This window comes from Nostoc sp. 'Peltigera membranacea cyanobiont' 232, assembly GCF_002245985.1.
Lineage (GTDB): Bacteria > Cyanobacteriota > Cyanobacteriia > Cyanobacteriales > Nostocaceae > Nostoc.
In genome coordinates this window covers 1-57,671 of record NZ_NOLK01000032.1, presented here as the reverse complement: position 1 = coordinate 57,671, position 57,671 = coordinate 1, and the positions used below count along the sequence as shown (strand labels likewise).

Below are 57,671 nucleotides of genomic sequence, written 5' to 3'. Positions count from 1 at the left end.
ATGACCTTTGGTAGTTTTGTGAGCCACTGGCGCAGACCATTGCCAGAAGGCTTAGAAACTATCAAACAATCCTTTTATCTAGTGATGGAAGCAGGAGAGCTATCTTGGTGTTTTCATGGTGGTTCGTTCAATTTCTGGAAAAAGTTTTTAGTCTGCGATCGCCTAGAATATCTAGCTGAGGAACAAAAGCGATTAGTTGAATTTGCTGAAAAAATGGGACCTCCAGCCGCCTTAGCTTTAGCAATTCAACATCAAGTTCTGGCTAATTTGCAAGGAGCAACTTCAGATCGGTTTAGTCTCAACGATGAAACATTTAATGAAACCTCAGCCCTAAAAGTTTTTGCAGATAGTCAATATGCTTATGGGATGAGTACCTACTATTTTGCTAAAGCTTTTCTCCACTATAGCTATGGTGATTATGCTACGGCTTACCAATTGGGATTAGAAGCAGAAAAAACTCACGCTTCACTATAGGGCCAGTTTCAAATTATTCTCCATGATTTTTATCAAGCTCTCAGCATAATACAACTTTATGTTTATGGCAGTACGAATGAAACGTTACGGCATGAATATTTAGAAAAGCTCCAAAAATATAGTCAAAAATTCAAATTATGGGCAGATACTTGCCCAGAGAACTATCTAGCTTTTTCCTTACTATTAGAGGCAGAAATTGCCCGAATTCGTCAATTTTATGGTCAAGCTGTGGGATGCTACGATCGCGCTATTGCCATAGCAAAAGCCAACAAGTACCTCTACACTGAAGCCCTTGCCAATGAGCTTACGGCCCGATTATATCTGGAATGGGGTAAAGAACGGATTGCTCAAGAATATCTATTCAATGCTTACTATTGCTATGTTCGTTGGGGAGCTAAAGCCAAAGTTGATGACTTGGAAAAACGCTATCCGCAGCTTTTAGCACCGATTTTACAACAGCGAGAACAGTCCTTAAATACAACTGATAGTTTTTTGACCCTATCTTTTTATAACAATAAAACTTCTACATCAGACAGTATTTCAGAGACGCTCGATTTAGCAACAGTACTCAAAGCCTCCCAGACCCTTTCTAGCGAAATTGAATTAGAAAAATTGCTGGCGACGCTGCTTCAGGTGACGATCGAAAATGCGGGGGCAGATAAATGCGTGTTAATGTTGCTGCGGGACGAACGCCTACTCATCAAAGGGATTGTCAATGCTGGGATGGAACCAATTGTTCTCCAACAAATTCCCGTCGAAGAAAGCCAAGACATTCCTCTAGAACTGGTTTATAGCGTCAAACACTCCTTGGAGCCGACTGTACTGTTTGATGCAACTGCCGATCCCCGCTTTGCCAGCGACTCTTATATTCTGTCTCAACAGCCAAAGAGCATTTTGTGTAGCCCGATTTTGCTCCGGGGCAAATTTGCTGGCATCGTTTATTTAGAAAATAATCTCACAACTGGGGCATTTACCAGCGATCGCGTCAATATTCTCAATCTACTCTGTACTCAAGCCGCCATTTCTTTAGAAAATGCCCGACTCTATGCTCATGAACAAGAAAAAAGCCAAGTATTACAAGAGTCGCTGCATAAATTACAGCAATCAGAAATGCGTTTCAAAGAATTGTTTGAAAAATCAGCAGATGCCATTATGCTTTGGGGTTGTGATGGATTGGTTGACTGCAATCAGGCAACAGTTGAACTGTTTGCATACAGTCACAAAGACCAGCTTTATTCTCGTCACCCGTCAGACATCTCAAGTGAATTTCAACCCGATGGTCAATCTTCCTCTGAGAAAACAAATGTGATGATTGCCAAAGTGTTGCAAACCGGATGCCATCGGTTTGAGTGGATACATAAACGTGCCAATGGTGAAGAATTTTGGGCAGAGGTGATGCTGACTAGAATTCCCTACAATACTACACAAATAGTACACGGTGTTGTGCGAGACATTAGCGATCGCAAGCTGGCCGAGGAAGAAATTCAACAAGCCCAACTTCAAATCGTGCAGTCGGAAAAAATGTCGGCTCTCGGTAATTTGGTGGCTGGTGTGGCTCACGAAATTAACAACCCTGTTGGTTTTATTGCTGGCAATTTACAACCCGCCTCAGATTATATTAATGACACCTTTAGGTTGATTGATTTGTATCAACAAGAATACCCCGATCCGACTGCGGCAATTCAGGACGAGATAGAAGCGATCGACCTGGAGTATGTACGAGAAGATTTACCCAAGTTAATCTCATCCATGAAAGTGGGAATTGATCGCATCCGCGAAATCAGTAATAGTCTCCGCACTTTTTCCAGAGCCGATCGCGATCGCAAAATCTCCTTCAATATTCACGAAGGCATTGATAGCACCATCCTAATTCTCAGACATCGCCTCAAAGCCAATGGCAATCGTCCAGAAATCGAGGTAGTCAAAAAATATGGTAATCTCCCCCAAATTGAATGTTTTCCAGGACAGTTAAACCAAGTGTTTATGAACATTGTGGCGAATGCAATCGATGCTTTAGAAGAATCGAATCAGGGACGCAATGTTACCGACATTAAAACCAATCCAAATCGTATCACCATTACAACTTGCAGAGGTCAACAAAAGACTATTGTGGTAAAAATTGCAGATAACGGGACTGGGATACCAGAGGAGCGGCGAGAACGTATATTTGACAACCTATTCACTACAAAAACCGTTGGCAAAGGAACAGGATTAGGATTAGCGATTGCCCGTCAAATTGTTGAGGATAACCACCGTGGTAAGTTGAGTTGCAATTCTGTACTGGTAAAAGGCACAGAATTTGTCATTGAGATCCCAGTGTTTTAACAACAGTGTCCCTTGCCCCCATTCGTGACAATTTGACAAAATTAGTTTTGTCAAATTGCCAGAAATACTAAGTGGGTAGGGAAAGGTTTGCTATATATTTACTAACCTCTTTGAAAACCCTTTGCTGGCTTTTGTTGCCCCTTACCCTTGGGCTTAGATTTGCTAACTTCTCCTAAAGCTTCTTGAAATAAGTTATGCAAATGTATGGGTACACTGGCAATATCTGGTAACTCTGGCTCAATAGGTTTGTGGAATTCTTGCAAAAGTGCATCTAAGTCACTTTCAAGACTAAACTCTGGACGTTGCAAAAATGTTTGTAACACATTTTCTAATTGAGTTGGATACTGTTGCGCTAATCGATGCCAGATAAAAGCATTAATACTTTTATCTTCAAGGTAATAACGAACTAGTTTTTCCGCCCCTTGAATACCTTGCCAGTCATCTGCCGATAAGATTGCTTGTATCTTACTATATGTTGGTAAAAACATTTGTCCCCAACGGGGATGAGAAAGGGCTGTTACCTGTTCAGCTTTCTTGAGTTCAGCAGGTAAATCAACCTTTGGCATCACCATTTTGCTATTGCCGCCTTTGCTGTTCAACATCTGAGAGACTACGTTGGAATCAGCACCAAATTCTTGTGCTGCTGCTTTGATTTCCTCGTCTCCAATGCCAGCTGCTTCTGCCACTTCTGCTAAAGATTTTGAAGGATCAATTCCTGCGGCTGCAAGGGTTTTTTCTGTAATTACTTCTTGAAATTCGGCTATCTTTTTATTTAAATGGTATCCAGATAGGGTGATTTCATCAGAGCCAAAAAAGTCCACAAACTGTTGATGATATTTTTCTACTGACTGCCAAGCTTCTTCTAGCAAGTCTGGAGCATCACTGTAAAGATTACTTTTATAGTTTTCTTTGAAATTGCCAATTGCTACAGCCAGTTTTGGTTTGCCTAATTTACCCATTATTGTGTAGGGGCCAGATAACATCCAGTAGCTATCGGTGACAGGAGAAATGCGAGTTAGTAAAATTTCTCCTACTTTCAACCGAGATATTGCCTGTAATGTTTGGGTATTGTTTGGCTTGACAATGTAGCGTTTATCTGTGAGCCAGTTAGTCAACTCAAAGCCATCAGGTAGGATATTACTAATGGCAAATAAGCCAATAAAACTATGATGCCAGCTTTCGATCAGGTTGCGATCGCTCTGTTCTAAATCTGGATGGCTTTCGATAAACAACTCTAATGGTGATTTGTCACCAACTTTCCCGGCTGTCAGAAAGCTATCGATGATTAAGTCCTGCTGCGTACTATCGCCACTTCCACGGCGCGACTGTTCTGCGGCATAAGTTTCCAGTGCTTTTGCCAGTTCGCCTTCAGCATCAAAGACAAAATCTACTAAGGCTTGTTTTAATTGGTGCGATCGTTCTAATATGACATCCACAAGTTAATATCTCGGTGCAACAGATGTAGATTATAGCGTTTAAGAGAATTACAGCATCTAGCTATTGCTAGATTTATGGTGGCGTGTACTTAGCATATAAAGACGCTTGCTGACAAAGTACAGCTTGAGTGTATTGCTAATCTAACCTATCAAGACGAATATAAAAATATTTCAGCTTCTGCTCCTATTGGTAAAATTGGTGATACATATAAGCTAGTCTTCTTTTAAGCATCTAAGAATACTATCAAGTTCGGATGAATACTTATCATTACGAACGAAGTGAAGTAATCGCAGAGATTTTGTGATTGCCTCACTTCGTTGCAATCGCAAATCTAAAAAAGCTAGCTATCTGTACAGTTGCTCATTGTGTGTTTTTAGAAAGCAAAATAAAAAGGCAAAAGAAGATTTTCTTTTACCTTTTTAGTTTTTACCTTTTAAGAGAGACGCAAAATTTAAAGTCTCTATTCGTCGTCGAAATCATCCTCGTCGTCTTCCTCTTCTTCCTCGAAATCATCGTCGTCTACTACTTCATCGGCGATTAATTCATCTTCTTCATCTAGAATTGACCTTTCTGCACGTCTGCTACCAAAGCCAGATTCGCCAAGAGTCGGAGAATCTAAATTATAGGTGCGGGCTGTGCGGTCATCTAATACCATATCCAGGGGATCGTCAACTTCATCCAAGACACTACTGGTAATTTCAGCAGCATAATCTTCGATCGCACCAGGTTCATCATAGGTATTGTACCCAGTACCAGCCGGAATCAATCGCCCGATAATCACGTTTTCCTTTAATCCGCGCAGCCAGTCAGATTTGCCTTCGATAGCGGCTTCGGTAAGTACCCGTGTTGTCTCTTGGAATGATGCGGCGGAGATAAAGCTGTCGGTGTTCAACGATGCTTTGGTGATCCCCAACAATACTGGGGTATACTGTGCCCTAGCACCGCCTGTAATTGCCATAGCTTCGTTCACCTGCTCAACTTGGCGCAGTTCCACCAATTCGCCGGGAAGCATGGTGGTGTCGCCACCATCATCAATCCTGACTTTGTTGGTCATCTGGCGAACGATTACTTCAATGTGCTTATCGGAAATATCAATTCCTTGAGATTGATACACCATTTGCACTTCATTCACCAAGAATGTCTGTACCTTCTGCAAGGCAAGGCTAGCACAGGCATAGATTCCATCTTCGGAACCAAGGCTAAAGAAGATTTCTAAAATTTCGTGGGGATTAGATGGGCCATCAGTTAACGGTTGTCCCGCTAGTACCATTGAGCCATCTGGCACAATCAAGTTTTGTCCAGGCCCCAGAGGATAATCTGTCACCACGCCATTTGATTCTACGACCTTGATAGCGATCGCTTCATCACCACTTTCAGCGTAAACTACCTTAACTTCACCCGCGCGGCGACATAGAATGCACGCTTCTTTGGGTTTACGAGCTTCAAGTAGTTCTTCAATCCGGGGCAAACCTTGAATGATATCTCCAGTTTTGGCGCGTTCAAACACCAGCAACACCAAGTTATCACCCCGTTGTACCAAATCGCCGTCTTCTATCTGCAACACAGCACCAGGGCTGACTCGATAGGGGCGACCGATACGGCTAGTAATAGCGTAGTTTTTAGTACTCAAAGCTGAGTCACTACCAGGTGTAGCAGGGGCATTTTTAATATCCACTACTTGCCCTGATTCTTGGGCAAAAACTCCAGGAGCAATTTCTGTACCTTCTACTAGCAAGTCACCCACTTTTACTTTGGGCTGAGTACTAGTATTCGTAACGATCCTGTCAACGTCGCGCAGCACCAAACAGCGACGCACGTTTTCGGTTCCTTTTTGGACACCCCGCACTTCCCCCCCTTCTTTACACAAGATTTGGGTACGTGCTACCACGGCTCCAGGGGCAATGGAAAGCCCATCGTGTACCTCAAGTGTTGTCTGGGTGCTACCTTGGGTGGCATCGGCGGTAATATCTCGACGAATTACCAAGGACTCCAAAATCACCAGTTGCAAGCGTTGAACTTCTAGGTCTTCAGTATCCTGTACCAGTTCAATATCAGCTGCTAGGGGCGAAGCATTGTGGTCTTGTTCCCCTTCTTGGTCAATTTCCAGTACTAGCTGGGTTCGCAGCAGTTCTACACCTTCAACAGACTTGACACGTTCCGAATCTTTGTAAGGGAGTCTCTGCACCGCCCGTAACTGAATCGATCGCCCGGTTTGTTGGCTTACCGATGTAGTTGATGGGACATCTGGGTTATCAGGTACGGCAAACTCAACTACTGGACGACTCAACAATGCAGGTCCTTCTGGTGTCTCCACATACTGGATATAACGCAATTCCGTGGCGACATTGCCTTGGAATTCCTCACCTGGTTGGATGAAGGTGTTATCTCGCCCGATGACTGATTCTGGATCGTCCACCATCAGCAGTTCGCCTGGCTTGACCACAACTTCCCGCAGGATATCGTTTTTCTGAGTCACTTCTACCACACCACTGTTTTGGCAGAAGATATCCTTCACGACTTCGGTGCCAGCTTCTACAAACTGACCGTCTTCCACCAACAGCAAGGAGATATCTTTATTAACTTCGTGGCTTTCTTCGGGAATCCACAACAGAGTACCGCCCTGCACAACTTCATAACCCAGCTTGGCTTTACCTTTTTTCTGGACTTCGACACCCGCGAATTTCAGGAATCCACCAGTTGTTGTGCGATAGCGGTCATCAATTAACTCTGCTACTACTTGACCGTTTTGCACTTTTGTGCCTGGTGTAGCCCGGAGGTTAAATACCTGGTTGTTGCCAGTGGAAACTAAGTAGTTATTGCGACCTTGAGAACTTTGAACTGTCACCGTTGCCTGGTCTAAGACCACAGAAGCAGTGATAATCTCAATTTCTCTGGTACTCTTACCTGGGGTAGCTTCGGGTAAGCGCACCACACCACCGTGCAAACTGCTTAACTTGGTTTCTGCTAAAACTCCATTAGAAGCGATCGCATCACCATTTTTCACCACCAATTCTGCACCAGGTGGCAAGTTGTAAACTTCCCCAGACAGAATCCAAATCAAACCACCACGTGCGGCTGTGGTTGTGGTATTACCTTGACGGTCAGTTTTTTGTTCTGGAACTACTTCGGCAAATTGCACTTCCCCAGCTAAGTCAGAGGCAACATCTTTAACTGCTTTTTCTGTATTAGTCCGAGTTGTGCGTCCACCAAGGGCAACCTCTGCCAACAACTGACCTTGCTTTACCTTATTTCCATCAAATACGTATAGTGTTGAACCTTGGGTCAGATGAACCTCTTGGTTTTCTGGGGTAACATCACCTACTTTTGTTGGTTCCAAAAGCATGATGCCATTCGCCTCAACATATAGGGCATCTTCTCCGTGGCGAGTCCGATATGTTCTAGTCTTCAGCTTGCGGGGAAGCTTGACAGTCCCATCAATTTTAGAACGAACTTGTTGCGCCACTTCCCCAGTAAACACCCCACCAGTGTGGAATGTCCGCATGGTTAGCTGAGTACCAGGTTCACCGATACTTTGGGCAGCAATGATCCCCACAGCTTCGCCTAAGTCTACCATCTTGGCGTGGGCCAAACTCCAGCCGTAGCAGTGTTGACAGACAGAACGTGCGGCTTCACAAGTTAGTGGCGATCGCACCACAACTTCTCCCACCCCAGATTTTTCAATCTTCTTCGCCAATTCTTCAGGAATTGGGGAATTACGTGCTGCAATCAATTCTTTTGTTACCGGATGCACCACATCTTCCCCAATTACCCGTCCCATCAAGCGGGTTCCTAAAGGAATCAAGGTTTTGGCACCTTCTGTCATTGGTCGAATGGTCAGACCTCTAGTAGTGCCGCAGTCAAATTCCCGAATAATTACATCCTGAGAAACGTCCACCAACCGGCGGGTAAGATAACCAGAGTCAGCCGTCCGCAAGGCAGTATCTACCAATCCTTTTCTGGCACCGTAAGACGAAATAATGTATTCCGTCACCGTGAGTCCTTCACGGAAGTTGGTTTTGATCGGTAAATCGATAATTTCCCCTTGAGGATCTGCCATCAGTCCCCGCATCCCCACCAACTGCCGCACTTGGGAGATGTTACCCCGCGCCCCGGAGAATGCCATCATATATACGGAATTCAGGGGATTAGTCTTCTTGAAGTGGACGACGACTTCATCTTTCAAGGCTTCACTGGTACCATTCCAGGTATCAATTACCTTTTGGAAGCGTTCTACTTCAGTGATTTCTCCCCGTTGATAACGGGTTTCAGTAGCGCGAATTTCTTCCTCGGCTGCTTCTAAGAGCAATCGCTTAGTTGGTGGTATCATCAGGTCATCTACACTGATGGAAACCCCTGCTTTGGTAGCGTAGCGAAATCCCAAATCTTTCAATTTGTCCGCCATCACTGCGGTTCGCGCTGTACCATAATTCGTAAAAGCCCAAGAAATTAAATTTCTCAGTTGACCTTTGTCAACCACGCGATTGCGAAAAATCATTTTTTCGTTAGTCATTAATCATTAGTCCTGAGTCATCAATAATTAATAATTCGTAATTCGTAGTTCGTAATTCGTAATTGAAGAATTAATTACGAATTACGAATTAGAAATTACGAATTAACTTGCTAGTGCTTCCTGAATGGCATTGTTGTAAATAACGCGGCCAGGAGTTGTGTATATATACTGTGAAAGTACATTGCCTTTAGCGTCTTGTCTGACTCGACGGAACTTATAGAGTAATGTGCGAGTACCATCCTCGTTTTCCGTCACTTTCACGGGTTCCGTATCGGGTTGGTCTGATTCTATTTCACCATCAAACCTTACGTAAATATAGGCGTGCAAGTCAATTTGATCTTGCTGGAAAGCCATAATTACATCCTCTAGCGAAGAAAAGTAATTTCCTGCACCTTTTGTCGCACCGGGATTTTCTGCGGTTAAGTAATACGCTCCCAACACCATATCTTGGCTAGGCGTGATGATCGGTTTACCCGTGGCTGGTGACAAAATATTGTTAGAAGCCAACATCAGCAACCGGGCTTCAGCCTGACTTTCTAACGACAGAGGGACGTGTACCGCCATTTGGTCGCCGTCAAAGTCGGCGTTAAACGCTGGACACACCAGAGGATGCAATTGAATCGCTCTACCTTCTACTAAAATCGGTTCAAAAGACTGAATACCCAATCGGTGCAACGTTGGTGCCCGATTTAGCATTACAGGGTGTCCTTCAATCACCTCTTCCAGCACATCCCAAACACTGGGATCGTTACGCGATATCAACTTTTTCGCAGCTTTGATATTATTTACCATGCCGCTACGGATAAGGCGGTTAATCACAAATGGTTGAAATAGCTCAATTGCCATTTCTCTAGGCAAACCGCACTGGTGAATTTTCAGCTTTGGCCCGACCACAATTACCGAACGTCCAGAGTAGTCAACCCGTTTACCTAACAAGTTTTGTCGGAAACGTCCTTGCTTACCCTCAATAATGTCAGACAAAGATTTCAGTGGTCGGTTATTTGCCCCTACCACAGTGCGTCCCCGACGACCATTGTCAATCAAAGCATCCACTGCTTCTTGCAGCATCCGCTTTTCGTTCCGCACAATAATCTCTGGTGCCAAAATTTCTTGCAAGCGTGCCAAACGATTGTTGCGGTTAATTACCCGCCGATACAAATCATTCAAATCGCTGGTGGCAAACCGTCCGCCATCTAGTTGCACCATTGGGCGCAAGTCAGGAGGAATTACGGGAATAACTGCCATTACCATCCACTCTGGTTTGGAACCAGTGGCGATAAAGTTGTCAATTACCCGGAGTCGCTTAATTAGCTTGGCTCTCTTTTGTCCCTTGGCGTTACCAATTTCTTCGCGTAGGCTTTCGGCTTCTTGCTCTAAATTGATATCAGCAAGCAAACGCAACAGCGCTTCCGCACCAATGCCTACTTCTACGCCTTGCAGCACAGAATCTTCGCTATAAATTTGGTCTTCTATTTCCAACCACTGGTCTTCACTGAGTAGCTGTTTGTAAGTTAAAGTTTCGGCATTACCTGCACTCAGGACAACATAAGAGTTGAAATAGACAATCTGCTCGACATCCCGCAAGGGCATATCTAGCAGGATGGAAATATAGCTAGGAATGCCTTTGAGATACCAAACGTGAGCGACTGGTGCAGCGAGTTTAATGTAACCCATGCGGTGACGACGCACCCGTGACTCGGTGACTTCTACCCCACAACGCTCACAGACAATACCTCTATGACGAACTCTTTTATACTTACCACAATGGCATTCCCAATCTTTTGCGGGGCCAAAAATGCGCTCACAAAATAAGCCATCCATTTCTGGCTTGAGAGTTCGGTAGTTAATCGTCTCTGGCTTGGTAACTTCACCAACTACTTGACCATTAGGCAATGTTCTTTCGCCCCATTGCCGAATGCGTTCGGGGGAAGCCAAGCCGATTTTTACGTAGTCAAACTGATTAGTTTGGGCAGGTCTCATAATTAGTTCGTAATTCGTAATTCGTAATTCGTAATTAACAATTTCTAATTCGTAATAGTGGCGATCGCAACCTACGCCAACGTAATTCATAATTCGTAGTTAAGAAGTAGTAATTTTGGATTTCTAGTTCGGAATTATCGATTTTTCTTCAATTTCGAACTACAAATTATTAAATTTCTCTTCAATTACGAATTACGAATTACGAATTACGAATTACTCGTCATCATCCAGCGATTCGCGGGAAAGAGATTCATAAGTTGGTCGAGGAGGTGTGCGACGGGCTGATTGATCTGCCATCAAATCGACTTCCACATCTAGGGAACTGCCATCTGCTTGGGTTTCTACCTTGTGTACGGCAATGTCTAACCCCAATGATTGCAACTCGCGCATTAGCACCTTAAAGGATTCTGGAGTTCCAGGTCGAGGAATTGCCTTACCTTTAACGATCGCATTTAACGCTTCATTCCGTCCTTGCATATCGTCAGATTTAACTGTGAGCAATTCCTGTAAGGTGTAAGCTGCACCAAAGGCTTCCAATGCCCACACTTCCATTTCCCCAAACCTTTGACCACCTTGTTGTGCTTTACCACCCAAGGGTTGCTGAGTCACCAGTGAGTATGGGCCTGTAGAACGGGCGTGGATCTTATCATCCACCAAATGCACCAGCTTCAGCATGTAAGCCACACCGATGGTAATTGCTCGGTCAAAGGGTTCGCCTGTACGACCGTCATACACCATGATTTTGCCTGGGTTATCTGGGTTATATACCCAGTCTTTCCCTGTTTCGTCCCGTGCTTCTTGCAATTTGCCATGCACGATTCGGCGGGATGTCTCTTCACCGTACATTTCATCAAAGGGAGTAATCTTAAATCGTACTCCCAAGGTCTGACCAGCCCAACCCAAGAGGCATTCAAATACTTGTCCGACGTTCATCCGGCTGGGTACACCCAAGGGGTTGAGTACAATGTCCACTGGTGAACCATCGGGCAAATAAGGCATATCTTCTGCCGGCAATATCCGAGAAATAATCCCTTTATTACCGTGTCGTCCTGCCATTTTGTCGCCAACTTGGATTTTACGTTTTTGGGCAACATATACCCGGACTACCATATTGGCTCCTGGTGGCAGTTCATCGCCTTGTTCGCGGGTAAACAAGCGCACATCAACGACGCGACCTTTTTCACCGTTGGGGACTCGCAAGGAATTGTCCCGCACATCCCGCGCTTTTTCACCGAAAATCGCCCGCAACAGTTTTTCTTCTGGCGGTTGGTCAGATTCACCTTTAGGTGTGACTTTTCCTACTAAGATATCCCCAGCTTCTACCCACGCCCCAATGCGAATGATTCCTTGTTCATCCAACTGGCGTAAGGCATCTTCCCCGACGTTGGGAATTTCTCTGGTAATTTCTTCTGGCCCCAGTTTCGTCTGTCTAGCTTCAATTTCATATTTCTCAATGTGAATTGAGGTGTAGACATCATCCTGCACCAGTCTTTCAGAGATTAAAATCGCATCTTCGTAGTTGTAGCCTTCCCAAGGCATATAGGCTACGACGATATTTTGTCCTAGCGCTAATTCACCGCCTTCGGTGGAGGAGCCATCAGCCAATACCTGACCAGCAACAACCTTTTCGCCAATGCGGACGAGGGGTTTTTGATTTAAACAGGTGTCTTGGTTAGAACGTTGGTACTTGGAAAGGGTGTATTTAATTTCTGAGGTATTAGGTTTAGGACGGACGCGAATTTCCGTGGCATCCACATAAGTGACATCGCCATCAGTACGCGATACAACCACCATCCCGGAGTCTCTTGCTCCTTGGGCTTCCAAACCAGTACCCACCAAAGGACGCTCTGGCTTAAGTAGTGGTACTGCTTGCCGTTGCATATTCGATCCCATCAGCGCCCGGTTAGCGTCATCATGCTCCAAAAAGGGAATCATGCTGGTTGCTACCGATACAATCTGTACGGGAGATACGGCTACGTAGTCCACTTGCTCCGGTGTTGTGGTGGAAAATTCTTGCCGATACCGGACTGGTACTAGTGGGCCAATAATGTGCCCGGTTTCATCTACAGGAATATCCCCAGGAGCAACCCGTAGATCGTCTTCCTCATCGGCTGTCATGTAGGCTGGAGGCAGATCGAATCTGACTCGCCCATTTTCTACAGGTCTAAATGGTGTTTCGAGGAACCCGTACAAGTTAACCCGCGCATGGGTTGCCAAGGAGCCAATCAATCCGGCGTTGGGGCCTTCTGGTGTCTCAATAGGGCAAATGCGTCCATAGTGACTAGGGTGAATATCCCGTACAGCAAACCCAGCGCGTTCGCGGGTTAAACCACCAGGGCCAAGAGCGCTCAAACGGCGTTTGTGCGTCAGTTCTGCGAGAGGATTGGTTTGATCCATGAACTGACTTAACTGGCTGGAACCAAAGAATTCTTTAATTGCTGCTACCAAGGGTTTGGGGTTCACCAAGGAAGCGGGGGTTAATACTTCGGCATCGGATACGGTCATCCGCTCCCGAATAATTCTCTCTAAACGGTTTAAGCCTACCCGCACTTGGTTTTGCAGCAATTCACCGACGCTTCTCACCCGACGGTTGCCTAAGTGATCAATGTCATCGATGTTACCGATATCATATTCTAGGTTAATTAGGTAATCTACGGCTGCCAATATATCGCCAGCAGTCAATACCCGCATGGTGTCTGGGACAGAAAGGCGCAATTTCTTGTTGAGTTTATACCGCCCAACGCGACCGAGGTCATAACGTTTCGGGTCAAAGAAACGAGAATCTAAGAGTTGTTGTCCACCTAATACTGTGGGTGGTTCACCAGGACGCAGTTTCCGATATAACTCCATCAGGGCTTCTTCTTCAGAAAATTGCCCTTCTTTTTCGATGGTTTTTTGGAAATATTCAGGGTGGCGTAAAGCGTCAAAGATTTCGTTGTCTGATAACCCTAAAGCCTTTAGTAGTACCTGCGCGGAGAGTTTGCGGGTTTTGTCGATGCGTACCCACACCAAATCGTTACGGTCTGTTTCAAATTTCAGCCATGCTCCCCGGTTGGGAATTAAGCTAGCTGAATAAGTCCGTCGCCCGTTTTTATCAATTTCTGATTTGTAATAAACCCCTGGCGATCGCACGATTTGGTTGACAATTACCCGCTCGGCCCCGTTAATAATAAACGTGCCGCGATCGGTCATCAAAGGCAAATCACCAATGAATACCTCTTGCTCTTTGATTTCCCCGGTTTCTTTATTAATCAGCCTTGTGGGAACATACATTTGGACGGCATAAGTACTATCCCGCCGTTTCGCTTCTTCGACGCTGTACTTTGGCTCCTTGAGTTTGTAGTTATGACCCAAAAAGTGCAATTCTAATTTGCCCGTATAATCTGTAATAGGACTAAAGGAGTTCAGTTCTTCTATCAGCCCTTCTTCCAAAAACCAGCGAAAGCTCGCTCGCTGGATTTCAATCAAATCGGGCAACAGAAAGGCGGGTTCCATGTATGTTTCTTTAGTCATGCCTCTTCCTTTGTCAACCTGGTAAAATTTTCCCTTGGACACTGCTGTTTCACGCTTCCCACTGCTAGGCAGTGTCCTTAGTTGTTTGGGAACTTCTGACACACTTGCTATTTACAGGTGTGGGCAAACGCAGCCATTAAAGCTGGAATGAGCAATTTGGACAAGGGGATAATTGCCCCTAATCGGGTACTCAGACAACAAAAACCCACTATAGTCTTGATTTAAGAAGAATATACAGTTGAGATATTCCTGAGTTTTATCTACGTTCTTCATTTCCCCTCCAAAAAGCGCGTTAATTTGCTGACGCAGCTCTAGACGGTGTGTTTTAAATCCACCCGGCTATTTAGACTCTCAGTGATATCTTGAGATATCCTAAGACTGAGGGAACGATCCGCACCTTGTCGGTTTTGAATCAGAATCACTTCGTTTTGCTGGATTGTACTCACAAGGCAATTTCGTTTAAGGATTTTGTATAGGTTAAATACACATCAAGCCGATGTTGTGCAGAAGCCTAGCTCAACCTGGTTTGGCACGGTTAGTCATTATGTGGAGAGCATCCGCTTGTGGAGATATGGAGGATGGCCAAGCCGATAACATCACGGAAAATTAGGCTCAGAAATTTTAGGTTCCTTCCTTTATCATTATGGCGCAAGCAAAATGTTTTTGAGGGAATAATATTACCATATTTTCCCTTCCTAGAGTTTTATTTTTTTTAGCACAACTGAATTAAAGAGATTAGATCCCACTTTATATTGACAGACCGAATAGTTCACAGGCATTCTGGGTGGTTTGATGCGCGATCGCTTCTACTGTTTCTTGACGCAGTTTAGCTACTTGCTCGGCTACATAAAGTACGTAAGCCGGCTCATTCCGTCTCTCACCCCGTTTCGGAACAGGTGCGAGGAATGGGCAGTCTGTTTCAATTAGTAGGCGATCGCTACTTACCATCGCAGCTGATGATTGGATTGCTTTGGCGTTTTTGAACGTTACTGTCCCGCTAAAGCTGATGTAGAAGCCTAAATCAAGAAACCATTGAGTTTCTTCTGGCGTTCCTCCCCAGCAATGCATGACACCCCGCACTCTTTCTCCCTTAAGTTCGCGCCATTTTTGCAAGACTTCCCTGGTTGCCACAGCAGCATCGCGGCAGTGGATAATTACTGGTAAGTTGAGTTCAGATGCGATCGCTAACTGTGACTCAAATACCATTAGCTGATGCTCATAGTTATCAGCTTTGTAAAAATCCAGCCCCATTTCCCCAATTGCTACAACATTCGAGTCAGAACTAGCTAAAGTTTTGATTTTCTCAGCTGTCTCGCTATTCCATTTATCAGCATCTAAAGGGTGTAATCCCACGGCAAAGCTGATTTCGGGAAACTCGTGGGCGATGGATTGGATGCTGGAAAACTCATCAGGGTGAACACAGGAATGGACTAAATGTACTACTCCTGCTTCTTGCCACCGCGATCGCACTGTTGCTAAATCTGGCTGAAAACTATCAAAGTTGAGATGAACGTGCGTGTCTACCAGTTGCATTCTTTGTTCTTTGTCGTTAGTCATACATATTGTTAGCCGTGAGCGCGACTAAGGACAAATGACCCTCTAGGTAAATCTTTCTCCTCTGCTAGCCGCCACGCGAGCGCCAAATGTTCAAGAGGGAAATCAAGCCCACCACTTGTTTTAATTAGAATAAACAAAAGTAGTTGCTGATAAGGCAGCCCTGCTATTTTCAGTTGAAAACCCTGCAAACTACACTAGCTTCGGGTGAGCAACTGGCGTTTTACGCCAATTACTACAGCTTTCAGAAAATTCGTAACCTAGTGATTCACTCAGTTAGAAGATCGCACTGGCTCAACTCATGATTATTCAGCTGCTGTTTGAGTTACAGGTTTTAGTTTATGAGCCAATCTCGACTTTTTCCTTGCGCCATTATTGGCGTGAAGGACACCCCGTTTGACTGCTTTATCGATTTTGCCGTAAGCTTCGGATAACCGAGCCTCTGCTTCTTGTTGTAATTCTGGGGTAGGATTAGCTGTATAGACAGCTACCGCACTAGAGTATTTCTTCATCAGCGTCTTGACTGCTGATTTGTAAGCTTTGTTACGCAGTCGGTTACGTTCTGCGATTTGGGCACGCTTGAGAGAAGACTTTGTATTCGCCACAGTCAATTCCAAAAATACTATTAATATGTACACACACTACTAGACTTACTAATATAGCATCCAAATTGCCAATGTTATAATTTCCTAAAAAAATTAATTCTGCTATTGGGGAATAGTTATTCTCCTGCTTCCCAATCTATCCAGTCCCCAATTTAGTGTGTCGTCAATTGAGGAAATGCGTTAAAATAAGCGATATAAAATAAAACAGTGACCCTAACTCACTGGCCTCTAACTGATAAAACAGTACGATTGTCAATGTAATCTGTCCTGAATTTAGGATGTATTGTTCAGAGGCAAAAAACTGTAACCAGCTTTTCAGGAGGTTTGAAAGTACAGAAGCGATATAAAATAGTGTCTGTATTAGGAGATGTTAAGTACTAATAAGTTAGGAAAATAAGTAATAATTATACTCAGACCCTATCCCCTGTAAATATGGGGAATTTGATGTACAAACACACCACCTGCACCCCGCAAGGAGTGAGGGGAAGGGCAAAGGGGTAGTGGAAAATGGCACACCCACTTCTTGCCGTCAGCCTATTAAGGTTTGTCGGACTGAGCAATTAAGTTGCCTTCTCAAGTAAACCATCTATTGGCAGTCTTGAGAGTATCAAAAAAATCCAGGTTAAGCTAGAGAAGAGAATTAGAGTCAGCTTGCATACCCCAGTGGGTCAAGAGCAATACTAAATCTCAGGTGTGAATATTATAATTTTGGCATTGTCCTTACTCCATGCTGCGAATCATTACTCAGCAGGCAGACGTTAGAGCAGAACTGCAACGGATCTGCGATCGCACCCATGACGAACAAGTGGTTCACAAAGAAGCAACGGTACGCGAAGTTTTGCAAGCAGTGAAGCGCCAAGGCGACAAAGCTCTATTGCATTACACAGCCGAATTTGACAAACAAACCCTGAAAGCAGAAGAACTTCGAGTTACAGGCTCGGAACTAGATGCAGCCTATCAGCAGGTGTCAAAGGAGTTGTTGGGAGCAGTTCGGCTAGCTTGCCGCCAAATTGAAGCGTTTCATCGTCAGCGAGTCCCAAAAAGCTGGGTACACTTTGGCGACGATGAAATAGTGCTGGGCAAACGCTACACTCCTGTAGATCGAGCGGGGTTGTATGTGCCTGGTGGCCGTGCAGCCTATCCCAGTACAGTGCTGATGAATGCAATTCCGGCTCGTGTTGCTGCTGTACCCCATATAGTGATGGTGACACCACCAGGCCCAGGGGGTGCAATTAACCCAGCAGTTTTGGTAGCTGCCCAAGAAGCAGGAGTACAAGAAATTTATCGGATTGGGGGCGCACAAGCGATCGCTGCTTTAGCTTATGGCACAGAAACGATTCCGAAAGTGAATGTGATTACTGGGCCTGGTAACATTTATGTCACCCTAGCGAAAAAACTTGTCTATGGCACCGTTGGTATTGATTCTTTGGCAGGCCCTAGCGAAGTGCTGGTGATTGCCGATGAAACCGCAAATCCGGTGCATGTAGCTGCTGACTTGCTAGCCCAAGCCGAACACGATCCAATGGCGGCAGCAATTTTGCTGACGACAGATGCGGCTTTGGCGAAAAACGTGCAATTAGCCTTGGAAAGGCAGTTAGTAGATCATCCACGGCGAATAGACACAGAAAAAGCGATCGCTCATTATGGGTTGATTGTCCTTGTGGAATCCCTCGAAGCAGCAGCAGAACTCTCAAATGAATTTGCCCCCGAACACCTGGAATTAGAAGTAAAAGACCCTTGGGCACTCTTACCACAGATTCGCCACGCTGGGGCAATCTTTTTGGGTTACTCAACACCAGAAGCTGTGGGAGACTATTTGGCAGGGCCTAATCACACCTTGCCAACTTCTGGCGCTGCCCGCTATGCCTCGGCGTTAGGTGTTGAAACCTTTCTGAAACACTCCAGTATTATTCAATACTCCCAAACAGCGCTGCAAAATGTGGCTGGTGCCATTGATGTCCTAGCAACAGCAGAAGGCTTACCTTCTCATGCTGATTCAGTCCGCCGCCGAGTTCAGCAAGAAGAGTGATTTGGAATGGTTAAGTTTTTACTAATACTGTTGACAAAAGTCACTCTGTCGGTAATGAGTAAAAGTTTGGATGGCGATGTTTGACGACAAGTCGCTACCCTGCTTAAGCCTTTTGGCGGGCATCTACAAATGGGAGTATCCCAATTTTGCCAAAATAAAATTTGTAGTGGGAGCATCTTGCTCCCTAATGTCCAGGAAGCGGGCTAGAAGCCCGCACTACCAAAAAATGAATTTACACATTTGGGATGCTCCCCTACAAATTAGGCATTGCCCGCCTAATCCAGTGGCTTATTAAGGAAAGAGTTATCTGTGTAATAAGCTAGCAAGCACGCCCTAATGTCAAAGTTGGTGAAACCGATTTATGGCATAGCCTCCAATACATAAACTAAATAATCAGATGGGAAAAAATTTAGTGTAACTGCCAACAAGTTTTACTCCAGTTTTACTACATACTTATTTAAGGGATCTACTCTTATAGGAGACGAGAGCGGTGCTAAAGAATATTTTGGTAGCTCTAGATGGTTCGGAAATTGGAGAACGAGTAATTCAGAGTTTAGATAATTTTGCGTTGTCAAAAGATACCAAGATTATTCTCTGTCATGTATTTCCCACGCCAGAGTCAGAAATGGAACTACCTGCCGATCGTCCTCAACCAGAGCCCCCAACATTTTCTTATTTCCAGTTGGAAAAACAGTTGCAATCCTATCAGGAAAAATTATCAGTCACAAGTGAGTTAGAACTGGTAACTGGCGATCCTGCTGAAGAGATTATTCGCCTTGCCAATATTTACAAAGCTGACTTGATCGTAATTGGCAGTAGAGGGTTGATTGGGATGAAGCGAATTGTCCAGCGTTCTGTTAGCAGTCAAGTTGTAGAAGAGGCTAATTGTTCGGTGTTCGTAGTAAAGCCGAATTAGAATGAGGTAAAGGCAAATCAAACGATCGTGCCATGACTACAACCCCAGCAGTTACTAAACGACTTACCTTTGAAGAGTATCTGGCTTATGATGATGGCACTGATACCCGCTACGAATTGGTCAATGGAGAACTAATTCCCATGAGTCTAGGAAGTGGACAACATGGGGCTTTAACAGAATTTCTCAATGTTTGCTTTCGATTAGAAATTCTCCGGCTAAAGTTAGATTGGACTTCTAAACAAATGGTTATCGGTGTTCGTTCCCCCCGTGCTGGCAGATGGGATACATCGAGAATTCCAGATGTAGTTGTGATGCCATTACCTCAGTGGCGGGAGTTGAAAAACCGAGAAGCAGTTATTGAACTCAACGAATCACCTCCTTTGTTGGTGGTAGAAGTCGTTAGCGAATCAACAAAGACTGTAGACTATCGAGCCAAGCGAGTTGAGTATAATGTTCTCAACATTCCAGAATATTGGATTGTCGATCCATTAACGAGCAAAGTGACTGTCTTCACATTAATAGAAGAATTATACGAACCAGTAGAGTTTGTTAGTAGCGATCGCATTCTATCTCAAATTTTTCCAGAGTTAGAATTAACAGTTGAACAAGTTTTGACAACCGATTCTTAAAAAGAATTTAAGGATTTAAAAAATCTAAATGCTCACCTGGTTCGTGGCGTAACTTCTTTAGAGACGCTTGAATTTTCAATTTACCTTGGTCAAGCAGTACAATCCAATCAGCCCGATTGATGACTCTAGGACGGTGACTAATCAGGATTGTGGTTTTGCCTTGACGGTAAAACAGCACCTTGTCTAAAACCTCTGCTTCACTCACAGGGTCAAGTCCGGCAGTTGATTCATCTAAAATCAAAACTGGTGGTTTGTTTACTATAGCGCGTGCGATCGCTAGTCGTTGCCTTTGTCCACCAGAAATATTTGCGCCAAATTCACCTAAAACCGTTTGATATTTATCGGGTAACTTGCTGATAAAATCATCAGCCCCCGCAATTTGACAAGCTATAACAATTTCCTCAAAAGTAACGTTAGGCGAACCTAAACGGAAGTTTTCTAGAATTGACCTACTCCAAAAGTGTGCTTCTTGGGGAACCAAAATAACTTGTTGGCGGAGACAATCTAAAGAAAGGTCTTCCAGATTATAAATACCAATACGAATATTACCAGACTGAGGCGGATATAAACCGGCAATCAATTTTGACAGCGTACTTTTACCACAGCCAGATTTGCCAATGAGGGCGGTAACTTTACCACCAGGAATAGCCACAGAGAAGTCTTCTAAAAGGTCAACTCTACCCGCGTGATGAAAGTTGAGATTTGTGCAGATTATATTGGATTTCTCAGGAATTTTAGCAAAAGGTTTTTTGGTATCTCCTTGATTTTCTGGTGTAGCATTGATGACTTCTGTAAGGCGTTGGGTTGCAGTTTTAACTCTGATTAATTCATCATTAAATCTTACCAACTCAGTAACTAAATTTAGAACATTCTCAGCCATACCATTGAAAGCTAATAGTTGACCTATACTGATTTCATTGGCAATCACTAAGTTACTGCCAAACCAAAGCAAACTCACACCACCAATAGCAGAAACAAAACTAGAGAAAGTATTGTTAATAATCCCAATTTGCATGGTGCGAAAGGTGATATTTGCCACCGTGCCAAAGCGACTTTGAAATTCTTCCCAGAATTGAGGGGCTGCGGTGGTAGTTTTGAGTGTGAGTGCGCCTTTAAAACTTTCCACAAGAACACCTTGATTTTCTGCCTCTGATGCGAATAAATTACGAGTTTTTTGTCGTAGTGTGGGCTGAAAAATTAATGTAGATAGCATCATTAAAGGAATAATTAGCAGAGAAATAAGCGTAAGTTTCCAACTATAGAAAATCATGAATCCCAAAGAAACAAAAGCAATAAATATACTTGCAGGAAGTGAGCTAATTACCTGGGAAACTAATTGATTAATTTCTTGAATATCTCGTAATCTGCTGACAATTTCACCACTACGACGTGATTCATAATAACTCAGTGGTAAGCGCAGAATTTGTCGCCCAAATTCTAGAATTAAACCTAATTCTAAGCGTTGAGCAAAGTGAGCAATTAAGTTAGACTGCACTAATCTGAGGCTACTACTAACAATATTCATTACCACAACAGCAATAACCACAGCATTTAGCAGTTTAATATCGCCTCTGACTAACACATCATCAGTAAGAATTTGAATAAGAAATGGGGAAGCTAAAGAGAGTAAGCCCAAAACTAAAGCATAAATAAAAGCTTGAGCAATAATGCCTTTGTAAGGTAAAACTCGCTGAATAAATTGTCCAAATCCGCTAATTTTATCTTCAGGTTGGACAAAAAAGCGAGTTGCATCAGGCTCTAATAAAAGTATTACCCAGTTAGTCCAAGCCTCGGCTAACTCTTTTTTGGAAAGATAACGAACGCCTACGGCTGGATCGGCAATTACATATTTTCCGCTTTTTTGACCATACAAAACAACCCAGTGATAGCCCATCCAGTGAATGATTGCTGGTAATGGCGCTTCATTCATTCTGTTGAGTATTTCAGGTGACGCTTTAAGCGTGCGAGCGTTTAAACCGAGTATTTCTGCTCCTTGTCTTAAACCTAATAATGTAGTTCCTTGTTGTCCTGTTCCTACTGCTTCGCGGATGCGGTTGATGTTTAGATTACGTTTATAGTGTTTGGCAATAGTAGCAAGGCAAGCAGCACCGCAGTCTTCTTCACTATGTTGTAAAACATTTTGATAAGTCATTAAATATACACCTTGATAACTTAATATAAATTACACTTTACTTCATTTAGTTTTTACAATATTATCTATAAATATACTCAAGCTAATAATAAAAGACTCCTGTAAAAAGACGGGAGTCTTTTGTTAGACAAAACTAAGTTATTTACTAACTAATTAGCAAAAATGTCAGATGTACTAATAGACTTTGACTGGCTGAAATAATGCTTGTCCCAACTTACTAAAAGCCCGATTTACCTTTTGCTTTTGAGCATCACGCAAAACGCCATAAACTGTTGCCATACCTGTAACAGCAACCCAAAACCATCCACCATTGATACTAGCAGACTCTTCAGAAGTAATTTCGGTGAAAAGCGAATTTTTATCTTCCATGTTGCTTATTTTTTGCTCCTTGCAAAATCATTCAATTAATAAATAATGAATTTAATTTGCAGCCTCCTCATTAAATTTAAAAAAATGAATGAGGCAGCTTTGAGGTCATTTAGAGTATTGCCCAGTCCCAGACACGATCACTAAGCGGGGTTTATCATAGGGGTCGTAGCTAGTAGTTGTGCGACCATTCGCATTTCTGTATGGAGCCATTCGTGTGTTGTACTTAATTAGTTCCTTGAATGTGTATTGTGCAAGCTCCATCCAAGGAAAACTAAAACCGCCATTGATATTCGCAGCTTCTTCAGCAGAAATTTCAGTGAAAAATTGTTCTTTAGTAGTGGATTGCATTTTTTAGTTTCTTCGTTTTTTGATCATATTTTAACTTTTCAAGAGTCTATATGACTCATGAAAAGTTAATTAAACCATCTTAAAACTAACGTCTAAACCTATAATAATTTACAACAGTCTGTACTGCCTTCTTTGTTTCGTTAATTCGATCATTAATCCAATTAGCCACTGGCTGAAATAAATTACCTCCATTGATATTCGCAGCTTCTTCAGTAGTAATTTCGGTGAAAAGTTGTCCTTCAGTAGTAGATTTCATTTTTGAGTCTCCCTTTTGATTAATTGGAAATTATCAAGCAGCAAAATTCAATGTAGGTTAGGTAATGAAAGTGATTTAATTTGAGAAAATCACTTTATTCACTACCTACAATTACTGGGGTTATTTCTTGAATAAATTTTTTACGGTGTCATATACACCATAGACTTCAATAGCTCTCCAAACCCACTTACCACCTTGGTAGACGAGTTTAAGTACAGTTCCCCAACCACCACCATTAATAGCAGCAGCTTCTTCAGCAGTCATTTCGGTAAAAAGCAAGTTTTGATTATTCATGATTTACTTCCTAATAGTAAATTATTGAAAATGAGAAATTGATGAAATTGACAAATTATTAGAATAGACGATAACGAGGAGGCAAAAGAGGACGAAAAGGAGGCTTTGAAGAACGTGGTGGCAACAAAGGCCAAAAAGATAAACTTCCATTAACAGAAGCCGATTCTTTAGAACTTAACTCAGTAAAAAGTTGATTGTTTTTCATCTCATTTAACTTCAGCAATTTGTTTGCCTATATCCAATTTATCCTCGTGTAAAAAAACACACCAGTATTTGCGCTGAAATTGCTCATGATTTCAACTCACGATATCTTCATTAAATTCGCGGTTTTCATGAACTAGGGTTGAATTGCTAAGGTACAGGGAACAATAAAAGACAAGTACTATTAAGCACTCATGCTCAACAACCCTAATTCAGACTTTCTCCGCCCAATCAAAAGCGATGAATTCCTCCCCCCCATTAGTCTGTGGACAACTCTGGGTGGGCTATTTTTAGTTAGCACTTTTGGTATAGCTGTTGTTCTCGCCGCCTTTACCAAATACGATGTCACAGTTAAAGCAGCCGCCACGGTCAGACCTTACGGGGAAATACGGATAGTGCAAGCGGCAATGGAGGGAACTGTTCAAAACATCTTGGTGAAAGAGAATCAAGTACTGAAAAAAGGAGATGCGATCGCCTACATTGACTCTTCTCAACTCCAAACTAAAAAAAGCCAACTCATCGGGAATATTCAACAAAACCAGCAGCAAGTAGCTCAACTCGATGCCCAAATTCGCGCCTTAGATGGGCAAATTGCTGCTGAAAATAATCGCAGCGATCGCACTGTTGCTTCCGCTAAAGCAGATATGAATCGCACCCAACGCGACTATCAAGATAGAAAAGTCACTGCTAATAGCGATGTTCAAGAAGCTGAAGCTAATATTAAAATTGCCGAAGATGAATTGCAAAAAGCCCAAGCCGATTTACAGTCAGCCCAAGCAAATACTAGAGCTACTGAGGCAGCATTAAAAGCAGCTATTGTCAAGCGCGATCGCTATAAAACCATAGCCCAATCTGGCTCGATTTCTTTGAATCAACTAGAAGAAGCTCAACTCGCCGTTGATCAACAACAACAATCCCTGGAGTCGCAAACATCTGCTGTGGAAAGCCAAAAACAAGTAATTGAGCGACAAGGGCGATCTGTAGAAGCTGCGATCGCTCGAAAAAATCGGGCTTTAGCGGTGGTGAATCCGAGTAATGCAGTGTTAGCGATCGCAACGGAGAAAATAGCCGAAGAACGTGCTACAGGTGAAGTCAGTTTGGCGAGATTGAACCAAGAAAAAAAGAGTCTGCTTCAGCGTACAATTGAAATCCATTCATCAATTAACAACGCTCAAAAAGACCTAAAACAAGTCTTGACAGAACTGCAAAAAAGTGTAATTCGTACCTCGGAAGCTGGTACTATTCTCAAACTGGAATTAAGAAATACTGGGCAAGTTGTGAGGGCTGGAGATGCGATCGCACAAATTGCTCCCAATAATACTCCTTTGGCGATCAAAGCCCGGATTGCTGCTGCTGATATTAGCAAAGTTCGTGTATGCAAAGCTGTACAAGTAACAGAATGCACAGAAGGTAAAGTCATCATGCGGATTTCTGCCTATCCTTACCCAACCCAGATTACGGGACACTCAATGGTGCTGTTAGAGGTATTACTGCTGACGCGATTACACCTCAAACTAACAGCAATATTGCTGTTGCACCTTACTATGAGATCACAATCCAGCCCGATAGACTTAATCTTATTAAGGGTAATAAATCCTACTCTATTCAACCTGGCATGGAAATTACAGCCGATATAATTTCTCAAGAAGAGACTGTTCTAACATTTATTTTGAGAAAAGCAAGACTGCTTACAGATTTGTAGGCTGATCGATCAGACACATAGAGACAAGGAAAATCCCCTTGTCCCTACGTTCAGTCGATTCAACGTCCTTGAGTTGCCAGAAATTGACGCAAGCTCAACAAACTCAAAGTTTGACCCAAATTCAAGGGCAAAAGTGAAACTCCTTCCAAGCGGGATTGTACCCAACCTTCTCCCCAGTACCATTCGTGAAACCCGTCAATACCTCCACTGAGTAGCAAACGCAGACAGTTGGATTTTACAATGTCTACTTGATGATGAATCGAGACTGGTCCAGTCCAGGTTGTAAACTGAAATCTAGGAAGCAGTTCTTCTGGCATTCCTGGTGCAAAGCGTTGCCCTAAGAGCCATTTTTCTAGTTGTACCGGATGCAGCAGACTGTCACGAATTGCATCTGTTGGCGCTTCAATTTCGATCCGCAGTTGGCTTTGTTGAAAATTACCCAGCATTTTTCTAAGATTGCCTAAAAGTGAGACATCGCTATTTCTAATATTGCAAATAGTTTTTGTCATTAGTCATTAGTCCTTTGTCCTTTGCAAATAATCTAATGACCAATGACCAATGACCAATGACCAATGACCAATGACCAATGACAGCCGTTTATTTGCTTAACACTCCACTACGTTACTTTTCTTGCAGCAGAGAACTTAGAATAGAAAAAGTGAACTTGTTAAGAAATGTAAGGTTATTCATGGCGGATCAGTTAATTCGTGCAACAGCAGCCGAAGGTGGAATTCGTGCCGTAGGTGCGATCGCCACACGTTTAACAGAAGAAGCACGGCAGCGCCACAAACTTTCTTATGTGGCAACGGCAGCACTGGGACGGACTATGGTAGCGGGCTTGTTGATGGCTTCTAGTATGAAGCGAACTGGGTCAAGGGTGAATGTCCGAGTCAAAGGCGATGGGCCTTTGGGCGGCATATTGGTAGATGCAGGCTTAGATGGTACGGTACGCGGGTATGTGGGGAATCCATCTGTAGAATTGCCTCCCAATGCCAAAGGCAAGCTAGATGTTGGTGGTGCAGTGGGTGGTGGCTACCTCTACGTTGTGCGGGATGTTGGTTATGGTTATCCTTACTCCAGTACGGTAGAACTAGTTTCTGGCGAAATTGGCGATGATGTGGCTCATTATCTGGTGAATTCCGAACAAACACCTTCAGCTTTAGTTTTAGGTGTGTTTGTGGGAGCAGGCGGAGTAACTGCGGCTGGAGGATTATTAATACAAGTGTTACCAAAAGCTGCCAGAGATGAAGCCCTAGTAGAAACCTTGGAATCACGGGTCGCTAGTCTGGCAGGATTTACGCCATTGTTGCAAGCTGGGAAGAATTTGACTGAAATCTTTACCGACCTCTTGGGCGACATGGGACTGCAAATCTTTCCCGAACGGCAAATGCTGCGCTTCCACTGTGGTTGTTCTTTCGATCGCGTTTTAGGGGCACTGAAGATTTTGGGAGAGGCCGAACTGCAAGATATGATTGTTAAAGATGATGGTGCTGAAGCAACTTGCGACTTTTGTGGCAATGTTTACCAGGCAAGTAGCGAGCAGTTAGCTCAACTAATTGCCGATTTGCAAGCTGAATCTACTGTTTCAGGATAAAGTATAAAATAGCACTGTTTTTTGAGATTGATAATGCTACTCTGTGGAGAGAGATAATCAAAAAAGTAGCTTTTTAATCATGAGAAAGTTACTATGTCAACAATGGAATTATCAACCTAAAACAGAGCGCTATTCAATTATTTTGGTGTGAGAGATGACAGAGCGGGATATTCCAGACAGTTGGTCTTCAGCCGGTGATAGAGAGCCAGATCAAAACAAAAGATTATCCCGAACAGAACAATTCGGTGAAACTCAGCCATTTGATGTCCCAGCTACTGGTTCTAACTCCAAGTCAGTGAAGCGGCGAAAAAAAAACCATCGGGAAGGATTACCTATAAATAGTAATTCAGAAGAAACTGCCCAACTCAGTAGTACTTCTGGGAAATGGCCACGCTGGATGAAAAGCTGGACATTATGGCTAGTACTACTACTGTTGATTCCCGGCAGTGTAGGATTTTTGGCAATGGCAATGCTGTTAAAGTTGCCAGCTGCTCCTAATTGCCCCTCGATTTTCTGGCCTTTAGCTAGTGCTTCTGTCCGGCTACACTGCGCTCAATTGGCGGCTTCTAAGCAGACAGTAAACGACCTATTGCAAGCGATCGCTCTGGTGAAGCAACTACCACAAAATCACCCGTTGCATGGAGAAATCGATCGTTTCATTGAAGAATGGTCGCGGGATATTTTGAAGCTAGCCGATCAAAGTTTCCAAACAGGAAATTTAGAGGAAGCGATCGCTACTGCTCGCAAGATACCTGAAGATGTGGCAGCTTATAAATTAGTCGATGAACAAGTTGACAAATGGCAGTCAATTTGGTCAAAGGCAGAAGCTACATACAACGGTGCGATCGCAGAAGTAAAGGAACGGCGCTGGCAATCGGCCTTTATGTTATCCGCCAAAATGCTGCGCGTAGACAATCAATTCTGGGCAGGTACTAAATACGACCAATTGAATCGTCTAATTGCCACAGCGCGGGAAGATGGCGATAAGTTAGGAAAAGCTGAAAGTTTAGCAAACAGCAAAGTTGTCGATAATTTACTGGAAGCCATCAAGCTAGCTGAATCCATTGGGCAAGAAAGTTACCTTTATCAAAAAGCTCAGGAAGCGGTTCCTGCATTTGGACGCAAAATGCTGGAATTGGCACAGGCAAAACTAGACAAGCGGGATGCCGATGAAGCACTGAATATTGCTCGACAAATTCCAGAAAGTGCGAAACTACAGGGCGAAACAGATGACTTTATCGCCATAGCTGACGCGAAAAGAAGTGCTTGGATAGGTAATGTTTCTGGTTTAGAGGCTGCGATCGCTCAAGCACAACAAATCGATCCTTCCAGACCAGTGTATAATGAAGCACAGCAACTAATTGCTCGTTGGCAGTTGGAAATTGAAGATGTTGCCCATCTGGAAAAAGCAAGAATATTGGCTAGTCAGGGAACAGTCCCTAATTTAACAGCAGCGATCGCTCAAGTGGAACTCATCCCTGTTAGTAACCCTAGAGGCGCAGAAGCTAGGCAAGAGATAGGTCGCTGGAATGCCCAGGTGGAGACAATTGAAGACCAACCTTACTTAGACCGCGCCGAACAGATAGCAATATTTGATGATATTAACTCCTTGCAAACTGCGATCGCTCAAGCTAGCGAAATTCGTAGAGGTCGGGCATTATATCCAGAAGCACGGAAAAAAATTCGTACTTGGGTAGGGAAAATTCAGCGAATTCAAGACCAACCCTACTTGGATCAAGCACAAGAACTGGCTCAGAGTGGAAATCTCACCGCCGCCATTAGCGCAGCCCAACAAATTGCCTCGTCGGGAAGGGCGCTTTCGCAAGAAGCACAAGCTGCGATAAATGACTGGGAAGGTCAAATCCGCACTAAAGAAAACTGGAAAAAAGCCCAGGAAGTGGGCGCGGCGGGAACGCCAGAAGCTTTGGTTGAAGCAATACGGCTGGCAGATCGGGTTTCAAACAATAGTATCTTACGTATGGATGCGAATCTAGCTATTGACCAATGGAGTCAGCAATTGTTAGAAATAGCCCGCTCTCAAGGTCAGTCTGATATTGCCAGAGGGATTGACATTGCCAAATCGATTCCACGCGGTAGTGCTGCTTACAGTGCGGCGCAAGAGCAAATTAAGACTTGGCAAGACTTTCTGAATCCTCAACCTGAACCTAAGCCTCAGCTTCAGCCTCAACCCCAGACTGAATCTCTACCATTTCCTCAATCAACTACTAATACTACTGATAGGCAGTAATATCCTTATTAAAGATTAAAACCTTTTAATTCAGCATTTTCAAAGGGTATATCAGGGATGCTGGGGTGTAAAAAGAAACTTTCTTCAATGTGTCTCACAACATTTTTTAAGTAGGGTAGCATAGCTAGCTGTGCTATCCTACGAATATTTATTCCCCCATCACTCTCCCCATTCTTGAATTACAGAAAACAGTGATGAGTAGTCATCATCAGCAAATGACATTTTCACGGCTGTTTGCAAGATTTGCCGAACACCTTTAATACTACTGAGATCCAAACTTCGGGATTTCGCTTCCGAGATAAATAATTCTGTATCTTTGAGTAAATGTTTTGTGGGGAAGTTCGGATCGGCATAATTGCCATCCAACATCCGTTGTAGCTTTTTGTCAAAGGTAGGTGCGTAGAGTGGACTGTCGCGCAAAATTTGCATAAACACATCCACATCGACACCCTGACGCTGGACGAAAGCCAGACTCAGAGCAAAGCTAGTTGTTAGGGAAGCTATTAGTTGATTTAGTGCCAATTTGAGCGCCGCCGCAGATCCCACAGGCCCTATAAGTAAAGGTTCTGTCCCAAAATTTTGGAGTAACTTCAAGTGGCGTTGATATTGTTCTGGCTCTGCCCCTACCATAACACTCAACTTGCCAGCTTTTGCTTCCGGGATACTCCCTAATACAGGAGCTTCTAAATACTCACCACCACCACCAACAACTGCATCTCTTATTTCCTGGCTTTCTGTGGGAGTAATTGTTCCCATTTGAACGATTGTGCGTCCTTCCAGAGTTTGCCAAGCAGTATCTGAAAGCAACACATTATAAATGGCCGGGGCATTAGTAAGCATGAGGATTACGCACTCAGCAGCACGAATGGCATGGCGGGGATGTGTAGCAATTTCAGCCCCAGCTGCTTGTAGTGGTGCTAATTTTTCTGGGGTGCGATTGTAGGCAACTAGCTGTATATCTGCGGCTAATAACCTTTGAGCCATTGGTAGTCCCATCAGTCCAGTTCCCAGAAATGCCACCTTCATTTTTCATGTTCCTTTAATACAGCGTCACCGATAGCGAGTCTTTGTTCGCGCAGCGTCTCGTGAATAGCGTCACAGCCCATCGCGAACATCGCGTTTGCATTGTTTGATTCAAATTTAGTTGGAAAGTAGTTATTTGAGACTTAAGATCCAATCCCAAATCTCAGGTTTTCTACTCCCCACCGCTACTCTCTAACTCTGGCAATCAACCACCGGCGGCAAAAGTCACCATAATTATCACTGAAAGTAAAATACCAGGGGTAAGTAGTGTTGCTAGCATTAGCAGGTCATGAGTTGACATAATTATTACTTTGGTAATGTGTTTAACTTTACAGTATTCACTGTTATGCTAGTCTAGATAAGATTGATACTGCATTCTTAAATAGAGTTTTAACTTTTCAAATATACCTTTACTTTGGCAGGGTCAATCCTTTTATTGGTTGAGAAGTTTCTGTATTGTTCAGACCTTTACTCTGAATTAGGACTCCAAAGCCGCCTAGCCCTGTGGGATCTATAAGTTGGTGTAGTGCGTCGCGTCGCTGTAGTAACTCCGAGAGGGGTTGCTTTTGATAAGAAAGGGCTGCAATGCGTTCGCCTAAACCCAACGCCATCAAAAATAATCCTTGCTGGATAAAACCAATATTCTTTAAATTGCACTTCTCGCCCCAGCGTTCCAAAGCCGTAAAGTCAACATGGGCAGTGATATCTTGTTGCCCAATATTAATATAGGGGTTGTCATGGAAACGATGCTGATAATAACACTGTAGCGTTCCTTGCGATCGCCTGGGATTATAGTAACGGCTGGCGGGGTAGCCATAATCAATTGTTAACACATAGCCACGCTGCAAGCGGTCTGCTACTATACTCAACCAGTCTAGAGCAGCTAAATTAATTTCACTGCGGTAGCCCTCTGGATATGCACTTTGGGTCAAGTCGATTCCCAGTAAATCCAAATATTCAGCTAGTTGGAGCGTTGAAGGTTCCCCTGTGACTTCCACAAATGATAAGCACGTTTCTTTTTCATTACTATCTGTGGTTATATAGATTTCTCGGAGTTCTCCCGTTTCTAGGGTGAATTGATGCACGGGGAACGCATCTACTAACTCGTTGGAAAAAAAGCAGCCTACCATCGCATTTGGTAGTATATCCTCTAGATTGCACCAACGCACGGGTAAATCTTGTAAGCGTTGCTGCTGTTCTTGTCTTAAAGTTGGGGACTTTTCAACAATGATGTACTCTAGCGCAGTAAAAAAATCTGGGTAGCGTAGCTGATGATATTTGAGGATATGCAATGCTAGCAGCCCTTGACCTGCTCCCATTTCTACCAGAGAAAAGGGTATAGGTTTTCCTAAAATTTCCCACATTTGGAAAAATTGTTCTGCTAGTAACTCGCCAAAGTCATCACAGAGGTTAGGAGAGGTGAAAAAATCGCCACCTTTAAAGCCAATTTTAAGTGCATCGCTGGAATAGTAGCCGTATTCAGGATGGTATAATGCCATATCCATGAATTGGGCAAAAGTAATTCGCTGCTGGGGACTGGTGGTAATGCGATCGGCGATCGCTGCACACAATGCTGGATTTGAATCCATAAAATTTGATATTTGAGATTAAGGTGTTGAGAAATTATGAATTATGAATGATGCAAAACAAAATTCATAATTCATAATTTTCCTAACGGTCTACAAAACCCATAATATCGATGGCTGTGTTATGAGTGCTGGCATTCATTGACAGATAAAACTTGAAAAGTTTGCGGTTCGGTGCGATCGTCCATCAATTCAACGCCATAAAATGGTTCGGCATCGACTAGATGCATCAAGCCATTATTTTGTCAATACTTCCTTCAAAGCAGAAATTGACGGTGCAAAGAAGTAGCCGCCACCGGTAGGAATCACCCAGTCTTCAGGTGCAGTCAACTCCTTGGTTTGAGGTTGGTCTTCGTTATCCTCAAGGTGGATAAAAAACTTACGTGTGCGATCGCTACCTGGTTTGTTATTTTCACTTTGACCAATAATTGGATCGTGACCCAGAGTTAATTTACCTTCAAACTCGTGCCCGGTAGCAGCCTCCTCACTGAAGTTTGCATTATTAACCCAAAACTTGGTTACAAACTCAAACTGGTCAACAATCGAAGTCTGATAAGCCAAAAAGTGCAAACCGCGATCGACAAAGTTCGGATCTGGTAGTGGATTGTTCGGCGTTGAAGGAGACACTGGGCCGTAAGGAATACCGCGACGGAGTAAGCGGTGTGTTTGAGTGGTCACTTCACTGCGGTCAATTTCTTCGGGCCCTGGGCCTCCACCTCCTGGTGTTTTGTCGTTGCGTGGATAAGTCTTGCGGGTATGGGCAATAAACGGGCAGCGCAAACCTGTTGCATCATCAGAAGGTGGAACTACATCATTTTTGAAGAATTTTCCCTCTGGTGCATCATCCCCGTTAAATTCAAAATTATTGTTGCCATTGTCATCATTACCCAAACTTGGGGCATCTTCTTCCGGCGTGCGGACAGTGGGAGCGCCACTAGGCCAGCGACCGATTAATTTTGCACTTACCTTTCTGGGGTCAGCATTCAGGTCAGCAGCAGTATAGTTTAAAAACTGGTGGAACTTAAACACATCTTGACGCAATCGGCGGAATACAAGGTAAGAGCCATCATTTGCCCAGTGTAGTCCCGCCGAAACAACCTGACCTTTGCTATCTTCCAACTTATGAGCTTTTTCGTTTTGCCCCTCATAGCCAAAAACAAACTCTCCTGGCCACAGAAGATCCTGTCCGGGTTTGCCCTGGTTTGGGTTCTCTGGGTTTTGTCTGGGGGTGAGAAGTTCTTTAGGATTATCAGAAACCCTGCCACGAATACCAGGTTGTGATATTCCATCTAGGTTGCCGAAATGCTCATGTCCAGATAGGGGTTGAGGTAAATTGGCTCCCTCTTCCAAGAAGGTAATTCTGGCTCCGCTACTTTTTGCGTTGCCTTTTCCGTCTGTAAATGACACAACACTTTCTAAGATCCGCGAAACTTCTTCTAGTAAATCTGCGCGATCGTCGCTGGCAATAATGAAAATCACATCAGTTTTGCCATTATCTGGCCCACCTACAACCCAGCCAATAGGCTTACCATTGTTGTCCACCGGATCGTTGAGTTCAGCAGCCTTTGCTGCTAGCCCAGCTTTAAAGGATGTATCCGTAAATGAGTTGGCATCATGAGTTAGTTTCTTCAGCCCCTCAAAGGAGAAAGCTATATTGACCCAGGTTGCCTTAACAGCGCCTTCACGGCCTCGTCGTTGTCTGGCAGATTTAAATAAGCGGTTGAAGGCAATCACTTCTGAGGCGGTGGCAATGAAATTGATCTGTGACTTAAGCCACTCCTTGAAGGCATTTGGATTTTCAATTTCAAGCAACAAAAGCGCTTGGTAGTCTTTATTGAACCCACCTAGAATGTTGCCTTGAATGTTGTTGACATTGAGAATAGGCTCATTAGGTGCAGGGACGTGGAAGAATTCATTTGTCTGTTGACCTTCTAACGGATAAGGAGCAGGTGCTTCACGAATTATTTGTTGTGTCATGATTAAAGTCCTATTGATGTTAGAGCCTATTGGCTATTCCAGAATGGAAGTATGAAATCAGGTATCTCTGATGGGAACCTGTCTTAACTTATCGGAGGTAAATAAAGGATTTATGCAGCAAGTCTACCTATATTTCATACGTAGGAAGATTGCATTATGTAAATATTTTATATTCGCTGCCATCAAAAGCCAGCATACCATTCTTGGCAAATACGCTAAAGCCATCTAAAAATTCTATAGCTGATTCATTCTCTGCATGAGGTCGATTTTGCTCATCAAGCAGTACTTTATGTGGACGTTGACAGGTGAAACAGAAATCTTGAAAAAAGAATGTCCAACCACACGCGCACCAATGCAACGCCACAAAATGGTTCAGCATCTATGCCCGTTAACCCGGAAGGGAAGAATCAACTTTATCTAGAACAATTTTTACAGCATCCATGATGACATCAGGTTGATCTACCCAGATAAAATGACCGCTATTACTTGCTTGAAGTTGAGTACAGTTTGTTGATAAATTCAGTAACTCTACGTGCATCTGCTTTCGCACTTGGTTAGCACCTTGCAGAGGAATAAAAAGAGTCCAGAAAGAAGGTTTGAAAAAAGAATTTGCTTTGATATTAACTATAGGCAAATCGCCAAATTGGTTAGCTATCCTAACCTCACGTCCACTAGCACTTAGATTTAACATTTCTCGGCTCATTGTAACCCAGTGTTTAGGACGGCAAAAGGAACGTTTTATAGAATTAAGTGAGTGATTAGGAAATCTACTTAATTCTGGCTTCAGTAGTTCAAATACTTTGCATATCCTCATTAATCGAATAATGCCAAGTATCGAGCCTAGAATAGACATCACAAAGCCGGATATAAAAAAGAGTTTCAATGCTTGCAACTGAAAAGACATTTTGAGCATTTCAGTTTCATGCAGTCCGTCTGTAAGTATCATTCCAACAACCTTGTGAGGAAAGCGATGGGCATACAGCCGGACATTGTAGCTACCAAAGGAATCTCCTATCAAAATGTAGGGTGGTTTAATTCCTGCTTTGGTAAGCAGTGTATCTAATTCTGTCACAATTTGATTGCTGGTTCGGGGATGTGGGCTGCGATCGCTCCATCCATAACCCGCTCGGTCATAGATACATACTTGTCCTAACTTCGCCAATTCTTCAACTAAAAGATAGCCCTCAATTCCTCCTAAGCTGTGGTCTAGAACAATTGTTGGACTAGCTTCTCCTGCAATATAAAGATGTAGACGATATCCACCCACATCAAACATTTGACCAGGGGGCAGCTTTTGATCTTCAAGCCAGCAGGCGATCGCTTGATAAAGTGTTGTAGCAACTAGCAGAAAAACTCTGATTATAATCAACATAGTTAAGTTTTCTTGCCAGTTAAAATGGCAGTTAGAAACCGCGTCTACAAGAGACTTTACCCACCTCCGATGGGTTTCAAAGCCTCTTTAGCGGCGAATTGCATTCGCTTGGGCTTAAGTTGGCTTGCTAGCCACTCACCAACGATACCAACACGCCATTGGGATCGCGGACACGAGCAATAGTTTGTCCCCCATGAGTTTTAGGTGCATCTAATGCTTTTGCGCCTGCTCCGATCGCTCTCATATAAGCGCTGCCAACATCAGGAGTGATAAATGATATCTGGATTAATGGCGGTGGTTGTGTGGGATCGTTGGGATAGAAACCGCCAGAAAATAACTTTTGTGCTTCGCTACTGGAGGAGAAAGCTAGTGTGGTGTTTCCAGTTTCGATTTCGGCCCAGATAGATTGCCCCTTATCCTGGAGAGTACGACGAACTAGACCAAAAGCTTTTTCGTAAAATTCAACAGTTTTAACTACATCTTCTACCCAGATGACCGTGTAACCAAATTTCACAGTTTTTTCTCCTTATTTTCAGGTAGGGGCAATTCATGAATTGCCTCTACCGCGTCTAGTTTTGCGTAAATCCTATTTGTAAGGTTTTCTAACCCAGGTCGCTGGGTAAAGTCTCGTGTAGACACGGTTTATAACCGCCCTTTAACTTTCTAGTATGTAAGGGGCTGTTGCTAGAGTTTGCGCCCCTGCTTGCATCATTTCCATATTTGATGGCGACCAATGATGAGACCCTTGACAGTGATGTGCTGCTAGTAATCCCCATAATCCTCTGGGAATCAAAATTGGTACAACCAGGTTGGCACGAACCTGCATATTGCGGAGAAAATCTCGGTGACAAGATTCGATTGGCTCTAATTCAATATCAGCGATCGCTTTTACCCTTCCTGCCAAGTATAAAGCAGCATACTCGTCGTTAAAACAACCATCTGGGCCAGTGGTACCCAGTATTGAAAATTCTTGAGAACTCAAGGATTCAAAAGTAACTTGTCCTTGCCACTGTCCGTAAAAGTAATACAACACTACCCGATCAACCTGAAGTGATTCTCTGAGTTGATTGGTTGTTTGCCGGACTAACTCATCGCGCTGCATTGTTTTAACAAGGCGATCGAGCAAATTTTGCAAACCCTGTTCATAGCGATCGCGGCTATGGTTAAATTCGGAGTGAGGATGAATTTGCACGGTTCTAAAATGATGACTAAGTAAATGCTGCCGGATTTATATAGTAATTTATTAGACTTTCATTTAAATACATTGTTGTATTTATAGCAGCAATTCAATTGTAACGAAACATAATACTAGTGAACCTCTTCCGTGAATTTAAAATAAATTATTAAGAAGTTGCAATTTTTAATCTGCACTAGGGATGATTCATAATTATAAATTTAAAGTTAAGAATTTTGGAATTTTACACATAATATGTACATTGAGTTTTTGATAGCATTAATATAGCGATCGCTCGTTTGTATGCAATGGACTTTGGGAGCTTCCCAAATGTGCAAGTTTAATTTACATCCGAGATTCTGGCTTATCCCGGAGAACCCCTGCGGGGAAGCAAGCTACGCGCAGCATCTCGTAAGAGTTGGACACATAGACGCAAAGCGGCTTCCCGCAGGGTAGGACACAAAGAGAAGAGGATTTAAAATGGTTTTTACGTCAGTTCCGTATATTTTTGCCAAATTGGGATGCTCCCTAGACTTTTACCTCTCCCAAAAGGCTATGGTATACAGACTGTTATGTGACAAGTCAGTTTGTATTTATAGTTACAGAAAATTCTCAGCTAATATAGCCTTCCGATTTGATTTCTGAAAATATCCGTAGGATGTGTTAGCACGGAGAGTACGGCATCAAACCCTTGATAAGAGTGCGTTACGAACTGCATTCTAACATACTCTATAATACCTAATTTAGTTCAAAAATCAAATAGTAATCCTATATATGGTTAAAAACTCATTGTAAAAAAAAGAGCAGTTGCATAATACAATTGCTCTAAAAAAATACTTAGATAAATATTTTCTACCTATCCACAGACCCCATAATCACATCAACACTACCGAGAATGACCACAATATCTGCAACTTTCATTCCGCGCAGTAAATGTGGAACAATCTGGAGATTATTGAAATCTGCGGCGCGAATCTTCCACCGTGCAGGGAAGACATTATCATCGCCAACTAGATAAATTCCCAATTCACCTTTGCCACTTTCGACACGAGCGTAGATTTCACCTTTAGGAATCTTGAAAGTAGGAGAAACCTTTTTACCAATAAATTGGTAATCAAAAGCATCCCACTCAGATTTTTTACCTGCGGCTAAACGCTTGGCTTCCAGATTTTCGTAAGGGCCGCCAGGAAGTCCTTTAAGTGCTTGGCGAAGAATCTTCACCGATTCGCGCATTTCCCGCATCCGCACTACATAACGGGCAAAGCAATCACCGGCAGTTTCCCACTGCACATCCCAGTCGAAATCGTCGTAACATTCGTAATGGTCAACTTTCCGCAAATCCCATTGCACGCCAGAAGCACGTAACATTGGGCCAGAAAGTCCCCAGTTAATTGCTTCTTCACGGGTGATAGTACCAATACCCTCAACACGTCGCCGGAATATGGGGTTATCGGTTACTAAGCGTTCGTACTCATCAACTTTGGGTATTAAGTAGTCGCAGAATTCAAAACACTTATCTACCCAACCGTAAGGTAAATCGGCAGCCACTCCACCAACGCGGAAGTAGTTGTTATTTACCATCCGATAACCTGTGGCAGCTTCCCACAAATCATAAATCATCTCTCGTTCGCGGAACTGGTAGAAGAAGGGAGTTTGTGCGCCTACGTCAGCAAGGAAGGGGCCAAACCATAGCAAGTGGTTAGCGATGCGGTTCAACTCCAACATGATGACGCGGATGTAGCTAGCCCGTTTGGGAACAGCGACACCTGCAAGTTTTTCTGGGGCGTTAACAGTGACGGCTTCGTTGAACATTCCCGCAGCGTAGTCCCAACGACTAACGTAAGGGACATACATTACATTAGTACGGTTCTCAGCGATTTTTTCCATTCCCCGGTGCAAATAGCCGATAACTGGTTCACAGTCAACGACATCCTCGCCATCCAGAGTCATGATTAGCCGCAGAACCCCGTGCATTGAAGGGTGGTGTGGCCCCATGTTTAGCACCATTGGTTCAGTGCGGGTTTCTAGTCTGGTCATAGATTTGGTGTTCTCCCGTTGTGTTCGTGTAGCGTGCCGAAGGCAAATTTTGAATTGAACCGCTTAGATGCCAACCAGAATGTTTCAGTTTGTTGCACTTCTTCAATTATTATATGGAAGCTCGATATCCACTTAATTAAGGCATCGGATTTTTTTCACTTCATCGTGCTGAAACAAGGGGACAATGCCCAATGCATAATGCCCAACAACTTCTGAGTTTTTACGTAAGCCATAGAGATGTTGTGTCAGTTATATTACAGTTTTCTGACGCTAATACATATCTATGACTTTCAATCAAGAGCGTTTTGATAAGCTAATTCAGAAGTTAGAAGTTTTTGCTAATAAACAACCGTATCTTTATAAATTGCATGTTGCTTTTTTGGCTACTTTGGGCTACGCATATATCTTTTTGGTTCTAGCTGTAACGTTGACTTTGTTAGTAAGTATTATCTTTGGGATAGTTAATGCTCAGTCAATTTCTAACTTATCTTTGACAGGTCTTTTGTTTTTGCTGACGTTAGCATTCGTATTACTGCGATCGCTATGGGTTTCTTTTCCTCCACCTACAGGTTTACCACTACAACCCAAAGATGTACCCAATCTCTATTCTTTAATTAACGAAATCTCATCGAAGTTACAAGCCCCACAGTTTCACCACATCTTACTGACCAACGATTTTAATGCATGGGTTGTCCAAAGACCACGCTTAGGTTTGCTGGGATGGCAGCAAAATTACTTAATTGTCGGTCTACCGCTCATGCTAGCACTGCCACCCGAACAATTTTGTGCCGTCCTAGCCCATGAACTGGGACATTTATCAGGAAATCACAGCCGCTTTAGTGGTTGGATTTATCGCCAACGTGAAACTTGGTATCGCATTGTTACAGGACTCCGACAAAGTGGACATGAAATATTATCGTTAGTTTTTCAACTGTTTTTGATATGGTACATCCCATTTTTTAATGCCTATTCTTTTGTATTAGCACGGATGAATGAATATGAAGCAGATAGATGTGCTGTTGATTTAACGGGAGAACAAAATACTGCTAAAGCTTTGATAAGTTTAGAGGTCAAATCTAGATTTTTAGAAAGATATTTTTGGTCTAGTATTTATAAACAAATAGAGACAGAAATTGAACCACCGAAAACGACTTATATGGATATGAAGCAGGTTTTAAGCCAGAGACTTCATCAGGAAATCACAACTACTTATTTAAGTGAAGCTTTAACGGAAAAAACCAACAATGCTGATACTCACCCTTGCCTGACAGATAGATTAAAAGCCTTGGGATATATCCCCGATACTCAGAAAGAATTAGCCATCTTTGCACCAATTGAAATTAGCGCTGCCCAAGAGTTTTTAGGAGATAAGTTAGAAAAATTTATTGATTATTTTAGTCAAGGTTGGCGAGAAAAGATAGCAACACCTTGGCGACAAAAATATGCTGAATTTCAAAAATCGATAGCTACATTAAAAGATTTAAATCACAAATCGCAAAAACAACACCTAACCCTAGAAGAAGCTAGTCAGCAAGCATTTTTGACATTGGAACTTGAGGGCGAAGAAGCTGTTATACCTCTATTACAAGAAATTATTCATCGTGATGCTTACCATGCATCAGCTAATTATTTACTAGGTCAAATATTATTAAAAAAACAAGATGCGACTGGAATAGAATACATTGAGAAGGCAATAGAGCAAGACTCAAGTATAGTCATAGGAGGTTGTCAGATAATTTGCTATTTTCTTAAAACCCAAGGTAAAAACAATGAGGCAAAGTCTTATCAAGAACGTGCCGAAAATTATCACAAATTAATTTTAAAAGGACAGAAAGAGCGGTCTAAATTGAAAAGTGATGATAAGTTTTACCCTCATAATATTTCGGATATAGAGGTAAATAAGCTTTGTCAGCAGTTATCTCATTATCCGCAGATAATAACTGCTTATTTAGTTCAAAAAAATCTGCAATATTTTCCTGAAAAACCACTTTATGTTTTAGCTGTAAAGCGTGGATTTAGTTTTTGGGAAGGTAGTCGTATTTATGAAACCGATAACTCTAAAATTGTTCAGAGCTTATTAAAGGAAAATGAATTGACCGATAATGTATTCATTTTTATTTTAAATAGCAATTTAAGGATGGAGAAAAAATTAAAACGGATATCAAATTCGATGATTTACCAGAAAAAAGGTAAAAACTAGGATGAATTAGATCCCCGACTTCTTTAAGAAGTCGGGGATCTGGACAACGCGAATTTATGCCTACGGCAGGCTACGCCAACACAAATCAAATAGAATTGCTATAGATGCTTAAAGTTCAACACCTAGCATCAGCTTTAGGTGTGGAATTTATGATATTTTCCTTTAGTGTCTTTGTGGTTTAAAAACTATTTTTTAGCTATAAACCCGCAAAGACACAAAGAAAAGAATACATAATTAAAGTTCATCTGTGGTTTTTTGCCCTTAGTCTCATGAATCGTCAGCTAGCTATTGAAGAACCGATATTTTCCCATCTACCAGTTTTACCGCAGGAAGTTATTGCAGGTCTAGCGGTATCTCCAGGAGGTCATTATCTTGATACGACGGTAGGCGGTGGAGGTCACAGCCGTTTGATTTTAGCAGCTGCACCAGATGTGCGGGTAACGGCGATTGACCAAGATGAGGATGCTTTAGCAGCAGCGAGGAAAGAATTAGCTGAGTTTGGCGATCGCGTACAATTTATTTATAGCAATTTTGCTGACTACAAATATCCCCCTAATACTTTCAACGGTATTCTCGCCGATTTGGGCGTGAGTTCTTACCATTTAGACCAAGCAGAAAGGGGTTTCAGCTTTCGCCATGCTGCAAATTTAGATATGCGAATGGATCGAGGGCGATCGCTAACTGCTGCTGATGCGATCAATAATTGGGATGAAGCAGAATTAGCTGATATTTTCTTTAAGTACGGCGAAGAGAGATTATCGCGGCGCATTGCTAGACGCATTGTCGAACGGCGGCCGTTGCACACGACTACAGAATTAGCTGATGCGATCGCATCTTCTGTTCCTCCAAAATACCGTTATGGGAGAATTCATCCCGCTACTCGTGTTTTTCAAGCTCTGCGAATTGTCGTCAACGACGAGTTAAAATCTCTAGAAACCTTTTTAGATAAAGCACCAAATGCCCTTGTCCCTGGTGGCAGAATTGCGATTATCAGTTTTCACAGTTTGGAAGATCGCCCAGTGAAGCATGGTTTAAGAAATTCACCTTTATTAAAGGTCTTGACAAAAAAGCCGATTATTGCTGGAGAAGAGGAAATTGGTAAAAATCCGCGATCGCGATCGGCCAAACTGAGAATAGCTGAAAAGGTGCTGAATATTGAGTAAGGTGATGAGCAGATAAAGAGACAGGGGACTAGAGGGAATACGGTTCGGATAAGGTTTTTTGATGACACGCCCTAGATCGCAAAGACGCGATAAATCGCCGTCTCTACAAAGGACTGATTATTGTAAAGACGGCGATTTATCGCGTCTCTTACCTTAACCGAACTCTCCAATTCCCAATTCCTTAAAAGAGCGATCTGTTAATCTAGCGTTGTTGGTAAGTTAAAAAATAATAAATGGAAATTAGTAATCTGTTTACAGCAGGTGGCGTAGTCATGTGGCCTCTGCTGGGTTTTTCTTTGTTAGGCGTAGCCCTGATTATCGAACGGATCATCTTTTGGGTAAGGATAAATAATCGGCAAAATAAGGTAGTGCGAGAGGTGTTACAGCTTTATCGCCTTAATAATGTAGTTAGTGCTTTAGATAAATTGCAGAAGAATGCTGATTTACCAATCGCTCGAATTTTTTTAGCAGCTTTAGAATTAGAGGAGGCGACACCAGAAGAATTTCGTTTGGCATTAGAAAGTGAAGCACAAGGCGAAATTCCCTTACTGAAGCGATCGCAAAACATTTTTGAGACAATTATTGGTCTTGCGCCTCTGTTGGGGCTTCTAGGCACTGTCTTAGGATTAATTAACTCCTTTGCCTCTCTAAATATTGGAGATGTGGGAGGTAGTAAAACAACAGGTGTAACATCTGGAATTAGTGAAGCTTTAGTATCCACAGCATCAGGGTTAGTAGTAGCAATCTTTACATTATTATTTGCTAATACCTTCCGCGGACTCTACCAGCGCCAGATAGCTTGGATTCAAGAATATGGTGGACAGTTAGAATTACTCTACCGCCGTCGCTATGAAAGAGGTGATAAATCTTATGTGCCTAATAGATAAAGCGGAATTGGGTAATTGTAAATTAGGAATCGGTAATTGGGATTAGTTTACTACTTGTTACCGATTTTGCTCTGCAATTTTTGACTCTAATATTGTTCTAAAATAACAAATAGCTTTTTTCAATACAGTTTTCGAGGGAATATTCCATGACTATTTGGGTAAATGAGCAAATTGATCCGTCTGGGATGATTCATGCCTGTATTGCTACTTGTAATGAATCTCAAGCTAAAGAGTGTCATGATTCATTTCAGAATAATTTGACTGAAAATCAAAAGGCAGCAGGTTGGGTAGCGCAATTGCGGACAGTCGATTCTTGGGATGAAGTACCGGTGAATTCTTTAAAACTCAATTAATTGGGTGAGATGGAGTTCATTGTTGGGGTTTTGATCGAATAAATTTCAGGAGCGTAGGCGTAGTCCGCTATATGCATCGCTTGTCTATGACACTCTGCATCTATGCTAATGGCTACAGCGATCGCAACAAATCCTATGAGAACAGGTTAATAAAGGATAAAATTCGGATTAAAATTCTCAAATTATTAGTAAACTGCTTCTAAAAAAAGTAACATAAGATAAGAAAATGATGATTTTTCTGTACTTTTAAGAGCTATCATCTATACCGTAGATTAAATTAAAAAACTTGTATTAGCCGAATCAATTTAGTGAACTATCCCAAAGTTTACACTTCGGAGCAAGCCTGTCCTATTAATTTAGTTGGCGAAACGGGACAAGCGGTTCAAATTTCAATTCATGCTCCCAGTCAATATATCTGTGCTAACTGCGAACGGATATTACCAGATTGGAAACGGCAGCCATTTTTACGAGTCGTGATTGTCTTACAGCGATCGCGTTATCAATTAGTCAAAAAGACAGCAGAAGTAGAGTCAGAGAAAGAACGCTTACGAGAAAAGTTTATGAGATTTGGCTGTGATTTAGCATTTAATCTGCGCGATCGCGGCTATTTAACTGACCTGATCGATCCTCGTACAGGCTACCCTTTACTGTCTCATCCCGGCGCAATTCCTCACGATGACACAGCAGTTGTCAAAGCCTTACTTAACTATCCAGTGATTAAAAATCAATGCCGTGTGTTAATTCATCCCGAATGGGGTGCAGCAGTTTATCCTAGCATTTTGATATCAGAAGCTCCCCCAATTGCGATCGAATGGGTTACAAAAGGCATAGCAGCCATGCATGGGTGGAGAGAAATTGATTATTAATTGGGCGTTGGATCGCTCTCCTTTATATTTGGGTTATTCATTCAGAGTTAATCTGGCGGGTGTCAATTTTGAGGCTGATCAAATTTACAAATATATTCTGGTTTTCTAGGACATATTTTGTGTGCGATCGGGTTATTTATAATATCAATAATAATCAAGTGAGTCAGAGTGGATAAAGGCTTAATATCGCTGATTTTATTTGATTTAAGGTCGAGAGAAATCAAATGAGTCAGAGTGGACAAAGGTTTGATATCGCTAATTTCATTTACGGATAGGTAGAGAATAGTCAAATTATTCAGAGTGGACAAAGGCTTGATATCGCTGATTTCATTTGAGCCGAGGCTGAGAGTAGTCAAATTATTCAGAGCGGACAAAGGCTTGATATCGCTGATTTCATTTGAGCCGAGGCCGAGTACAGTCAAATTATTCAGAGCGGACAAAGGCTTAATATCGCTGATTTCATTTGAGGGGAGGTCGAGTCCAGTCAAATTATTCAGGGCAGACAAAGGCTTGATATCGCTGATTTCATTTGAGGGGAGGTCGAGTCCAGTCAAATTATTCAGAGTGGACAAAAGCTTGATATCCCTGATTTTATTTGAGCCGAGGCTGAGAGTAGTCAAATTATTGAGAGCGGGTAAAGGCTTGATATTGCTGATTTTATTTGAGTCGAGGTCAAGTACAGTCAAATTATTCAGAGCGGACAAAGGCTTGATATCGCTGACTTCATTTGAGCCGAGGCTGAGAGTAGTCAAATTATTCAGAGCAGACAAAGCCGTGATATCGCTGATTTTATTTGAGCGCAGGGAAAGAGAAGTCAAATTAGTCAGAGCAGACAAAGGCTTGATATCGCTGATTTTGTTGAAGTTAAGAGAGAGTTTAGTCAAATTAGTCAGAGCGGATAAAGGCTTGATATCGTTGATTTTGTTGAACCTGAGGTCGAGAGAAGTCAAATTAGTTAGAGCGGACAAAGGCTTAATATCGCTGATTTTATTTGTGTTGAGGTCAAGAGAAGTCAAATTAGTTAGAGCGGACAAAGGGTTGATATCGCTGATTTGATTGAAGCCGAGAGAGAGTTTAGTCAAATTAGTCAGTTTTTGGTTAGCCTGCTTGCAATTTTGAGTCTGGGCTTTTTCTAACAGTACCTCAACAGTATGTTTTGTCTGTGGAGGTAAAGTTGATTTCTGCTGACACCAATCTGTAAAGCTTTTAGGATTTTGCAAAGGAGTAGCAATAGTCTGTGTGCTGTAAAATCCCAAAGCAAAAGTAAATATTGTGGCGATGCTTGATGTAAGTTTCATTGTGATTTTTTATCTGGATTTAGTAGCCTATTTGCTAGTTCATAGATGGAATAATTGACTAAAGGCATAGCACCATCTATACATGGATGGACAAAGTGAGTTAGTAGTCTCGTTTAAAGCTCATCAAATTGACAAATAGATTCTGGCTTTACAGGACATATTTTGGATGCAATCTGATTATTCTTAATATTAATAAAAGTCAATTTTTTCAGAGCGGATAGAGACTTGATATCGCTGATTTTATTTGAGTTAAGGGAGAGTTCAGTCAAATTAGTCAGATTAGACAAAGGCTTAATATTGCTGATTTCATTTGATTCAAGGGAGAGAATAGTCAAATTAGTCAGATTAGACAGAGGCTTGATATCGATGATTTCATTTGAGTTGAGGTAGAGATAAGTCAAATTAGTCAGAGCAGATAAAGGCTTTATATCCCTGATTTCATTCTCTCGGAGAGAGAGAGAAGTTAAATTAGTCAGAGTTGACAAAAGCTTGATATCACTAATTTTATTTGAGCGGAGGGAGAGAGCAGTCAAATTAGTCAGAGCAGACAAAGGCTTGATATTGCTGATTTCATTTGTGTCAAGGTTAATAGAAGTCAATTTTTTCAGAGCAGACAAAGGCTTGATATCGCTGATTTCATTTATGCCGAGGTCGATAGAAGTCAATTTTTTCAGAGCAGACAAAGGCTTGATATCACTGATTTTATTTGAGTGCAGGTCGATTTCAGTCAAATTAGTCAGAGCAGATAAAGGTTTAATATCGCTGATTTCATTGAAATTGAGGTTGAGAGAAGTCAAATTAGTCAGAGCAGACAAAGGCTTGATATTGCTGATTTCATTTGAGCCGAGGTCGAGAGAAGTCAAACTAGTCAGAGCAGACAAAGGCTTGATCTCACTGATTTTATTTGAGTTGAGGGAGAGTTTAGTCAAATTAGTCAGCTTTTGGTTAGCCTGGTTGCAATTTTGAGTCTGGGCTTTTTCTAAAAGAACCTCAACAGTATGTTTTGTCTGTGGAGGTAAAGTTGATTTCTGCTGACACCAATCTGTAAAGCTTTTGGGATTTTGCAAAGGAGTAGCAATAGTCTGTGTGATGTAAAATCCGAAAGCGAAAGTAAATATTGTGGCGATGCTTAATTTAAGTTTCATTGTGGTTTTTTTTCTTGATTTAGTAGACTGTTTGCTAATTGCTATGTTGAATCAATCAGTAAAGGTATAGCACCTATATATAGGTGTACTGAGGTCAGCTATCAATCTTAATTGAAACTAATTAAAATGACAAAAATATTCTGATTTCAAAGGACATATTTTGGAGGCGATCGGGTTATTCTTAATATCAATATAATTCAACTTTGTTAGAACAGATAAAGCTTTGATATCACTGATTTTATTTGAATCAAGACCGAGAGAAGTCAAATTAGTCAGAGTGGACAAAGGCTTGATATCGCTGATTTTATTTGAGTCTAGGGAGAGAAAAGCCAAATTAGTCAGAGTGGACAAAGGCTTAATATCACTGATTTCATTTGAGTGAAGAGAGAGTTCGGTCAAATTAGTCAGAGCGGATAAAGGTTTGATATCGCTGAGTTGATTTGATTCTAGGGAGAGAAAAGCCAAACTAGTCAGAGTGGACAAAGGGTTGATATCGTTGATTTCATTTGAGTAGAGGCTGAGTCGAGTCAAATTAGTCAGAGTAGACAAAGCCTTGATATTGCTGATTTTATTTACTTCGAGAGAAAGAGAAGTCAAATTAGTCAGAGCGGACAAAGGCTTGATATCGCTGATATAATTTAAACCGAGGGAGAGAGAAGTCAAATTAGTCAGTTTTTGGTTAGCTTGCTTGCAGTTTTGAGTCTGGGCTTCTTTTATAAGTACCTCAACAGTATATTTTGTCTCTTGAGGTAAAGTTGATTTCTGCTCACACCAATTTGTAAAGATTTTGGGATTTACCAGAGGAGCAGCAATAGTCTGGGTAGTGTAAAATCCCAAAGTAAAAGTAAATATTGTGGCGATGCTTGATATAAGTTTCATTGTGATTTGTTATATTGATTAAGTAGACTATTTGCGATTTCATAGATGGAATTAGAGACTAAAACTATAGCAACTATACATAGATAATAAAGTGAGTTATGAGTCTCATCTAAGGTTCATAAAATTGACAAATTGATTCTGGTTTTACAGGACATTTATTGATTACTAGAAAATTATTGTTAATATTAATAAACTTCAACTTTTTAAGTGTAGACAAAGGCTTAATCTCAGTGATTTTATTTGAGCCGAGGTCGAGAAAAGTTAAATTCGTCAGAGTGGACAAGGACTTTATATCACTAATTTGATTCAAATTGAGGGAGAGAATAGTCAAATTAGTCAGATTGGACAAAGGCTTAATCTCAGTGATTTTATTTGAGCCGAGGTCGAGAAAAGTCAAATTAGTCAGAGTGGACAAGGGCTTGATATCGCTGATTTGATTTCCGACGAGGGAGAGAATAGTCAAATTAGTCAGATTGGACAAAGGCTTAATCTCAGTGATTTTATTTGAGCCGAGGTCGAGAACAATTAAATTAGTCAGAGTAGACAAAGGCTTGATATCGCTGATTTGATTTGAGTGGAGCAAAAGAACAGTCAAATTAGTCAGAGTAGACAAAGGCTTGATATCACTGATTTGATTTGATCTTAAGGAAAGAGAAGTCAAATTAGTCAGAGCAGACAAAGGCTTGATATCACTGATTTGATTTGAGTTAAGGTCAAGAAAAGTTAAATTAGCCAGCTTTTGGTTAGCCTGCTTGCAATTTTGAGTTTGGGCTTTTTTTAAAAGAACCTCAACAGTATGTTTTGTCTCTTGAGGTAAAGTTGATTTCTGCTGGCACCAATCTGTAAAGCTTTTGGGATTTTCCAGAAGAGCAGCAATGGTCTGTGTGGTGTAAAATCCCAAAGTAAAAGTAAATATTGTGGCGATCGCTAAAGTAAGTTTCATTGCATGAGATTATACTTTCAATGTATGCAATTACACTATACAAGGATTACCTAAAACTTGGTATAAAAAAGTAGTTCAGGAAAAATAAAATCAGCTATTTTTCGGTCGCCGCAGTTTCTTAGAATTAATCGGGCCGAGAATTTGATTAAGGCTACGCAACTGTTCTGCTGTACCCATACCAATTAGCCGATCTCCAGGCATTAACACCGTATCGCCAGTAGGGCCACCAATTAAAGTCCCATCAGCGCGGCGAATTGCCAGAACTAATGCCCCAGATTGCGATCGCAATCTCGCTTTTTGCAAACTCTGACCCACAAAGGGACAAAAAGCCGGGTCAAGTAAAAATTCTTCCATATACAACTGACGGTCTGCACCTGTCAAAATTCCGTCTACAAAGTCCAATACTTGCGGTCTAAGTGCCGCAGCAGCCATGCGCTTCCCACCAGTAATATAGGGTGATATCACCTCATCTGCGCCACCGCGTCGTAACTTCTGCAAAGCTTCTTCTGTACTGGCGCGGGCAATGACCCGAATTCCCGAATTCAGTGTTTTTGCTGATAAAACTATATATAAATTTTCGGCATCGGAAGGCAGGGCTGCAACAATACACATCGCCCTTTCAATACCAACTTTCAAAAGCGTATCATCTAGGGTAGCGTCACCTTGGAATGCTGTATAACCTTCCATCTGCGCCCTTTGCACAGATTCCATATCAGCATCAATCACTACAAAAGGTACGCCTTCTGCCTGAAATTCCTTGGCAATTTGCCGACCAGTTCGACTAAATCCACAGATGATGTAATGTTCTGACAGGGATTCCATTAACCGCCTCTGTTGTTGTAGCCGAATTCCTTCTTGAAAGTAGCCTTGAATAATCGCTTCTGTAAATCTATTGACAATGTAACCAATATTGACTACACCCAACAAAATCAGGGCAATTGTAAACAATCGTCCTCGGCTACCGAGTGGGTGTGTTTCTCCGTATCCTACAGTGGCTAAAGTGATGACTGTCATGTACGCCGCATCTTCCCATGACCAGCCCTCCACTAGCCAATACCACAAAGTGCCAATGAAGAAAACACCGCCAAGAGCGATCGCCCCAGCCATTAACTCCTTTTGGATACGTTGATATTTTTGCTCAAGTGTTGAGAATGAAGTAACAATAGTACTTTTAACCTACTTTTTCTAGTTTTCTGCTAACTTTTTAGTATATTTAAACTCAGTTTGACTTTGAGGATTAACTGATGACTCAAGCCCTACAAAGAAAACTAGTTACGTTTGAAGAATTTATCACTAAATACCCTGACAACTCAAATAAACGCTACGAATTACACGATGGAGTAGTAATTGAGATGCCACCACCGATAGGCGACCATGAGGAGATTATTTTATTTTTAATCGAGAGATTTATTTTAGAATATACCCGACTGAAGCTATCTTATGGCTGTCCCAAAACAGCATTCGTAAAACCATCTGAAAGTGAATCTGCTTATTTACCAGATATGTTGTTGTTAAACCGCCCCAACCTAGTAAATGAACCTCTGTGGAAAAAAGAATCCACTCTTACTCAAGCAGAGTCAATTCCTTTGGTAGTTGAGGTCGTAAGTACAAACTGGAGAGATGATTATTTTACAAAATTGGGTCGTTATGTTCGCGTAGCGTCTCGCAGAGAAGGAGTCGGCATCCCTGAATATTGGATTGTAGACTACGCAGCACTGGGAGGCAAGCGATTTATTGGCAACCCCAAACAGCCGACAATATCGATTTATTCACTAGTTGAGGGTGAATATCAACTCGATCTGTTTCGTGGAAGCCAACCCATCCAATCACCCACTTTCCCAGAATTGGATTTAACCGCAGAGCAGATTTTTAATGCTGGTAATATCTGAACGGCATTTTTTGAACCGAAAAAATTCCTGGAATCCTTATTAAGACTGAGGTACGTTAATTTAATTAAATACGTTGTTCATTCCCCACCTGATTCTATAGCACAAAATCAAGTGGGGAATGTTGAGATATAAACGTTAACTTAAAAAGAAGTACGAATTGTGCTAAATAAAAAGTAATTTTTAGGGATTTCTAGGAAACTAGTAAATAACTATATAATGAAAAACTTTCAGGAGGAGCGGTAGTGAGCCTACAAACTCTCGTTGACGAAGCCACCATCCCCCCAGATTCAGGGTCTGTAACGTCTAATCCCTTTGATACAGATAGCTTTAATCAAGCTGTCATGTCTACCTACGGTCGGTTTCCCTTAGCCCTAGAACGGGGTGCTGGGTGCCGGGTTTGGGATACACAGGGGCGCGAATATCTAGACTTTGTAGCGGGAATTGCGACTTGTACTTTGGGACACGCCCACCCAGTTATGGTAGAAGCGGTAACACGCCAAATCCAGAAGCTGCACCATGTCTCTAATTTGTACTATATTCCTGAACAAGGAGAATTGGCAAAATGGCTCGTTGAACATTCTTGTGCCGATCGCGTATTTTTCTGCAATTCTGGGGCTGAAGCTAACGAAGCCGCAATAAAACTGGCGCGGAAATATGCCCACACAGTATTAGACATTGAAAAACCAATTATTTTAACCGCCAATGCCAGTTTCCACGGGCGGACTTTGGCTACCGTTACCGCTACAGGACAACCAAAATATCAAAAGCATTTCGATCCTTTGGTTCCTGGGTTCCACTACGTAAATTACAACGATATTAACGCTGTGGAAGTGGCGATTAGCGAGTTGGATGAAGGCGATTATCGGGTAGCAGCAATTCTAATTGAGCCATTGCAGGGAGAAGGCGGTGTGCGTCCGGGAGATGTTGCCTATTTCAAAAAGCTCCGGCAGATTTGCGATGAAACTGGCGTTTTGTTGATTTTCGACGAAGTGCAAGTTGGTATGGGGCGCAGTGGCAAATTATGGGCTTACGAACATCTCGGCGTTGAACCGGATATTTTCACCAGTGCCAAGGGCTTAGGTGGCGGTATCCCCATCGGTGCGATGATGAGCAAGAAATTCTGCGATGTTTTTCAACCAGGGGAACACGCCAGCACCTTTGGCGGCAATCCATTTGTGTGTGGTGTAGCACTCAGTGTTTGCCAGACATTGGAACGGGAAAATATTTTGCAGAATGTGCAAGACAGGGGCGATCAATTGCGAACTGGATTAAGAGCGATCGCAGCTAAATATCCTCAGTACATTGGCGAAGTTCGGGGTTGGGGTTTAATCAACGGTTTGGAGTTGCGAGCCGATATTCAACTAACCGCAGCAGATATCGTCAATGCCGCCATCAAGGAGGGTGTATTACTGGTACCTGCCGGGCCAAAAGTAGTCCGATTTGTACCACCGCTAATTGTCACAGAGGCAGAAGTAAACACTGCCTTGGAAGCTGTGGAAAAGGCGATGTCTAACGACAAGCCGTAGGGCATCTACGCAACTCTTACAAAGCGAGGATAAGTATTTGTGTCTATTTCTCGCTTTTTCTTTGTTTTATGAAAACAGAATATCAGAAGTCATAAGTTAGAAGTCAGAATCAATTCTGTACGAATGGTGAATAGCGCCGTTAATTCAAGACTTGCTAGTTTATTCTCGCGTGGGGACTCGCCGTCAGTAATTTACCCTCGTGGACTGCAATACTGCATTCGATCTAGCTCTTAGTAATTTACATATAGCGATCGCTATATGTAAAGCTATCATCACTTATTCGTCGAAAATTTCCTGGTACAGGCACTCGTCTAGCTACCTGTAAAAAGATCGTCGAGCGGTATGGCGATCGCATCTAGGCTGAGTCGGAACCGAGCGTAGGAACAGTACTTTATCTTACCCTGAACGCAAATTAAGGTATCTTTAAATATATGTACTTTACACCTGCCTAATAACTTACTAATAACTGCATGATTCATAATCAGGCATTGCGACCCATTGAAGTTTTGCTAGTTGAAAACTCTCCTAGTGATGCTAACCTAACCATCACAAGCTTCTTAAATGCCCAAATTGCCAACAACTTGTACTGGGTTGAAGATGGTGAAAGTGCTATGAACTACTTACGGGAGCAAGAAAAGTTCGCTAATTTCCCCGTCCAGACCTAATCTTACTCAACCTGAATCCCCCAGGTATGGATGGGTGGGAAGTGTTAACAGAAATCAAATCAGACCCAAATCTTGAATGCATTCCTGTTGTCATAACTACTACCTCAAATGATGAGCAGATATACTACGTTCTGATAATCTCAGTGCTAATTGCTACGTAACAAAGCCTATTGATGTCTAGCAGTTTATTCAGGTTGTGCAGTCGATCTAAAGATTTCTGGCTGATAGCAGTGACACTACCACGAACGGAATGGGGTTGGTAATTTAAATTGTTGCTTATAACAGCAGAGAAATAAGCCCTGTCTGAACCAATAGCAAATCAGGTGATTATCTAACAACTTGATATAACCCTGTACTATGGAAAAACCTATAATTCACATTTTATTAGTAGAAGATAGTCCTAGTGATGCCCATCTGCTACGTCGGATATGTTTTCATGCAGATCGAGAACAATGGCAGATGTTACATGTTGAACGGCTATCTGAAGCAATATATGCTAGCAGGGAAAACTCCGCGTCCACTGTTGATGATTCTCAGATAGAGAGTCGCAAGCAACGCAGATTCGACCTGGTTTTATTAGACCTTAGCCTCCCTGACTCTATTGGACTCGATACCTTGAAAGAATTTCGGGGAGCAGTCCCCGATATCCCAGTTGTGGTATTAACAGGGCTTGATGATGAAGATTTAGCAATGCAAGCTTTAGCAGAAGGCGCACAAGACTATCTCGTTAAAGATCAAATAACGATACAACAGTTAGTTCGTGCCATTCGCTATGCCATTGAAAGGAGCGAAATTCTCAACCAACTCCGGGATAGCGAAGAACGTACCCGTCAGGCACTGGCAAAAGAACAAGAACTCAACGAATTAAAATCGAACTTTGTAGCAATGGTCTCCCACGAGTTTCGTACCCCCATGACTACGATTCGGACGGCTGTAGATATCCTTGAATATAACAGTGAAAAACTAACTGACGATCGCAGAACTAAATACTTCGATCGAATTCAAAATGCTATCAACCAGATGCTCAATCTCTTAGATGAGATACTATTTTTGAGTAAAACTGAAGCAGCTAAACTAGAATACAAACCGACATTTCTGGATTTAGAAAAATTCTGTATTGAACTTACAGATATTCTACAAGTCAATGCAGGTAGTCAGCACAGCATTATTTTTACCTTTCAAGGTGAATCCACTCAAGCCCAAATGGATGAAGACCTACTCAATTGTATCTTCACGAATTTGATTTCCAACGCCATCAAATATTCCCCTCCAAATAACACTATTTGGTTTGATTTGATTTGTAAAGATGGTCTGGCAACTTTCCAGGTAAGAGATCGGGGAATGGGTATTCCCCTCAAAGACCAAATTTGTCTGTTTCAAACCTTTTATCGTGCCAGTAATGTGGGTGTAATTCAAGGAACAGGACTAGGACTCACTATAGTTAAAAAATGTGTGGAGTTACATGGTGGTCATGTTCAATTAGAAAGTGAGGAGAATGTTGGCACAACAGTAATTGTGACTCTGCCACTGCAATGGCTAGGCGGATAAACTAAATTTTACTGATTTAGAGACTATCAAAAAATAAATCAATAACCGTGTCACTATAGAAAATAGAGCTGCAATATTGAGCAATAGGAAGACTAAAGAACACTGTGCAGATAACATTCTTAGGGACGAGTTCCGGTGTACCGACGCGATCGCGCAATGTTTCCAGTGTCGCCCTGAGATTACCCCAAAGGGCAGAACTGTGGTTATTCGACTGTGGTGAAGGCACCCAGCATCAAATTATGCGGAGTGAACTGAAAATCAGTCAACTCTCCCGAATTTTTATCACCCACATGCACGGCGATCACATCTTTGGCTTGATGGGACTTCTTGCTACTTGCGGCTTGGCTGGCAATGTGGAACGAATTGATATATACGGCCCACCTGGATTAAATGATTACATTCAATCCGCCTCCCGTTACTCTTACACACACTTTTCTTACCCTATTAAAGTTCACGCCATCCGTCCAGGGGTAATTTATGAAGACAATGACTTCACCGTTAGCTGCGGTAATTTGCATCACCGCATTACAGCTTTCGGCTACCGCGTAGCCGAAAAAGACCGGACAGGACGCTTTGATGTGGAAAAAGCCAAAGCGTTGGAAATTCCTTCTGGTCGCATTTACGGTCAACTCAAACGCGGTGAAACTGTTACCCTTGACGACGGACGGGTAATTGATGGCACTCAATTATGCGGCCCTACAGAAATTGGTCGGAAAATCGCCTATTGTACAGACACTATTTATTGTGATGGTGCAGTAAAATTAGCTCAAGATGCAGATGTGTTAATTCACGAAGCAACCTTTGCCCATCAAGATGCAGACATGGCTTTTCAGCGCTTGCATTCCACAACCACAATGGCAGCGCAAACAGCTTTAGCTGCTGGGGCACATCGACTGATTATGAGTCATTTCAGTCCCCGCTATGCTCCCGGTAATACCTTAGAATTGAAGGATCTCCTTAAGGAAGCCCGTGCTATTTTTCCCCGTACTGACATGGCTTATGATTTCATGATTCATGAAGTACCCAGACGACGGGAAGTAGAGTTAACCAAGGTAGGCGTTTGAATTTTGGATTTTAGATTTTGGATTTTGGATTTCCTATTGAACTCTTCTAATCTAAAATCTAAAATTAACTACGTTCTACCTTGGAGTTTAGTAATCCAACTCATAACGTCCAGCAAATAGACAGCAGTTTATTTTTGCTAGTAAGTCAACTAATTAACCAATAATTTACGGTTAGCTAAGTGTATCAAAAGTATATAAATATTATGGGTTAAATGTTTTTCTAAATGTGTTTTTTATATTACAAGTTATCAAAATAACTTTAATATATAGGACTCCTATTTGATTTTTGAACAAAATTAGGTATGTAGGGTGTGTTAGAACGAAGTTCGTAACGCACCACTATCAAGGGTTTCGTGCCGTACTCTCCGCGATAACACCCTACGTATCTTTTCAGAAATCAAACCGGATTCCTATATAGTAGTGGTGTATGTCAGATAACTTTTTACTTCAATACTTAGGAAAAATAATTAATTTTCCGTCAAGATTTTTCTTTCTTAAATAAAATATTTATTGAAAATTTATTCTTCCAACACTGATTAAGAATTTATATGCCTGAATTGATGAACATGAAAGCGCCAGTTGGCATAATATTGTGCCAAGTTAGCTTGTCATCCTTGGAAGAATAATTAAGTATGCTATTGCGGCTATAGGTGTAAAAAAAATTCGCATTTCTCATAAATCTTCCAAATAAATATAGTGTTTCGATATTAGAGGAGTTTGATAGTGGCTAAGATTAGTCTGAATCAAGAGCAACAGGTTACTACTTCAGCACAAAGCGCGGTTGACATCAGACAACTATCTACTATTTTGCTTCGCCGCCGCTTTCTGATCTTCGGGGTTTCCTGCGTAGTTATGTCAGCTGCTAGTCTCTTAGCTGTCATTGCCAAACCTGCTTACCAGAGCAATATGCAGATATTGGTGAATTCCAATTTATCTCAAGGGGCACAGTCAAATAATATTCCAGTCGAGGCAAATACTCAGATTACTGATTCTAATTCTCTGGTTGTTGATTCAACTACTCAGATGAAACTCATGCTGAGTTATAAGCTTCTCCAGAAAGCTGTAGATTTACTTCATTCTGATTATCCTGATATTACCTTAGCAGATATCAATGGTCAGACAAAACAGAATAAAAAATCACCTCTAGAAGTAACTCCAGAAGAGGGAGGTATAGGAGCTAATCAAGTTTTTAGTCAAGTATTTAAAGTTTCTTTCCATGATGAAGATCCAGTCAAAGCTCAAAAAATACTTCAAGCTCTACAAAAAGTCTATCAAAACTACAATAAAGAACAACAAAAAGAACGCCTGAATCATGGACTGGCTTTTGTAAATACTCGTCTACCTGAGATAAAAAAAGAAGTCAGTAAAGCTGATAAGAATTTAGAACAATTTCGCAAAAAACATAAATTACTCGATCCCGAAGTCCAAAGTAAAATCCTGTTAGAATCTCTAGCCGATATTCAAAACCAGCTACAAAGCACTCGTGCCAACCTTCAAGATGCAAACGCTCGCTACGATAACCTAGAACAACAAATAGCGTCTTCATCCCAGCAGAATGAACTAATTTCTTCTCGTTTAAATCAGTCAAGCCGCTATCAAACATTATTGAGTGAAATTCAAAAGACTGAACTAGCATTGGCTAAAGAGAGACTGCGCTATACAGACGATTACCCATCAGTACAAAAACTAAAGCAGCAACGCCAAAGTCAATTGTCGCTATTACGACAAGAGGTGAAATCTATTACTACTAGCAGTAAGGGAGAACCCCTTTTAAAAGGGCAAATGGTAGGGGTCGATCCAACGTTAATAGACGAGTTTATTTTAGTGCAGACAACAGTTTTAGGACTAACTGCCAATGAAAAAAATCTAGCCGAGTCAGAACAGCGACTCCGTTCCGATCTCAACAAATATCCAAGCTTAATAGCAGAGTATAATCGTCTCCTCCCAAAAGTAGAAAGTAGTCATAAAACTCTTGAACAACTCCTGCAAGTGCAACAGTCTTTAGGACTGAAAATTGCTCAGGAGGGATATAATTGGCAAATTTTGACAGAACCGACTCTAGGGACTTATATGGGGAGCAACAGATTATTACTTTTGCTTGGGGGAGCGGTAATTGGGCCGATTTTAGGTATCTTAGCAGCCCTGATTTTGGAAAAATTTAATGATGCTATTTATTGTGCGGGAGATTTAAAGAAGCTGACGAATCTCCGTGTACTGGGATCGGTACCAAAACTACCGTCGCATGGTGGGAAAAAGCGGCGGCTGGGACTGTCTTGGAATGGACAACACCGAGCAAATGACTCTGTAATAGAAGCCACGACTAAATTACCCGTCCATGAGAACCTGGATATGATCTACCAAAATATTCAGATATTAAAATATCCCTTACCTTTCAAGTCGTTGATGTTTACTTCAGCACTACCAGGAGAAGGGAAGACAACCTTAGTATTAGGGCTTGTAGCTAGTGCTACTCGGATGCACCGACGGGTATTAGTTATTGATGCTAATTTGCACAAACCTAGCCTGCACAAAATCCTAGAACTATCCAACGACTGGGGACTCTCTCTGTTATTAGTTGATGAGACAACAACTCATTTTCAAGATTACATCCAGCCTATTCATCCTTCAATTGATATTTTGACTGCTGGCCCAGAACCAGAAGACACGGTAAAGTTGCTCAGTTCTCGAAGAATGAAAGAATTAATAGAGTTGTTTGAGCAAAGTTATGACTTAGTGCTGATAGATGCTCCGTCTATTTTAGGTACAGTTGATGCCAGGATTGTGGCATCTTTTTGCAATGGGATTGTGATGGTAGAGCGGATGGGTAAAGTAACCCGAAGTGAACTGACTCAAGCTACAGAAATTTTGAGTAATTTGAATTTAATTGGAATCATCGCTAATGAAGTGAGCAATTCTCAAAAGGTATTGGCATCGTAAGAT

General features: G+C 42.1%; 43 protein-coding genes and 1 pseudogene. 19 read left to right on the top strand and 25 right to left on the bottom strand.

Annotated features, from left to right (window positions below):
* Positions 1 to 702 precede the first annotated feature (702 nt).
* Positions 703 to 1,497 (top strand): annotated as a pseudogene (locus CDG79_RS45475) (GAF domain-containing protein); the annotation flags it as partial.
* Positions 1,498 to 1,584: 87 nt separating this feature from the next.
* On the top strand, positions 1,585 to 2,799 hold the full coding sequence (locus CDG79_RS45470; protein ID WP_442946205.1) for a PAS domain-containing sensor histidine kinase: 1,215 nt from the start codon (positions 1,585 to 1,587) through the stop codon (positions 2,797 to 2,799).
* Between the two features lie 101 nt (positions 2,800 to 2,900).
* Here CDG79_RS45470 and CDG79_RS13650 read toward each other — a convergent pair whose 3' ends face one another.
* From CDG79_RS13650 to rpsT, 6 genes are all read right to left on the bottom strand, one after another.
* Positions 2,901 to 4,235, bottom strand: coding sequence for a hypothetical protein (locus tag CDG79_RS13650; protein ID WP_094342598.1), 1,335 nt, complete (start codon positions 4,233 to 4,235; stop codon positions 2,901 to 2,903).
* 461 nt (positions 4,236 to 4,696) lie between these two features.
* Entirely contained in the window at positions 4,697 to 8,746 is a 4,050-nt protein-coding gene (locus CDG79_RS13645) for a DNA-directed RNA polymerase subunit beta'' (protein ID WP_094342597.1), read from the bottom strand.
* A gap of 102 nt (positions 8,747 to 8,848) precedes the next feature.
* The gene (locus tag CDG79_RS13640; RefSeq protein WP_094342607.1) at positions 8,849 to 10,726 is read right to left on the bottom strand and encodes a DNA-directed RNA polymerase subunit gamma; all 1,878 of its coding nucleotides are present in this window, start codon (positions 10,724 to 10,726) and stop codon (positions 8,849 to 8,851) included.
* A 213-nt stretch (positions 10,727 to 10,939) separates the two neighbouring features.
* Positions 10,940 to 14,239, bottom strand: a complete 3,300-nt coding sequence (rpoB, locus tag CDG79_RS13635) for a DNA-directed RNA polymerase subunit beta (protein WP_094342606.1) — start codon at positions 14,237 to 14,239, stop codon at positions 10,940 to 10,942.
* 747 nt (positions 14,240 to 14,986) lie between these two features.
* Positions 14,987 to 15,772 carry a TatD family hydrolase gene (locus CDG79_RS13630; RefSeq protein WP_094342605.1) on the bottom strand — a complete coding sequence of 262 codons (786 nt, stop codon included), beginning with the start codon at positions 15,770 to 15,772 and terminating at the stop codon, positions 14,987 to 14,989.
* A 326-nt stretch (positions 15,773 to 16,098) separates the two neighbouring features.
* Positions 16,099 to 16,398 carry a 30S ribosomal protein S20 gene (gene rpsT, locus CDG79_RS13620; RefSeq protein ID WP_094342595.1) on the bottom strand — a complete coding sequence of 100 codons (300 nt, stop codon included), beginning with the start codon at positions 16,396 to 16,398 and terminating at the stop codon, positions 16,099 to 16,101.
* Between the two features lie 727 nt (positions 16,399 to 17,125).
* On the opposite strand from rpsT, the gene hisD reads away from it, so the two are divergent.
* The 3 genes from hisD to CDG79_RS13605 all read left to right on the top strand — a co-directional run bounded on the left by hisD (position 17,126) and on the right by CDG79_RS13605 (position 19,972).
* A complete protein-coding gene (hisD, locus tag CDG79_RS13615; RefSeq protein WP_094342594.1) occupies positions 17,126 to 18,427 on the top strand; it encodes a histidinol dehydrogenase in 1,302 nt (433 codons plus the stop codon).
* 490 nt (positions 18,428 to 18,917) lie between these two features.
* A complete protein-coding gene (locus CDG79_RS13610) occupies positions 18,918 to 19,343 on the top strand; it encodes a universal stress protein (RefSeq protein ID WP_094342593.1) in 426 nt (141 codons plus the stop codon).
* A 32-nt stretch (positions 19,344 to 19,375) separates the two neighbouring features.
* Complete coding sequence (locus CDG79_RS13605; protein WP_094342592.1) at positions 19,376 to 19,972, top strand: Uma2 family endonuclease; 597 nt, start codon at positions 19,376 to 19,378, stop codon at positions 19,970 to 19,972.
* A 7-nt stretch (positions 19,973 to 19,979) separates the two neighbouring features.
* On the opposite strand, the gene CDG79_RS13600 is transcribed toward CDG79_RS13605, so the two are convergent.
* The 5 genes from CDG79_RS13600 to CDG79_RS42345 all read right to left on the bottom strand — a co-directional run bounded on the left by CDG79_RS13600 (position 19,980) and on the right by CDG79_RS42345 (position 23,391).
* The gene (locus tag CDG79_RS13600) at positions 19,980 to 22,124 is read right to left on the bottom strand and encodes a peptidase domain-containing ABC transporter (RefSeq protein ID WP_094342591.1); all 2,145 of its coding nucleotides are present in this window, start codon (positions 22,122 to 22,124) and stop codon (positions 19,980 to 19,982) included.
* Positions 22,125 to 22,298: 174 nt separating this feature from the next.
* The gene (locus CDG79_RS13595) at positions 22,299 to 22,493 is read right to left on the bottom strand and encodes a hypothetical protein (protein ID WP_094342590.1); all 195 of its coding nucleotides are present in this window, start codon (positions 22,491 to 22,493) and stop codon (positions 22,299 to 22,301) included.
* Positions 22,494 to 22,598: 105 nt separating this feature from the next.
* Positions 22,599 to 22,841, bottom strand: coding sequence for a hypothetical protein (locus tag CDG79_RS13590; protein ID WP_094342589.1), 243 nt, complete (start codon positions 22,839 to 22,841; stop codon positions 22,599 to 22,601).
* Between the two features lie 85 nt (positions 22,842 to 22,926).
* Positions 22,927 to 23,097: a hypothetical protein gene (locus CDG79_RS42350; RefSeq protein WP_189524988.1), complete on the bottom strand. Its 171-nt coding sequence runs from the start codon at positions 23,095 to 23,097 to the stop codon at positions 22,927 to 22,929.
* A gap of 120 nt (positions 23,098 to 23,217) precedes the next feature.
* The gene (locus CDG79_RS42345) at positions 23,218 to 23,391 is read right to left on the bottom strand and encodes a hypothetical protein (RefSeq protein WP_189524987.1); all 174 of its coding nucleotides are present in this window, start codon (positions 23,389 to 23,391) and stop codon (positions 23,218 to 23,220) included.
* Between the two features lie 395 nt (positions 23,392 to 23,786).
* On the opposite strand from CDG79_RS42345, the gene CDG79_RS13585 reads away from it, so the two are divergent.
* Positions 23,787 to 25,229 carry an HlyD family efflux transporter periplasmic adaptor subunit gene (locus tag CDG79_RS13585; protein ID WP_442946203.1) on the top strand — a complete coding sequence of 481 codons (1,443 nt, stop codon included), beginning with the start codon at positions 23,787 to 23,789 and terminating at the stop codon, positions 25,227 to 25,229.
* Positions 25,230 to 25,353: 124 nt separating this feature from the next.
* On the opposite strand, the gene CDG79_RS13580 is transcribed toward CDG79_RS13585, so the two are convergent.
* Positions 25,354 to 25,740: a hypothetical protein gene (locus tag CDG79_RS13580; RefSeq protein WP_094342604.1), complete on the bottom strand. Its 387-nt coding sequence runs from the start codon at positions 25,738 to 25,740 to the stop codon at positions 25,354 to 25,356.
* Positions 25,741 to 25,982: 242 nt separating this feature from the next.
* On the opposite strand from CDG79_RS13580, the gene hslO reads away from it, so the two are divergent.
* Both hslO and CDG79_RS13570 read left to right on the top strand, forming a co-directional pair.
* Entirely contained in the window at positions 25,983 to 26,888 is a 906-nt protein-coding gene (hslO, locus tag CDG79_RS13575) for an Hsp33 family molecular chaperone HslO (protein WP_094342588.1), read from the top strand.
* A 154-nt stretch (positions 26,889 to 27,042) separates the two neighbouring features.
* Entirely contained in the window at positions 27,043 to 29,136 is a 2,094-nt protein-coding gene (locus tag CDG79_RS13570) for a chromosome segregation ATPase (RefSeq protein ID WP_094342587.1), read from the top strand.
* A 159-nt stretch (positions 29,137 to 29,295) separates the two neighbouring features.
* On the opposite strand, the gene CDG79_RS13565 is transcribed toward CDG79_RS13570, so the two are convergent.
* The 8 genes from CDG79_RS13565 to CDG79_RS13530 form a co-directional block, all read right to left on the bottom strand.
* Positions 29,296 to 30,162: an NAD(P)-dependent oxidoreductase gene (locus tag CDG79_RS13565; RefSeq protein ID WP_094342586.1), complete on the bottom strand. Its 867-nt coding sequence runs from the start codon at positions 30,160 to 30,162 to the stop codon at positions 29,296 to 29,298.
* 407 nt (positions 30,163 to 30,569) lie between these two features.
* Complete coding sequence (locus tag CDG79_RS13560) at positions 30,570 to 31,748, bottom strand: class I SAM-dependent methyltransferase (protein WP_094342585.1); 1,179 nt, start codon at positions 31,746 to 31,748, stop codon at positions 30,570 to 30,572.
* A gap of 234 nt (positions 31,749 to 31,982) precedes the next feature.
* Positions 31,983 to 33,722, bottom strand: a complete 1,740-nt coding sequence (locus CDG79_RS13555) for a Dyp-type peroxidase (protein ID WP_094342584.1) — start codon at positions 33,720 to 33,722, stop codon at positions 31,983 to 31,985.
* A gap of 154 nt (positions 33,723 to 33,876) precedes the next feature.
* Positions 33,877 to 34,101, bottom strand: a complete 225-nt coding sequence (locus tag CDG79_RS13550) for a DUF6745 domain-containing protein (RefSeq protein WP_094342583.1) — start codon at positions 34,099 to 34,101, stop codon at positions 33,877 to 33,879.
* A 9-nt stretch (positions 34,102 to 34,110) separates the two neighbouring features.
* Positions 34,111 to 35,094 carry an alpha/beta fold hydrolase gene (locus CDG79_RS13545; protein WP_094342582.1) on the bottom strand — a complete coding sequence of 328 codons (984 nt, stop codon included), beginning with the start codon at positions 35,092 to 35,094 and terminating at the stop codon, positions 34,111 to 34,113.
* A 127-nt stretch (positions 35,095 to 35,221) separates the two neighbouring features.
* Positions 35,222 to 35,608 carry a VOC family protein gene (locus tag CDG79_RS13540; protein ID WP_094342581.1) on the bottom strand — a complete coding sequence of 129 codons (387 nt, stop codon included), beginning with the start codon at positions 35,606 to 35,608 and terminating at the stop codon, positions 35,222 to 35,224.
* Positions 35,609 to 35,749: 141 nt separating this feature from the next.
* Positions 35,750 to 36,286 carry a GAF domain-containing protein gene (locus tag CDG79_RS13535; RefSeq protein ID WP_094342580.1) on the bottom strand — a complete coding sequence of 179 codons (537 nt, stop codon included), beginning with the start codon at positions 36,284 to 36,286 and terminating at the stop codon, positions 35,750 to 35,752.
* A gap of 834 nt (positions 36,287 to 37,120) precedes the next feature.
* Positions 37,121 to 38,305: an NAD(P)H-quinone oxidoreductase subunit H gene (locus tag CDG79_RS13530; protein WP_094330473.1), complete on the bottom strand. Its 1,185-nt coding sequence runs from the start codon at positions 38,303 to 38,305 to the stop codon at positions 37,121 to 37,123.
* A 283-nt stretch (positions 38,306 to 38,588) separates the two neighbouring features.
* On the opposite strand from CDG79_RS13530, the gene CDG79_RS13525 reads away from it, so the two are divergent.
* The 5 genes from CDG79_RS13525 (at position 38,589) to CDG79_RS13505 (ending at position 43,774) form a co-directional block, all read left to right on the top strand.
* A complete protein-coding gene (locus CDG79_RS13525) occupies positions 38,589 to 40,505 on the top strand; it encodes a M48 family metallopeptidase (protein ID WP_094342579.1) in 1,917 nt (638 codons plus the stop codon).
* Between the two features lie 269 nt (positions 40,506 to 40,774).
* The gene (rsmH, locus tag CDG79_RS13520; protein WP_094342578.1) at positions 40,775 to 41,668 is read left to right on the top strand and encodes a 16S rRNA (cytosine(1402)-N(4))-methyltransferase RsmH; all 894 of its coding nucleotides are present in this window, start codon (positions 40,775 to 40,777) and stop codon (positions 41,666 to 41,668) included.
* Between the two features lie 233 nt (positions 41,669 to 41,901).
* Positions 41,902 to 42,555, top strand: a complete 654-nt coding sequence (locus tag CDG79_RS13515) for a MotA/TolQ/ExbB proton channel family protein (protein WP_094342577.1) — start codon at positions 41,902 to 41,904, stop codon at positions 42,553 to 42,555.
* Between the two features lie 146 nt (positions 42,556 to 42,701).
* Entirely contained in the window at positions 42,702 to 42,908 is a 207-nt protein-coding gene (locus CDG79_RS13510) for a hypothetical protein (protein ID WP_012411265.1), read from the top strand.
* 308 nt (positions 42,909 to 43,216) lie between these two features.
* Positions 43,217 to 43,774: a methylmalonic aciduria and homocystinuria type D protein gene (locus tag CDG79_RS13505; RefSeq protein WP_181154475.1), complete on the top strand. Its 558-nt coding sequence runs from the start codon at positions 43,217 to 43,219 to the stop codon at positions 43,772 to 43,774.
* A gap of 62 nt (positions 43,775 to 43,836) precedes the next feature.
* Here the strand turns inward: CDG79_RS13505 and CDG79_RS13500 are convergent, their stop codons facing one another.
* The 5 genes from CDG79_RS13500 to CDG79_RS13480 all read right to left on the bottom strand — a co-directional run bounded on the left by CDG79_RS13500 (position 43,837) and on the right by CDG79_RS13480 (position 49,146).
* Complete coding sequence (locus tag CDG79_RS13500; protein ID WP_094342576.1) at positions 43,837 to 45,072, bottom strand: leucine-rich repeat domain-containing protein; 1,236 nt, start codon at positions 45,070 to 45,072, stop codon at positions 43,837 to 43,839.
* Positions 45,073 to 45,185: 113 nt separating this feature from the next.
* On the bottom strand, positions 45,186 to 46,217 hold the full coding sequence (locus tag CDG79_RS13495; RefSeq protein ID WP_094342575.1) for a leucine-rich repeat domain-containing protein: 1,032 nt from the start codon (positions 46,215 to 46,217) through the stop codon (positions 45,186 to 45,188).
* Between the two features lie 117 nt (positions 46,218 to 46,334).
* On the bottom strand, positions 46,335 to 47,096 hold the full coding sequence (locus CDG79_RS13490; RefSeq protein WP_094342574.1) for a leucine-rich repeat domain-containing protein: 762 nt from the start codon (positions 47,094 to 47,096) through the stop codon (positions 46,335 to 46,337).
* A 109-nt stretch (positions 47,097 to 47,205) separates the two neighbouring features.
* Entirely contained in the window at positions 47,206 to 48,039 is an 834-nt protein-coding gene (locus CDG79_RS13485) for a leucine-rich repeat domain-containing protein (protein WP_094342573.1), read from the bottom strand.
* 90 nt (positions 48,040 to 48,129) lie between these two features.
* Positions 48,130 to 49,146, bottom strand: coding sequence for a potassium channel family protein (locus CDG79_RS13480; RefSeq protein WP_094342572.1), 1,017 nt, complete (start codon positions 49,144 to 49,146; stop codon positions 48,130 to 48,132).
* Between the two features lie 137 nt (positions 49,147 to 49,283).
* Here CDG79_RS13480 and CDG79_RS13475 point away from each other — a divergent pair, with 137 nt between their 5' ends.
* The 6 genes from CDG79_RS13475 to CDG79_RS13450 all read left to right on the top strand — a co-directional run bounded on the left by CDG79_RS13475 (position 49,284) and on the right by CDG79_RS13450 (position 57,668).
* Positions 49,284 to 49,928 carry a Uma2 family endonuclease gene (locus tag CDG79_RS13475; RefSeq protein WP_094342571.1) on the top strand — a complete coding sequence of 215 codons (645 nt, stop codon included), beginning with the start codon at positions 49,284 to 49,286 and terminating at the stop codon, positions 49,926 to 49,928.
* Between the two features lie 242 nt (positions 49,929 to 50,170).
* On the top strand, positions 50,171 to 51,454 hold the full coding sequence (locus CDG79_RS13470) for an aspartate aminotransferase family protein (protein WP_094342570.1): 1,284 nt from the start codon (positions 50,171 to 50,173) through the stop codon (positions 51,452 to 51,454).
* Positions 51,455 to 51,924: 470 nt separating this feature from the next.
* A complete protein-coding gene (locus tag CDG79_RS45465) occupies positions 51,925 to 52,119 on the top strand; it encodes a hypothetical protein (protein ID WP_442939479.1) in 195 nt (64 codons plus the stop codon).
* Positions 52,120 to 52,476: 357 nt separating this feature from the next.
* Positions 52,477 to 53,667, top strand: a complete 1,191-nt coding sequence (locus CDG79_RS13460; RefSeq protein ID WP_094342569.1) for a hybrid sensor histidine kinase/response regulator — start codon at positions 52,477 to 52,479, stop codon at positions 53,665 to 53,667.
* A gap of 104 nt (positions 53,668 to 53,771) precedes the next feature.
* Entirely contained in the window at positions 53,772 to 54,731 is a 960-nt protein-coding gene (locus CDG79_RS13455; RefSeq protein WP_094332666.1) for a ribonuclease Z, read from the top strand.
* Between the two features lie 723 nt (positions 54,732 to 55,454).
* Positions 55,455 to 57,668, top strand: a complete 2,214-nt coding sequence (locus CDG79_RS13450) for a GumC family protein (protein ID WP_189524986.1) — start codon at positions 55,455 to 55,457, stop codon at positions 57,666 to 57,668.
* Positions 57,669 to 57,671: the final 3 nt, after the last annotated feature.

What these genes read in the sequence shown, in the direction of transcription:
- CDG79_RS45470 (WP_442946205.1), top strand. Translation starts at nt 1,585, where the DNA reads ATGCGTTTCAAAGAATTGTTTGAAAAATCAGCAGATGCCATTATGCTT.
- CDG79_RS13645 (WP_094342597.1), bottom strand. Translation starts at nt 8,746, where the DNA reads ATGACTAACGAAAAAATGATTTTTCGCAATCGCGTGGTTGACAAAGGT.
- CDG79_RS13640 (WP_094342607.1), bottom strand. Translation starts at nt 10,726, where the DNA reads ATGAGACCTGCCCAAACTAATCAGTTTGACTACGTAAAAATCGGCTTG.
- rpoB (WP_094342606.1), bottom strand. Translation starts at nt 14,239, where the DNA reads ATGACTAAAGAAACATACATGGAACCCGCCTTTCTGTTGCCCGATTTG.
- CDG79_RS13630 (WP_094342605.1), bottom strand. Translation starts at nt 15,772, where the DNA reads ATGCAACTGGTAGACACGCACGTTCATCTCAACTTTGATAGTTTTCAG.
- hisD (WP_094342594.1), top strand. Translation starts at nt 17,126, where the DNA reads ATGCTGCGAATCATTACTCAGCAGGCAGACGTTAGAGCAGAACTGCAA.
- CDG79_RS13605 (WP_094342592.1), top strand. Translation starts at nt 19,376, where the DNA reads ATGACTACAACCCCAGCAGTTACTAAACGACTTACCTTTGAAGAGTAT.
- CDG79_RS13600 (WP_094342591.1), bottom strand. Translation starts at nt 22,124, where the DNA reads ATGACTTATCAAAATGTTTTACAACATAGTGAAGAAGACTGCGGTGCT.
- CDG79_RS13595 (WP_094342590.1), bottom strand. Translation starts at nt 22,493, where the DNA reads ATGGAAGATAAAAATTCGCTTTTCACCGAAATTACTTCTGAAGAGTCT.
- CDG79_RS13590 (WP_094342589.1), bottom strand. Translation starts at nt 22,841, where the DNA reads ATGCAATCCACTACTAAAGAACAATTTTTCACTGAAATTTCTGCTGAA.
- CDG79_RS42350 (WP_189524988.1), bottom strand. Translation starts at nt 23,097, where the DNA reads ATGAAATCTACTACTGAAGGACAACTTTTCACCGAAATTACTACTGAA.
- CDG79_RS42345 (WP_189524987.1), bottom strand. Translation starts at nt 23,391, where the DNA reads ATGAATAATCAAAACTTGCTTTTTACCGAAATGACTGCTGAAGAAGCT.
- CDG79_RS13585 (WP_442946203.1), top strand. Translation starts at nt 23,787, where the DNA reads ATGCTCAACAACCCTAATTCAGACTTTCTCCGCCCAATCAAAAGCGAT.
- CDG79_RS13580 (WP_094342604.1), bottom strand. Translation starts at nt 25,740, where the DNA reads ATGCTGGGTAATTTTCAACAAAGCCAACTGCGGATCGAAATTGAAGCG.
- hslO (WP_094342588.1), top strand. Translation starts at nt 25,983, where the DNA reads ATGGCGGATCAGTTAATTCGTGCAACAGCAGCCGAAGGTGGAATTCGT.
- CDG79_RS13570 (WP_094342587.1), top strand. Translation starts at nt 27,043, where the DNA reads ATGACAGAGCGGGATATTCCAGACAGTTGGTCTTCAGCCGGTGATAGA.
- CDG79_RS13565 (WP_094342586.1), bottom strand. Translation starts at nt 30,162, where the DNA reads ATGAAGGTGGCATTTCTGGGAACTGGACTGATGGGACTACCAATGGCT.
- CDG79_RS13560 (WP_094342585.1), bottom strand. Translation starts at nt 31,748, where the DNA reads ATGGATTCAAATCCAGCATTGTGTGCAGCGATCGCCGATCGCATTACC.
- CDG79_RS13555 (WP_094342584.1), bottom strand. Translation starts at nt 33,722, where the DNA reads ATGACACAACAAATAATTCGTGAAGCACCTGCTCCTTATCCGTTAGAA.
- CDG79_RS13550 (WP_094342583.1), bottom strand. Translation starts at nt 34,101, where the DNA reads ATGCTGAACCATTTTGTGGCGTTGCATTGGTGCGCGTGTGGTTGGACA.
- CDG79_RS13545 (WP_094342582.1), bottom strand. Translation starts at nt 35,094, where the DNA reads ATGTTGATTATAATCAGAGTTTTTCTGCTAGTTGCTACAACACTTTAT.
- CDG79_RS13530 (WP_094330473.1), bottom strand. Translation starts at nt 38,305, where the DNA reads ATGACCAGACTAGAAACCCGCACTGAACCAATGGTGCTAAACATGGGG.
- CDG79_RS13525 (WP_094342579.1), top strand. Translation starts at nt 38,589, where the DNA reads ATGACTTTCAATCAAGAGCGTTTTGATAAGCTAATTCAGAAGTTAGAA.
- rsmH (WP_094342578.1), top strand. Translation starts at nt 40,775, where the DNA reads ATGAATCGTCAGCTAGCTATTGAAGAACCGATATTTTCCCATCTACCA.
- CDG79_RS13515 (WP_094342577.1), top strand. Translation starts at nt 41,902, where the DNA reads ATGGAAATTAGTAATCTGTTTACAGCAGGTGGCGTAGTCATGTGGCCT.
- CDG79_RS13510 (WP_012411265.1), top strand. Translation starts at nt 42,702, where the DNA reads ATGACTATTTGGGTAAATGAGCAAATTGATCCGTCTGGGATGATTCAT.
- CDG79_RS13500 (WP_094342576.1), bottom strand. Translation starts at nt 45,072, where the DNA reads ATGAAACTTACATCAAGCATCGCCACAATATTTACTTTTGCTTTGGGA.
- CDG79_RS13495 (WP_094342575.1), bottom strand. Translation starts at nt 46,217, where the DNA reads ATGAAACTTAAATTAAGCATCGCCACAATATTTACTTTCGCTTTCGGA.
- CDG79_RS13490 (WP_094342574.1), bottom strand. Translation starts at nt 47,096, where the DNA reads ATGAAACTTATATCAAGCATCGCCACAATATTTACTTTTACTTTGGGA.
- CDG79_RS13485 (WP_094342573.1), bottom strand. Translation starts at nt 48,039, where the DNA reads ATGAAACTTACTTTAGCGATCGCCACAATATTTACTTTTACTTTGGGA.
- CDG79_RS13480 (WP_094342572.1), bottom strand. Translation starts at nt 49,146, where the DNA reads ATGGCTGGGGCGATCGCTCTTGGCGGTGTTTTCTTCATTGGCACTTTG.
- CDG79_RS13475 (WP_094342571.1), top strand. Translation starts at nt 49,284, where the DNA reads ATGACTCAAGCCCTACAAAGAAAACTAGTTACGTTTGAAGAATTTATC.
- CDG79_RS45465 (WP_442939479.1), top strand. Translation starts at nt 51,925, where the DNA reads ATGATTCATAATCAGGCATTGCGACCCATTGAAGTTTTGCTAGTTGAA.
- CDG79_RS13460 (WP_094342569.1), top strand. Translation starts at nt 52,477, where the DNA reads ATGGAAAAACCTATAATTCACATTTTATTAGTAGAAGATAGTCCTAGT.